Source organism: Nocardioides donggukensis (genome assembly GCF_014842875.1).
Lineage (GTDB): Bacteria > Actinomycetota > Actinomycetes > Propionibacteriales > Nocardioidaceae > Nocardioides > Nocardioides donggukensis.
In genome coordinates this window covers 282,729-339,548 of sequence record NZ_JACYXZ010000003.1, presented here as the reverse complement: position 1 = coordinate 339,548, position 56,820 = coordinate 282,729, and the positions used below count along the sequence as shown (strand labels likewise).

At 72.3% G+C, this 56,820-nt stretch carries 56 protein-coding genes (2 of these 56 running past the window's edge); 39 read left to right on the top strand and 17 right to left on the bottom strand.

What is annotated here, in order from left to right; genetic code table 11:
* Positions 1–168: the final stretch of a hypothetical protein gene (locus IE331_RS11830; RefSeq protein ID WP_192143630.1), read on the top strand. It extends 657 nt beyond the left edge of the window; the window shows 168 of its 825 coding nt (coding positions 658–825); the start codon falls outside the window, past its left edge; it ends in the stop codon at positions 166–168.
* Positions 169–176: 8 nt separating this feature from the next.
* Here IE331_RS11830 and IE331_RS11825 read toward each other — a convergent pair whose 3' ends face one another.
* The 3 genes from IE331_RS11825 to IE331_RS11815 form a co-directional block, all read right to left on the bottom strand.
* Complete coding sequence (locus IE331_RS11825) at positions 177–1,025, bottom strand: ABC transporter permease (RefSeq protein ID WP_192143629.1); 849 nt, start codon at positions 1,023–1,025, stop codon at positions 177–179.
* Positions 1,022–1,999 (bottom strand): ATP-binding cassette domain-containing protein, encoded by a 978-nt coding sequence (locus tag IE331_RS11820; RefSeq protein ID WP_192143628.1) that lies wholly within the window; start codon positions 1,997–1,999, stop codon positions 1,022–1,024. The genes IE331_RS11825 and IE331_RS11820 overlap by 4 nt, the downstream gene beginning before the upstream one ends.
* A 147-nt stretch (positions 2,000–2,146) precedes the next feature.
* Complete coding sequence (locus IE331_RS11815) at positions 2,147–3,160, bottom strand: GNAT family N-acetyltransferase (protein WP_192143627.1); 1,014 nt, start codon at positions 3,158–3,160, stop codon at positions 2,147–2,149.
* Between the two features lie 58 nt (positions 3,161–3,218).
* On the opposite strand from IE331_RS11815, the gene fdxA reads away from it, so the two are divergent.
* Positions 3,219–3,545 carry a ferredoxin gene (gene fdxA / locus IE331_RS11810; RefSeq protein ID WP_192143626.1) on the top strand — a complete coding sequence of 109 codons (327 nt, stop codon included), beginning with the start codon at positions 3,219–3,221 and terminating at the stop codon, positions 3,543–3,545.
* A gap of 8 nt (positions 3,546–3,553) precedes the next feature.
* The gene (gene dapC / locus IE331_RS11805; protein WP_192143625.1) at positions 3,554–4,678 is read left to right on the top strand and encodes a succinyldiaminopimelate transaminase; all 1,125 of its coding nucleotides are present in this window, start codon (positions 3,554–3,556) and stop codon (positions 4,676–4,678) included.
* A gap of 25 nt (positions 4,679–4,703) precedes the next feature.
* Here dapC and IE331_RS11800 read toward each other — a convergent pair whose 3' ends face one another.
* Together IE331_RS11800 and IE331_RS11795 are read right to left on the bottom strand one after the other, a co-directional pair.
* Positions 4,704–4,922, bottom strand: coding sequence for a hypothetical protein (locus tag IE331_RS11800; protein ID WP_192143624.1), 219 nt, complete (start codon positions 4,920–4,922; stop codon positions 4,704–4,706).
* A 65-nt stretch (positions 4,923–4,987) separates the two neighbouring features.
* Positions 4,988–6,778, bottom strand: coding sequence for a sigma-54-dependent Fis family transcriptional regulator (locus IE331_RS11795; RefSeq protein WP_201931698.1), 1,791 nt, complete (start codon positions 6,776–6,778; stop codon positions 4,988–4,990).
* 246 nt (positions 6,779–7,024) lie between these two features.
* Here IE331_RS11795 and IE331_RS11790 point away from each other — a divergent pair, with 246 nt between their 5' ends.
* The 11 genes from IE331_RS11790 (at position 7,025) to IE331_RS11740 (ending at position 18,234) form a co-directional block, all read left to right on the top strand.
* Positions 7,025–7,285: a hypothetical protein gene (locus IE331_RS11790; RefSeq protein WP_192143622.1), complete on the top strand. Its 261-nt coding sequence runs from the start codon at positions 7,025–7,027 to the stop codon at positions 7,283–7,285.
* A gap of 112 nt (positions 7,286–7,397) precedes the next feature.
* Entirely contained in the window at positions 7,398–9,050 is a 1,653-nt protein-coding gene (locus tag IE331_RS11785; RefSeq protein WP_192143621.1) for a ferritin family protein, read from the top strand.
* Between the two features lie 25 nt (positions 9,051–9,075).
* Positions 9,076–10,116 carry an FAD-binding oxidoreductase gene (locus tag IE331_RS11780; protein WP_192143620.1) on the top strand — a complete coding sequence of 347 codons (1,041 nt, stop codon included), beginning with the start codon at positions 9,076–9,078 and terminating at the stop codon, positions 10,114–10,116.
* A gap of 62 nt (positions 10,117–10,178) precedes the next feature.
* Positions 10,179–11,354, top strand: coding sequence for an aromatic/alkene monooxygenase hydroxylase subunit beta (locus IE331_RS11775; protein ID WP_192143619.1), 1,176 nt, complete (start codon positions 10,179–10,181; stop codon positions 11,352–11,354).
* Positions 11,351–11,746: a propane 2-monooxygenase effector subunit MimD gene (mimD, locus tag IE331_RS11770; RefSeq protein ID WP_201931690.1), complete on the top strand. Its 396-nt coding sequence runs from the start codon at positions 11,351–11,353 to the stop codon at positions 11,744–11,746. Before IE331_RS11775 ends, mimD begins: the two co-directional genes overlap by 4 nt.
* 39 nt (positions 11,747–11,785) lie before the next feature.
* A complete protein-coding gene (locus IE331_RS11765; RefSeq protein ID WP_192143618.1) occupies positions 11,786–12,841 on the top strand; it encodes an amidohydrolase family protein in 1,056 nt (351 codons plus the stop codon).
* Entirely contained in the window at positions 12,838–13,593 is a 756-nt protein-coding gene (locus IE331_RS11760) for an iron-sulfur cluster assembly protein (RefSeq protein WP_192143617.1), read from the top strand. Before IE331_RS11765 ends, IE331_RS11760 begins: the two co-directional genes overlap by 4 nt.
* Entirely contained in the window at positions 13,590–14,618 is a 1,029-nt protein-coding gene (locus tag IE331_RS11755) for an NAD(P)-dependent alcohol dehydrogenase (protein WP_192143616.1), read from the top strand. The genes IE331_RS11760 and IE331_RS11755 overlap by 4 nt, the downstream gene beginning before the upstream one ends.
* A 44-nt stretch (positions 14,619–14,662) precedes the next feature.
* Positions 14,663–16,354 carry a chaperonin GroEL gene (groL, locus tag IE331_RS11750; protein ID WP_192143615.1) on the top strand — a complete coding sequence of 564 codons (1,692 nt, stop codon included), beginning with the start codon at positions 14,663–14,665 and terminating at the stop codon, positions 16,352–16,354.
* On the top strand, positions 16,351–16,962 hold the full coding sequence (locus tag IE331_RS11745) for a hypothetical protein (RefSeq protein ID WP_192143614.1): 612 nt from the start codon (positions 16,351–16,353) through the stop codon (positions 16,960–16,962). The genes groL and IE331_RS11745 overlap by 4 nt, the downstream gene beginning before the upstream one ends.
* A gap of 30 nt (positions 16,963–16,992) precedes the next feature.
* Complete coding sequence (locus IE331_RS11740) at positions 16,993–18,234, top strand: Nramp family divalent metal transporter (RefSeq protein ID WP_192143613.1); 1,242 nt, start codon at positions 16,993–16,995, stop codon at positions 18,232–18,234.
* Positions 18,235–18,247: 13 nt separating this feature from the next.
* Here IE331_RS11740 and IE331_RS11735 read toward each other — a convergent pair whose 3' ends face one another.
* Together IE331_RS11735 and dapD are read right to left on the bottom strand one after the other, a co-directional pair.
* Positions 18,248–19,219, bottom strand: coding sequence for a hypothetical protein (locus IE331_RS11735; protein ID WP_201931688.1), 972 nt, complete (start codon positions 19,217–19,219; stop codon positions 18,248–18,250).
* Between the two features lies 1 nt (position 19,220).
* Positions 19,221–20,165: a 2,3,4,5-tetrahydropyridine-2,6-dicarboxylate N-succinyltransferase gene (gene dapD / locus IE331_RS11730; protein ID WP_192143612.1), complete on the bottom strand. Its 945-nt coding sequence runs from the start codon at positions 20,163–20,165 to the stop codon at positions 19,221–19,223.
* Positions 20,166–20,502: 337 nt separating this feature from the next.
* Between dapD and ileS the strand changes: the two genes are divergently transcribed.
* The 5 genes from ileS to IE331_RS11705 all read left to right on the top strand — a co-directional run bounded on the left by ileS (position 20,503) and on the right by IE331_RS11705 (position 26,699).
* Positions 20,503–23,895 (top strand): isoleucine--tRNA ligase, encoded by a 3,393-nt coding sequence (ileS, locus tag IE331_RS11725; protein WP_192143611.1) that lies wholly within the window; start codon positions 20,503–20,505, stop codon positions 23,893–23,895.
* Between the two features lie 72 nt (positions 23,896–23,967).
* Complete coding sequence (gene dapE / locus IE331_RS11720; protein WP_192143610.1) at positions 23,968–25,032, top strand: succinyl-diaminopimelate desuccinylase; 1,065 nt, start codon at positions 23,968–23,970, stop codon at positions 25,030–25,032.
* Positions 25,033–25,127: 95 nt separating this feature from the next.
* A complete protein-coding gene (locus IE331_RS11715; RefSeq protein WP_192143992.1) occupies positions 25,128–25,856 on the top strand; it encodes an LOG family protein in 729 nt (242 codons plus the stop codon).
* 7 nt (positions 25,857–25,863) lie between these two features.
* Positions 25,864–26,259 carry a DivIVA domain-containing protein gene (locus IE331_RS11710; RefSeq protein WP_201931686.1) on the top strand — a complete coding sequence of 132 codons (396 nt, stop codon included), beginning with the start codon at positions 25,864–25,866 and terminating at the stop codon, positions 26,257–26,259.
* Positions 26,260–26,273: 14 nt separating this feature from the next.
* On the top strand, positions 26,274–26,699 hold the full coding sequence (locus tag IE331_RS11705; protein ID WP_192143609.1) for a hypothetical protein: 426 nt from the start codon (positions 26,274–26,276) through the stop codon (positions 26,697–26,699).
* A gap of 67 nt (positions 26,700–26,766) precedes the next feature.
* On the opposite strand, the gene IE331_RS11700 is transcribed toward IE331_RS11705, so the two are convergent.
* A complete protein-coding gene (locus IE331_RS11700; RefSeq protein ID WP_192143608.1) occupies positions 26,767–27,570 on the bottom strand; it encodes an enoyl-CoA hydratase/isomerase family protein in 804 nt (267 codons plus the stop codon).
* A gap of 30 nt (positions 27,571–27,600) precedes the next feature.
* Positions 27,601–28,395, bottom strand: a complete 795-nt coding sequence (locus IE331_RS11695; RefSeq protein ID WP_192143607.1) for a PaaX family transcriptional regulator — start codon at positions 28,393–28,395, stop codon at positions 27,601–27,603.
* 120 nt (positions 28,396–28,515) lie between these two features.
* Between IE331_RS11695 and IE331_RS11690 the strand changes: the two genes are divergently transcribed.
* The gene (locus IE331_RS11690; RefSeq protein ID WP_090967556.1) at positions 28,516–28,683 is read left to right on the top strand and encodes a DUF3117 domain-containing protein; all 168 of its coding nucleotides are present in this window, start codon (positions 28,516–28,518) and stop codon (positions 28,681–28,683) included.
* Between the two features lie 4 nt (positions 28,684–28,687).
* Positions 28,688–30,214, top strand: a complete 1,527-nt coding sequence (locus tag IE331_RS11685) for a leucyl aminopeptidase (protein WP_201931684.1) — start codon at positions 28,688–28,690, stop codon at positions 30,212–30,214.
* Between the two features lie 50 nt (positions 30,215–30,264).
* On the opposite strand, the gene IE331_RS11680 is transcribed toward IE331_RS11685, so the two are convergent.
* Positions 30,265–30,942, bottom strand: a complete 678-nt coding sequence (locus tag IE331_RS11680; RefSeq protein WP_318646817.1) for an O-methyltransferase — start codon at positions 30,940–30,942, stop codon at positions 30,265–30,267.
* Between the two features lie 214 nt (positions 30,943–31,156).
* On the opposite strand from IE331_RS11680, the gene sigE reads away from it, so the two are divergent.
* The 3 genes from sigE to IE331_RS16995 are packed head-to-tail and all read left to right on the top strand — an operon-like array spanning position 31,157 to position 33,734.
* Positions 31,157–31,735, top strand: coding sequence for an RNA polymerase sigma factor SigE (gene sigE, locus IE331_RS11675; protein WP_201931682.1), 579 nt, complete (start codon positions 31,157–31,159; stop codon positions 31,733–31,735).
* The gene (locus tag IE331_RS11670; RefSeq protein ID WP_192143603.1) at positions 31,732–32,295 is read left to right on the top strand and encodes an anti-sigma factor family protein; all 564 of its coding nucleotides are present in this window, start codon (positions 31,732–31,734) and stop codon (positions 32,293–32,295) included. Before sigE ends, IE331_RS11670 begins: the two co-directional genes overlap by 4 nt.
* Positions 32,292–33,734 (top strand): S1C family serine protease, encoded by a 1,443-nt coding sequence (locus tag IE331_RS16995; RefSeq protein WP_192143602.1) that lies wholly within the window; start codon positions 32,292–32,294, stop codon positions 33,732–33,734. Before IE331_RS11670 ends, IE331_RS16995 begins: the two co-directional genes overlap by 4 nt.
* 14 nt (positions 33,735–33,748) lie before the next feature.
* On the opposite strand, the gene IE331_RS11660 is transcribed toward IE331_RS16995, so the two are convergent.
* Positions 33,749–34,219, bottom strand: coding sequence for a metallopeptidase family protein (locus IE331_RS11660; protein WP_201931675.1), 471 nt, complete (start codon positions 34,217–34,219; stop codon positions 33,749–33,751).
* Between the two features lie 100 nt (positions 34,220–34,319).
* On the opposite strand from IE331_RS11660, the gene IE331_RS11655 reads away from it, so the two are divergent.
* The 13 genes from IE331_RS11655 (at position 34,320) to IE331_RS11595 (ending at position 47,939) form a co-directional block, all read left to right on the top strand.
* Positions 34,320–34,652 carry a DUF3499 domain-containing protein gene (locus IE331_RS11655; protein WP_225580002.1) on the top strand — a complete coding sequence of 111 codons (333 nt, stop codon included), beginning with the start codon at positions 34,320–34,322 and terminating at the stop codon, positions 34,650–34,652.
* A gap of 16 nt (positions 34,653–34,668) precedes the next feature.
* A complete protein-coding gene (locus IE331_RS11650; RefSeq protein ID WP_192143600.1) occupies positions 34,669–36,051 on the top strand; it encodes a phosphomannomutase/phosphoglucomutase in 1,383 nt (460 codons plus the stop codon).
* Positions 36,048–36,212 (top strand): Trm112 family protein, encoded by a 165-nt coding sequence (locus IE331_RS11645; RefSeq protein WP_192143599.1) that lies wholly within the window; start codon positions 36,048–36,050, stop codon positions 36,210–36,212. The genes IE331_RS11650 and IE331_RS11645 overlap by 4 nt, the downstream gene beginning before the upstream one ends.
* 10 nt (positions 36,213–36,222) lie before the next feature.
* Positions 36,223–37,251: an SIS domain-containing protein gene (locus IE331_RS11640; protein WP_192143598.1), complete on the top strand. Its 1,029-nt coding sequence runs from the start codon at positions 36,223–36,225 to the stop codon at positions 37,249–37,251.
* 45 nt (positions 37,252–37,296) lie between these two features.
* Entirely contained in the window at positions 37,297–38,259 is a 963-nt protein-coding gene (locus tag IE331_RS11635; protein ID WP_192143597.1) for a cation diffusion facilitator family transporter, read from the top strand.
* A gap of 83 nt (positions 38,260–38,342) precedes the next feature.
* Positions 38,343–39,773 carry an adenosylhomocysteinase gene (ahcY, locus tag IE331_RS11630; protein ID WP_192143596.1) on the top strand — a complete coding sequence of 477 codons (1,431 nt, stop codon included), beginning with the start codon at positions 38,343–38,345 and terminating at the stop codon, positions 39,771–39,773.
* Between the two features lie 11 nt (positions 39,774–39,784).
* Entirely contained in the window at positions 39,785–40,501 is a 717-nt protein-coding gene (gene mtrA, locus IE331_RS11625) for an MtrAB system response regulator MtrA (protein WP_192143595.1), read from the top strand.
* 8 nt (positions 40,502–40,509) lie between these two features.
* Positions 40,510–42,177, top strand: coding sequence for an MtrAB system histidine kinase MtrB (gene mtrB / locus IE331_RS11620; protein ID WP_201931673.1), 1,668 nt, complete (start codon positions 40,510–40,512; stop codon positions 42,175–42,177).
* On the top strand, positions 42,174–43,985 hold the full coding sequence (locus tag IE331_RS11615) for an LpqB family beta-propeller domain-containing protein (RefSeq protein ID WP_192143594.1): 1,812 nt from the start codon (positions 42,174–42,176) through the stop codon (positions 43,983–43,985). Before mtrB ends, IE331_RS11615 begins: the two co-directional genes overlap by 4 nt.
* A gap of 100 nt (positions 43,986–44,085) precedes the next feature.
* Positions 44,086–44,892, top strand: coding sequence for a ComF family protein (locus IE331_RS11610; protein WP_192143593.1), 807 nt, complete (start codon positions 44,086–44,088; stop codon positions 44,890–44,892).
* A gap of 381 nt (positions 44,893–45,273) precedes the next feature.
* Positions 45,274–45,894, top strand: coding sequence for a ribosome hibernation-promoting factor, HPF/YfiA family (gene hpf / locus IE331_RS11605; protein WP_192143592.1), 621 nt, complete (start codon positions 45,274–45,276; stop codon positions 45,892–45,894).
* 159 nt (positions 45,895–46,053) lie between these two features.
* A complete protein-coding gene (locus IE331_RS11600; RefSeq protein ID WP_318646816.1) occupies positions 46,054–46,716 on the top strand; it encodes a response regulator transcription factor in 663 nt (220 codons plus the stop codon).
* Between the two features lie 29 nt (positions 46,717–46,745).
* On the top strand, positions 46,746–47,939 hold the full coding sequence (locus IE331_RS11595) for a winged helix-turn-helix domain-containing protein (RefSeq protein ID WP_201931669.1): 1,194 nt from the start codon (positions 46,746–46,748) through the stop codon (positions 47,937–47,939).
* A gap of 18 nt (positions 47,940–47,957) precedes the next feature.
* Here the strand turns inward: IE331_RS11595 and IE331_RS11590 are convergent, their stop codons facing one another.
* Positions 47,958–49,748 (bottom strand): hypothetical protein, encoded by a 1,791-nt coding sequence (locus IE331_RS11590; RefSeq protein ID WP_192143590.1) that lies wholly within the window; start codon positions 49,746–49,748, stop codon positions 47,958–47,960.
* A gap of 186 nt (positions 49,749–49,934) precedes the next feature.
* Here IE331_RS11590 and secA point away from each other — a divergent pair, with 186 nt between their 5' ends.
* Positions 49,935–52,754: a preprotein translocase subunit SecA gene (gene secA / locus IE331_RS11585; protein WP_192143589.1), complete on the top strand. Its 2,820-nt coding sequence runs from the start codon at positions 49,935–49,937 to the stop codon at positions 52,752–52,754.
* Between the two features lie 119 nt (positions 52,755–52,873).
* On the opposite strand, the gene IE331_RS11580 is transcribed toward secA, so the two are convergent.
* Both IE331_RS11580 and IE331_RS11575 read right to left on the bottom strand, forming a co-directional pair.
* Positions 52,874–53,428: an Rv3235 family protein gene (locus IE331_RS11580; RefSeq protein WP_192143588.1), complete on the bottom strand. Its 555-nt coding sequence runs from the start codon at positions 53,426–53,428 to the stop codon at positions 52,874–52,876.
* Entirely contained in the window at positions 53,425–54,105 is a 681-nt protein-coding gene (locus tag IE331_RS11575; protein ID WP_201931667.1) for a LysM peptidoglycan-binding domain-containing protein, read from the bottom strand. The genes IE331_RS11580 and IE331_RS11575 overlap by 4 nt, the downstream gene beginning before the upstream one ends.
* A gap of 147 nt (positions 54,106–54,252) precedes the next feature.
* Here IE331_RS11575 and IE331_RS11570 point away from each other — a divergent pair, with 147 nt between their 5' ends.
* Positions 54,253–54,816 (top strand): hypothetical protein, encoded by a 564-nt coding sequence (locus IE331_RS11570; RefSeq protein WP_192143587.1) that lies wholly within the window; start codon positions 54,253–54,255, stop codon positions 54,814–54,816.
* A 52-nt stretch (positions 54,817–54,868) separates the two neighbouring features.
* Here the strand turns inward: IE331_RS11570 and IE331_RS11565 are convergent, their stop codons facing one another.
* The 3 genes in view from IE331_RS11565 to IE331_RS11555 are tightly spaced (at most 11 nt apart) and all read right to left on the bottom strand, a layout consistent with a single transcriptional unit that may run on beyond the window.
* Entirely contained in the window at positions 54,869–55,219 is a 351-nt protein-coding gene (locus IE331_RS11565; protein WP_192143586.1) for a sec-independent translocase, read from the bottom strand.
* Between the two features lie 3 nt (positions 55,220–55,222).
* Positions 55,223–56,377 carry an Mrp/NBP35 family ATP-binding protein gene (locus tag IE331_RS11560; RefSeq protein ID WP_192143585.1) on the bottom strand — a complete coding sequence of 385 codons (1,155 nt, stop codon included), beginning with the start codon at positions 56,375–56,377 and terminating at the stop codon, positions 55,223–55,225.
* An 11-nt stretch (positions 56,378–56,388) separates the two neighbouring features.
* Positions 56,389–56,820, bottom strand: the 3' portion of a protein-coding gene (locus tag IE331_RS11555; protein ID WP_192143584.1) for a DUF1003 domain-containing protein. Its footprint extends 156 nt past the window's final position; 432 of the gene's 588 nt are visible here — the last part of the coding sequence; the start codon falls outside the window, past its right edge; it ends in the stop codon at positions 56,389–56,391.

Here is a 56,820-nt window from a genome sequence, read left to right as displayed (position 1 = left end):
GAGCCGGACGTGCTGGAGTACAAGCTCTACGCCCCCGACGTCGGCCCGGTCCTGGTGTTCGGGGTCTCCGGCGGCGCCGGCCGCGAGGAGCTGGTCAGCGTGACCAGGGTCCCGGACGAGGTGGCCCGGGCCGCCGGAACCGCTCCGCTCGGGTCGGACTACGGGTGAGTCGCGCCTCAGCCCTCGGTCCTGCGCACGAACGTGCGGATCGCCAGGGGTGCGATGGCCGCGGTCAGCACCACCGACCAGACGACCGTCATCAGCACCGGGTGCTGGAGGGGGAACGCCGCGTCGGGGCCGGCCGGCGGGACGTTGCCCCAGAGCTCGCGGGTCGCCTGCACCAGCGAGGAGATCGGGTTCCACTCGGCGACCACCTGGAGCCAGCGCGGCATCGCCTCGGTGGGCGCGAAGGTGTTGGCCACGAACGTGATCGGGAACATCGTCGTGAACATCAGCCCGTTGACCGCCTCGACCGAGCGCATGGCCGAGCCCACCAGGATGCCGAACCAGATCATCGTGAAGCCGAACAGCACGAGCAGCCCGTAGGCCAGCACCGCGTCGGCGACGCCGCCGCGGATCCGCCAGCCGACGGCGAGTCCGGTCACCGACATCACCACGATCCCGATGCTGGAGTGGATCAGGCTGGAGAGGCTGCGGCCGACCAGCACCGCCGCCCGTGAGATCGGCAGGGACCGGAGCCGGTCCACGATCCCCTTCTCGAGGTCGCTGGTCAGCCCGACGGCGACGATGAACGAGGAGAACGCGATCGTCTGGGCCATGATCCCGGGCAGCAGCCACTCCCGGTAGCCGCCGGGGGCGGCGGTGCCGATCGCACCACCGAAGACGAACGCGAACAGCAGCACGAACATCACCGGCTGGATGGTGACGTCGAGCAGCATCTCCGGCATCCGCTTGATGTGGATCAGGTTGCGGCGCACGATCACCAGGGACTGGCCCAGCAGGGAGCTGCGCCGCGGGCGCTCGGTGGCGTCGCTCCCGGTGCGCGCATGGTCGAGGGCGGTCATGACGCCTCCTCCTCGGTCTCGGGGTCCTCGACCTCGGCACGGTGCCCGGTGAGGTGCAGGAACACGTCGTCGAGGCTCGGCCGCTGCAGGCCGATGTCGTCGAGGACGATGCGACTCTCGTCGAACCGGGCCGCGACCCGGGTCATGTCGGCCAGCCCGTCGGCCTGGCCGGTCAGCTGCCGCGCGCCGACGTCGACGTGCACCTCCGGCGAGCACTCCCGCAGGAGCCGCTCCGCCTCCGGCAGGTCCTCGGCGTGGGAGACGGTCAGCACGACGCTGGCCGCGCCGGCCTGCTCCTTGAGCTGCAGGGGGGTGCCCTCGGCGATGATCCGGCCCTTGTCGATCACGACGATGTTGTCGGCGAGCTGGTCGGCCTCCTCGAGGTACTGCGTGGTGAGCAGCAGCGTCGTGCCCTCGCGGACCAGGTCCCGCAGCACCTCCCACAGCTCGACGCGACTGCGCGGGTCGAGCCCGGTGGTGGGCTCGTCGAGGAACAGCACCGGGGGAGCGGCGATCAGGCTCACGGCGAGGTCCAACCGGCGGCGCATGCCCCCGGAGTAGGTCTTCACCACCCGGTTGCCGGCGTCGGAGAGCGAGAACCGCTCCAGCAGCTCGTCGGACTTGCGGGCCACCGTCTGCCGGTCCAGGCCGTAGAGGCTGCCGATGAGCCAGATGTTCTCCCGGCCGGTCAGCAGCTCGTCGACGGTCGCCGCCTGGCCGGTCAGGCCCATGCTCCGGCGCACCCCCTCCCCGCCGGTCACGATGTCGTGCCCGGCGACGGTGCCGGTGCCGCTGGTGGGGGTGGTCAGCGTGGCCAGCATCCGCACCGTCGTGGTCTTGCCGGCGCCGTTGGGCCCCAGCAGGCCGAGCACCGACCCGCGCGGCTGGCTGAAGCTCACCCCATCGACGGCCACGGTGTCGCCGAACCGCTTCACCAGGTCGTACGCCGCCACGGCAGGCTGGTCGTCCCTCATCTGCTCCCCTTCTCGTCGGCGGGTCGGGCCCGCCGGATGTCTGGTGCGAACGCTACTCGCCGGCACCGACAGGGCGCCCGTCCATTTCCGGTCGGGCCCCCGGTCGAGCGGTGCGGCACGAGGTCAGACCCGCCGCGGCCGCCGGATTCATCGCGCTGCGAGGTAGCGGCACGTGTGGTGCGTGCTCAGGCCGAGCGAGTCGTAGAGCGCGATCGCCGGTGCGTTGTCGGTCTCCACGTGCAGCCACACGGTCGTGGCCCCCTGCTCGGCGCCCCACTCCAGCAGCTCGTCGATCACGGCCAGCCCCAGCCCCCGGCGGCGCACCGCCGGGTCGACGTGCAGGCCGTGCAGCCCCAGCCAGTCGCCGCCGCAGGAGGCGCGACCCGACGCCTCGCCGGTGTCCCGCCCCGCGTCCGGCCCCGCGTCCGGCCCGCCGGGGACCACGACCCGGACCCCACCCGGCTCGGCGAACCGCTCGGGCTGCGCCTGCCCGGGTTGCGCCCGACCGGGTTGCGCCTGTCCGGCGACGGCGTCCGGGCGCGCGCGGCGGGCGGAAAGCGTCCGGCGGGTCCGGGCCAGCGAGCCGAGCAGGAAGTGGGCGTCGCCGTCACCGAGCGGTGCCCACCCGGCCTCGACGAAGGCCCGCTCCACCTCCGAGCCGAGCTCCACCTGGGCCAGCGCCGGCCGGGACCGGTCGGCGTACCACTCGCGGATCCGGGTCTGCGCCTCATCGAGGTCGAGGCCCGGCTCGCCCATCGCTAGGCACGAGTTCGCGCGCCGCCGCAGGCGGCCCACCGGGGCCGGGTCGGAGCGCAGGGTCCATCCCCCGAGGGGCTGCTGCTCGAGGTGCGGCCAGAGGTCGGCGACGTGCGCCTCCGCCTCCGCTGCCGAGACCCGGACGCGCACCGACGGGCGCGGCGGCACCGGCTTGCCCGAGACGATGTCGCCGACCGCGATCCGCACCGGGGCGCCCTCCTCCGGAGCCACCACGCACTCCCCGTCCGACCACGACACACAGGTGCCGAGGACGTCGGTGAGGGCCGGTCCGCCGCTCGGCCCGGTCTCGCCGCGCAGCACCCGGCGGACCACGATCCGCAGGCCCACGACGTGGGGCCCGAGCAGGTGCCTGCCCACTCCGCGGGAGTCGCCGCCGGAATCCATGCGGGGGATACTAGGCTGGTGGGGTACCCCCGTTCCGCCCGCCCTTCAGGAGGACCTGGTGACCTACGTCATCGCCCAGCCGTGCGTCGACCTCAAGGACCGTGCCTGCGTCGACGAGTGTCCGGTCGACTGCATCTACGAGGGCAAGCGGATGCTCTACATCCACCCCGACGAGTGCGTCGACTGCGGTGCCTGCGAGCCGGTCTGCCCGGTCGAGGCGATCTTCTACGAGGACGACACCCCGGAGGAGTGGAAGGAGTACTACACCGCCAACGTGGACTTCTTCAACGACCTGGGCTCGCCCGGTGGCGCCGCGAAGATGGGTGAGATCGACAAGGACCACCCGTTCATCGCCGCGCTCGAGCCGCAGAACCAGGACTCCTGAGCCCCCAGGTGGACCCCCGAGGTCGCGGGGCCACGGGCACCCGGGTCTCGGCCCGGCTCCCGGACTTCCCGTGGGACCGCCTGACCGAGTACGCCGAGCGGGCCCGCGCGCACAGCGGCGGCATCGTCGACCTCTCGGTCGGCACGCCGGTCGACCCGACCCCGCAGGTCGTGCAGGAGGCGCTGGCCGCCGCCGCGGACAGCCCCGGCTACCCGATGACGGTCGGTCGGGTCGAGACCCGGCAGGCGGCGCTCGACTGGCTGGCGCGGCGGTTCGGCGTGACCGGGCTGGAGCTCGACCAGGTGCTGCCGGTGATCGGCTCCAAGGAGCTGATCGGCTCGCTGGCGGTGCACCTCGGGGTCGGCCCCGGTGACCTGGTCGTCCACCCGGAGCTGGCCTACCCGACCTACGAGGTCGGGGCGGCGCTGGCCGGCGCCCGGTCGGTGGCGACGGACTCGCTGACGGCCCTGGGCCCCGAGGTGCCCCGGCTGCTCTGGCTGAACTCGCCCGCGAACCCCACCGGTCGGGTGCTTCCCGTGGAGCACCTGCGCAAGGTCGTGGAGTGGTGCCGCGACCGCGGCACGGTCCTGGTCTCCGACGAGTGCTACCTCGAGTGCGCGTGGGAGGGGCGACCGACGAGCGTGCTGCACCCCGACGTCTGCGGAGGCAGCCACGAGGGGCTGCTGGCCGTCCACTCGCTGTCGAAGCGCTCCAACCTGGCCGGCTACCGCTGCGGGTTCGTGGCCGGCGACCGGGAGCTGGTCGGAGAGCTGCTCGCGGTGCGCAAGAACCTCGGCCTTCAGATGCCCGGCCCGCAGCAACGGGCGATGGTCGCCGCGCTGGACGACGACGCGCACGTGGCCGAGCAGCACGGCCGGTACGCCGAGCGCCGGGCCATGCTGCGCACCGCGCTCGAGGGGGCCGGTCTCCGGATCGACCACTCGGAGGCGTCGCTCTACCTGTGGGCGACCGGCGGGGAGGACTGCTGGGAGACGGTCGCCCGGCTGGCGGACCGGGGCATCCTGGTCGCCCCCGGCGCCTTCTACGGTGCGGCCGGCCACGAGCACGTGCGGGTCGCGTTCACCGCCACCGACGAGCGGATCGCCACGGCGGTCGCCCGGCTCGCCGACTGACCCCACTCGGCGGCGCCGGCGCCCTTCAGCCCAGGTGCAGCAGCACGCCGGCGGCGGCCATCAGGACCACCGCGAGCAGCAGCCACGGGCGGAGCCGGTTGGACAGCTCCACGCGGGAGCGGAGCGCCTGGGGGATGCTCTCGGCCGGCAGGTGCCGCACCGCGTAGACCTGCACGAGCACCAGCATCCCCACCAGGGCGCCCGCCTGGAGCAGGGACACGGCGATGCCGGGAGTGGTCTCCACACGACGAGGCTACGGACGTCCCCGGCGGTCTCACGTCTCATTCTGAGACGAGTGGACGTCGGCCCTCACCGGGCCGGGGCGACGATCCCGTAGTCGTGGATCTTGCGGTAGATCGTGGCCCGGGACATGCCCAGGGCCTGCGCCGCCCTGGCCTTGTTGCCGTGGGCGTCGGCGAGCGAGCGGACGATCGCGTCGCGCTCCATCGACTCCAGTGAGGTGAGCACCCGGCGGCTGACCGTGTGTGCCTCGGGCGGGAGGTCCTCGGGCGCGATCGAGCCGGTCCGCCGGTGCCGCACGATGTCGCGCAGCAGCTCGTGCACCTGTCCCACGTTGCCCGGCCAGGCCATCCGCATCAGCAGTCGCATCGCCTCGTGCGAGCAGACGAGGTTCCCGCCCCGCCCGAGCCGGGCGAGGAAGAACGGCACCAGCAGCTGCAGGTCCTCCAGGTGCAGCCGCAGGGGCGGCACCTCGACCGTGGTCGGGAACAGGCGCAGCAGGTCCTGCAGGTCGCCCACGTCGGGGGCCGCCCGCATCGTCATGGCCACCCACAGCGGGCCGCGTCCCGCCCGAGGACCGGAGGCCGCGTGCAGGGCCGAGAGCACGCCGCGCAGCAGCGCCGGGCGGAGGTCGTCGACGTGCCGCAGGACCAGCACGTCCGCATCGTTCGCCGCATCCCGGACACCCGCCAGCCAGCCGGGGACCGTGGCGGCCGACGCGGCATCCAGCTCGGTGAGCCGACCGACCGGCTGCCGGCGCAGCTGCACCGCCCGGAGCAGGGCCGTCTTGCCGACCCCCGGCTCGCCCTCGAGGGCGACCCAGTCGCCGGACCGGAGTGCCCGCTCGACCTCCTCGCAGGCGTGCCGCCAGACCGGTGCCGTGCCGACCAGACCCGGCAGCGACATCCGGGGGGCGGGGACCCGCGTCCGGGACCGGGGCGACTCGGGGTCCAGGCTCAGGTGGGCGACGACGCCGTCCGGTCGGTCGCCGGCCCCGACGGGTCGGCAGTGCAGGCGCACGGAGCGGCCTGAGGACAGCTCCACGTCGAACACGCTGTCCCGGCCCGCGACCGGGGACGAGCTCGCCTCCGTGGCCTGGGCGAGCAGGGTGGCCTGGTCGGCCGGGTCGAGCAGCGTGCGCGCGTGGTCGTTGAGCATGACCACGTCGTTGCTGAGCGCGAACACGACGTCGCTGCGTCGGTGGCAGGTGCGCAGGTACTCCTGGAAGAGCGCGATCTGGCTGGCGCCGGCGTTGGCCAGCATCGCCTGCCGGATCTGCTCGGCCGTGGTCTTCGCCAGGGTCAGCAGCAGGGCGCCGGCGTCCTTGCGCCAGCAGGTGAGGTCCACCGCCCCGACCAGCCGACCGGAGATCGGGTGGTGGATCGGCACTCCGGCGCAGGCGAGGTCCTCCAGGTGCTCGGCATAGTGCTCGTGCCCGAACACGTGGGCCGGGCCGCCCATCTCGAGCGCGGTGCCGATGCCGTTGGTCCCGACGAACTCCTCGCTGTAGCTGAAGCCCGGCGCCAGGAGCACCTGGTCGAGGTGTCGCTCGAGGTCGCCGTCACCGGTCAGCCGCTCGAGCACCAGCCCGCTCTGGTCGGTGAGGATCACGCTGACCGACTGGCCCTTCAGCTGCTCGCTCAGGGTGCGGAGCACCGGCGCCGCACTGCGGCTGAACCAGGTGTCCTGCTCGGGGTCGCCGAGGTAGGGCAGGCGGATGTTGTCGGCCGCGACGTGGAACTCGTGGGACCGCTGCCAGGAGGCCAGGATCGGGTCCCTGACCGCCCGGGGGGCGTCGGTGTCCGCGGTGAGGAAGCGGACCCGGCTCTCGGCCACCTCCTCCTGGTCCGGCAGCCGCACCGGTTCCTGTGCCGATCTCTCCACATCAGCCCCCAGACGTCCTCCTCGACCATGTGTCCATGCCCGCCACGACCTCACCTCACGGTAAGCGCTCCCGTGCTCCCGGTCGAGACTCCGATTCTCCCGTTCGCCCGGGCCGCGGACTGTCTCAGAATGAGACGACCGCGGCCGACGCCGCGCGTAGCGTCGGAGATCGGCGCTGCCGACCGGCCGACGGGGTCGGTCCGGCGCCCGGAGGTGATCTCGATGGACCCGGGCCCGGACTCCGAGCAGGACGGCTCCGCGGAGAGCTACAACCCGTGGAGCGTGGTCAACCTCGTCTTCACCCATCTCGCGGACCAGGGCCTGCATCCGACGCTCGGAGAGACCGGAGACCCCGGTCCGCCCGCCCGCGACCTGCTGATCGCGCTGGGCATCGAGCCGGCGCCGGAGGGCAACCGGGAGGTCATGCGCGATGTCCGCGCCAACCTCGCGGAGATCCGGGCCGTGGTCTTCGGGGAGGAGTGAGGGCCGCGCCGGATCGTCTCATTGTGAGACCTGCCGACGCCTCGGACGGGGCTTTGATGGAGGCGACGGACCTCGGGTCCGGACTCACTTATGACCCCAGGAAGGACTGGACATGACTCGCCAAAGCGTGGCCATGGCGCACGAGAAGATCCAGGAACTGGCGTGGGAGCCGCTCTACCACACGCCCGTGTCCCAGTACGGAACCGACTACACGTTCCAGAAGGCCAAGAAGAAGGACCCCCTCAAGCAGGTGCTCCGGTCCTACTTCCCCATGCAGGAGGAGAAGGACCACCGCGTCTACGGCGCCGCCGACGGCGCGATCCGCGGCAACATGTTCCGCCAGGTGCAGGAGCGCTGGCTGGAGTGGCAGAAGCTCTTCCTCTCCATCATCCCGCTGCCCGAGATCTCGGCGGCCCGGGCGATGCCCCTGCTGTTCAACAACGTGCCGAACCCCGAGCTGCACAACGGGCAGGCCATCCAGATGATCGACGAGGTCAGGCACTCGACGATCCAGCAGAACCTCAAGCGCCTGTACATGAACAACTACATCGACCCGGCCGGCTTCAACTCCAGCCTGCGCAACTTCCAGAACGACTACTGCGGCACGATCGGGCGGCAGTTCGCCGAGGGCTTCATCACCGGTGACGCGATCACCGCGGCGAGCATCTACCTGACGATCGTGGCGGAGACGGCCTTCACGAACACCCTGTTCGTGGCGATGCCGGCGGAGGCGGCCGCCAACGGCGACTACCTGCTGCCGACGGTCTTCCACTCGGTGCAGTCCGACGAGTCGCGGCACATCAGCAACGGCTACGCGACGCTGCTGATGGCGCTGGCCGACGAGGGCAACCACCAGCTGCTCGAGCGCGACCTCCGGTACGCCTGGTGGAACAACCACCGCGTGGTCGACGCCGCGATCGGCACGTTCATCGAGTACGGCACGAAGGATCGCCGCAAGGACCGGGAGAGCTACGCCGAGATGTGGCGCCGGTGGATCTACGACGACTACTACCGCAGCTACCTGGTCCCGCTCGAGAAGTACGGGCTGGTGATCCCGCACGACCTCATCGAGGAGTCCTGGAACCAGATCTGGAACAAGGGCTACGTGCACGAGGTGGCGCAGTTCTTCGCCACCGGGTGGCTCGCCAACTACTGGCGGATCGACCCGATGACCGACAAGGACTTCGAGTGGTTCGAGTACAAGTACCCGGGCTGGTACGACAAGTACGGCGCCTGGTGGGAGAACTACTCCCGGCTCTCCACCCCGAACGGGCACCACCCGATCGTGGCCGAGGACGTCGACTACCAGTACCCGCACCGGTGCTGGACGTGCATGGTGCCGTGCCTGGTCCGCGAGGACATGGTCATGGCCGAGGTCGACGGGCAGATGCGCACCTACTGCCACGAGGCCTGCCGCTGGACCGACGTCGAGGCCTTCCGGCCGACCTACCAGGGCCGCGAGACCCCCAACATGGGCCAGCTGATCGGCAAGCGCGAGTGGGAGACGCTCTACCACGGCTGGAACTGGGCCGACGTCGTCTCCGACATGGGCTACGTCCGCGACGACGGGTTCACCCTGGTGGCACAGCCGCACCTGAACCTCGACCCCAAGAAGATGTGGAACCTGGACCACATGCGCCGCATGGGACCGCTCCTGAGCCCGAACGTGGTGCTCAACGAGATGACCCCGGAGGAGCAGCAGGCCTTCCACGCCGACTACATCCGCGGAGGTCCGGCCGGCCGGCCCGCCCCGGCGGAGGCCTGAGGCCGAGGGCCACGGGTCAGGGGTCATGGGTGACAAGCACGTCGTCCGGTTCGAGCCGGTGGGCGTCGAGATCGAGGTCGAGGAGGAGAAGACGGTGCTGCGCGCCGCCGCCGAGCAGGGCATCACGCTCATGCACGGCTGCAAGGAGGGTCAGTGCGCAGCATGCAAGTCGTTCGTCCTGGACGGCGATGACATCGAGCTGGACAAGTACTCGACGTTCGCGCTGCCCGACTTCGAGCTGGACGAGGGGTTCACGCTCCTGTGCCGGGCGCACGTCTACGAGGACGTGACGATCGAGCTCCTCAACTACGACGAGGAGATGCTCCGGTCCGGCCATCCGATCCAGGAGGCCGTGGCCGAGGTCGTCTCCAACGAGCCTGTCACCCATGACCTGCGGCACCTGGTGCTCCGGCTGGTCGAACCGACCGAGATCCCCTTCTGGCCCGGTCAGTACGTCGACATCGCTATCCCCGACTCCGAGGAGACCCGGTCGTTCTCGATGGCCAACACCTCGAGCAAGGAGGGCGGCCGGCTGGAGTTCGTGATCCGGGTCTACCCGGACGGGAGATTCTCCCAGTTCCTGGACAGCACGCTCGCCGTGGGGGACCGGCTGGACCTGGTCGGCCCCTTCGGGGTCTTCACGCTGCGCGACGGCAGGGACTCCGACCTGGTCTTCGTCGGCGGCGGGGCCGGGATGGCACCGATCCTCTCGGTGCTGCGGTCCCTGGCCGAGCGCGGCAGCACCCGCAAGGCGACCTACTACTACGGGGCCCGCACCCAGCGGGACCTCTGCTTCGAGGAGGAGCTCCACGCGCTCTCGGAGGTGCTGCCGAACTTCACGTTCGTCCCGGCGCTCTCCGAGGCCGACGGCGACGACACCTGGCAGGGCGAGGTCGGGATGGTGACCGACATCGTCGCGAAGTACGAGACCGACCTCGCCGAGGCCGACTCCTACGTCTGCGGGCCGCCACCGATGGTCGAGGCGGCCATGGACGTCCTCACCGGGCTCGGCGCACCCGAGAAGCACATCTACTACGACAAGTTCACGACCACGGGTCCGACCTGATCCGAGGGACAGCCCGACAGCACGTCATTCCACGACAGTCCACGAGAGCGAGGCCGATCGACATGACCACCGAGGTCACCGCGGAGCGCAGTTCGCCGAAGCCGGAGTTCACCGACGCCGAAGCCGGCGCCAAGGTGTTCCCGGACTCGACAGCACGACGCTACAACTACTACACGCCGGCGAAGCGCAAGCAGTCGCACTACGAGGACGTCACGGTCGAGGTGCAACCCGACCCGCGTCACTACCTGGCCCAGGGATGGCTCTACGGGTTCGCCGACGGACGTGGCGGCTACCCGCTCACCTGGACCGCCCTCAAGGCGTGGGGCGTCGACCGCGCGGAGCCGGAGCGCTACCCCGGCTCGGGTGGCAAGGGCTACGAGTGGCCGGCCCACGGGTGGCACGAGTTCCGCGATCCCAACGAGGAGTGGGAGCTCACTTTCTACCGCAACAACTCCAACGTGGTGCGGCAGATCAACCAGAACGTCGAGACCGCGCGGCAGACCAAGGCCTTCGAGCAGTGGAACCCCAACTGGGTGACCTTCGTCGAGCGCAACGTCGGGGCGTGGATGCACGTCGAGCACGGCCTGGGCCTCTACGTCTTCGCCAACGCCCAGCGCCGGGCGCCGACGAACATGCACAACAACGCGATCTCCGTGAACAGCATGCACCGGATCCGGTTCGCCCAGGACCTGGCGCTCTACAACCTCACGCTGAGCGAGGAGATCCCCGACTTCGACGGCAAGGCGCACGTGGAGACGTGGGCCGAGGACCCGGCCTGGCAGGGAGTACGCCGGGTGGCCGAGCAGCTGACCGCGGTCGACGACTGGGCCGAGGCGGTGTTCGCGGCCAACGTGGTCTTCGAGCCGCTCGTCGGCGAGCTGTTCCGCAGCCAGCTGGTCCAGCAGGCGGCGCCCGGCAACGGGGACTTCGTCACCCCGACCGTCGTCGGCGCCGGGGAGTTCGACTACGCCTCGCGCGACCTGCGCTACACCAAGGCGATGTTCGAGCTGCTCACCAACGACAAGGAGTTCGCGGACCACAACAAGGCCGTCATCGGCGGGTGGCTCGAGGAGTGGGTCCCGCGCTGCCTGGTGGCCGCGCGTGAGCTGCAGCCGATCTGGTCCCAGCCGGACGCGAAGCCGCCGCGCTTCGAGGACGGCCTGGACCGCGCCAAGAGCCGCTTCAGCGGCATCCTCTCCGACCTCGACCTCACCGACCCGAAGGAGCTGACCCAGTGAACGCCTACCAGTCCACCAAGACGTCGTACCCGACGGCAGAGAGTGCGTTCAAGTCCGACAACACCCCCTCGAACAAGTGCGGCGTGACGCTGATGAACAACCAGGTCGGCGCGGTCGTGGCCGAGGTGATGCGCGGCAAGGAGGGGGTCACGATCACCCCGCTCCCGTCGATGATCCGGGTGGACGGGACCAACCGCATGGACTTCGACTACGACGAGATCTCCGAGGCGCTGGGGGAGGAGTCCGGCTACTTCGACGCCGCGGAGTTCGAGGAGAACATGTCCACCCACTACGGACGGATGGTTCACGAGGACGACCGCACGATCATGTTCGCCAATCCCGAGGACGCCGCCGACCTGCTCGGCTTCGACCTCAAGACCTACACGAAGTAGCGGTCCACGGACCCGCCACCCCCAGCCTGAGGAGGACACATGTACGAGAAGGACGGGAACAAGTACTTCGTCGTCGACAGCCACATGCACTACTGGGACGCGAGCCCGCAGAACTGGGTGGCGGGTCAGGAGCAGTACGCCAAGGGCTGGATCGAGTGCTTCCACGCCTACCAGGGGCTCGGTCCGCCCGAGACCCACTGGAGCATCGAGCACTTCCAGAAGTACTCCGAGGACGACCTGATGAAGGACGTCTTCGAGGACGGGTACGTCGACGTCGCGGTCTTCCAGCCGACGTACCTCAAGGAGTGGTACGCCGACGGGTTCAACACCACCGAGCGCAACGGCGCCCTCTCGGAGAAGCATCCGGGCAAGTTCATCGTCAACACCCGGTGGGACCCGCGCGAGGGCAGCAAGGGCCTCGAGGAGCTCGCGGCCAACGTCGAGCGCTGGGGCTCGATCGGCGTCAAGCTCTACACCGCCGAGTGGCGCGACGGCTCCCGCGGCTGGACGCTCAAGGACCCCGAGGCCTACGAGTACCTCCAGAAGTGCCAGGAGCTGGGGATCAAGAACATCCACGTCCACAAGGGGCCGACGATCTGGCCGCTGGACAAGGACGCGTTCGACGTCTCCGACGTGGACCACGCCGCGACGGACTTCCCCGAGCTGAACTTCATCGTCGAGCACGTGGGCCTGCCCCGGATCGAGGACTTCTGCTTCATGGCCACGCAGGAGCCGAACGTCTACGCCGGGCTCTCGGTGGTGATCGGCGGCTTCATGCACGCCCGGCCGAAGTTCTTCGCCAAGGTCATGGGGGAGCTGCTCTTCTGGGTCGGCGAGGACAAGATGACCTTCGGCAGCGACTACGGCATCTGGGAGCCGAAGTGGCAGGTCGAGGGCTTCGTCGACTGGGACTACCCCAGCGAGGAGTTCTCCGACTACCCGCGGGTGAACACCGACACCAAGCGCAAGATCCTGGGCCTGAACGCGGCCAAGCTCTACGGGATCGAGGTGCCCGAGGAGTGCCGGCTGTCCGGGGAGGGGACCCCGGCCGCGCAGGACGACGCCGCCCTCGTGACCGAAGGAGCCACGGTGTGACAGCGGGGGCGACCCAGGAGGCGACCCCGGGGACGACGCTCTCCGAGGTGCTCGCGGCCCTGGACACGGTGCGGGACCCGGAGATCGACGAGCCGGTGACCAGCCTCGGGTTCGTCTCGGCCTGCACCCTGGCCGACGACGGCACGGCCCGGGTCCGGTTGCGCCTGCCGACCTACTTCTGCGCCCCGAACTTCGCCTTCCTGATGGTGGCCGACGCCTACGACGCCGTCGTCGCGGTGCCGGGCGTCCGGGCCGCCGAGGTGGTCCTCGAGGACCACTTCGCGGCCGAGGCCATCAACGGCGGGGTCGCGGCCCGGGCCGGCTTCGCCGACTCGTTCGTCGGACTCGCCGAGGGCGAGCTCGACGAGCTGCGCACCGGCTTCGTCCGCAAGGCGGTGCTGGCCGGCACCGACCGGGTCTGCCGGCCGCTGATCGCGGAGGGGCGCACCCCCGAGGAGCTGGCCTCGCTCCGGCTCGGCGACGTGCCGCCGACGGCGGACCGGGAGCGGCTCCGGGCCCGGCGGGCCGAGCTCGGGCTGCCGGCCTCGGACGACGCGCCCCTGCTCGTCGACCCCACCACCGGGGAGCCGGTCGGGACCGAGGCGCTCCCGAAGCACCTCGCGCGATCGAGGTTGACCCGGGTCAACCTCGAGGCGAACGGCGGCATCTGCCGCGGCATGCTCCAGCACCGCTACGGGACCCGCGGCGAGGGGCAGAGGGACGACATGGATGAGATGGAGGAGGTCCGATGAAGGCCGTCCGGTTGCACGAGTACCACCAGCAGCCCGTCGTCGACGAGGTCGCCGAGCCGGAGATCGCCGGCCCGCACGACGTGATCGTCAAGGTGGGCGGTGCCGGCGTCTGCCGCACCGACCTGCACATCATCCTGGGCCAGTGGGACGAGGCGATGAGCCCCACGCTGCCGTACACGATCGGCCACGAGAACGCCGGCTGGGTCCACGAGATCGGCTCGGCGGTGAGCAACGTCGCGGTCGGGGACACCGTGATCCTGCACCCGACCCCGACGTGCGGCCTCTGTCGCGCCTGCCGGGCCGGGCAGGACATGCACTGCGAGCAGAGCACCTTCCCCGGGTTGGACGGCACCGCCGGCGGGATGGCGGAGTACCTGCTCACCTCGGCCAGGGCCTGCGTCAAGCTCGATCCGTCGACCGAGCCGAAGGACGTCGCGGCGCTGGCCGACGCCGGCATCACCGCCTACCACGCGGTGCGCAAGGCGCTGCCGCTGCTGTACCCGGGCACCACCGCCGTCGTCATCGGCGCCGGAGGGCTCGGCCACATCGGCATCCAGTGCCTCGCGGCGCTCACCGCCGCCACCGTCGTCGTGGTCGACCGGAACCCGGACGCGCTGGCCCTCGCCGGGAAGCTGGGCGCCGACCACGCCGTGCAGGCCGACGGCGGACAGGTCGACGCGGTCAAGGACCTGACCGGCGGCGCCGGGGCCGAGGTGGTGCTGGACTTCGTCGCCGAGGAGGGAGCCGAGAACGAGGGGTTCGCGATGACCCGGCCGGGCGGCTCGTACTTCGTCATCGGGTACGGCGGCACGCTGGTCGTCCCGACGCTGGACGTGATCTCCACCGAGCGCAACATCGTCGGCAACATCGTCGGGACCTACAACGAGCTGGCCGAGCTCATGGTGCTCGCCCAGGCCGGCAAGGTCACGCTGCACACGAAGACCTACCCGCTCGACGCCGCGCAGGACGCGCTGCACGACCTCGACACCGGGCAGGTCCGGGGGCGGGCGATCCTCGTCCCCTGAGTCAACCCCTCACCGCACAGCCACCCGCAACCCAGGAGGACCCCATGGCCAAGGACCTGCGATTCGGCGAGGACGCCCGGAGCCTGCTGCTCTCCGGGGTCGACCAGCTCGCCGAGGCCGTGAAGTCGACGCTCGGGCCCAAGGGGCGCAACGTCATCCTGGAGAAGATCACCGGCTCCCCGGTGGTCACCAACGACGGGGTGACGATCGCCCGCGAGATCCACCTCAGCGACCAGTTCGAGAACATGGGCGCCCAGCTGGTCAAGGAAGCCGCGATCAAGACCAACGACATCGTCGGCGACGGCACCACCACGGCGACCGTGATCGCGCAGGCGATCATCCGGGAGGGGATCCGGGCCATCGGGCAGGGCGGGAACCCGGTCCTGGTCAAGCGCGGGGTCGACCTCGCCGTGAACCGGCTGGTCGAGCAGCTGCGGACCGTCGCCCACCCGGTGGAGAGCATGGCCGACTACGCCCGGGTCGCCTCGATCTCGGCGAACAACGACGAGACCGTCGGCGCCGTGCTCGCCGAGGCGCTGCACACGGTGGGGGACCAGGGCATCGTCACCGTCGAGGAGTCCTCCGAGCATGGGATGAGCGTCGACTTCGTGGAGGGGTTCGAGTACGACAACGGCTACCTCTCGCCGTACCTCGTCACCCACCCGGCCAGCCTCGAGGCGATCCTCGACGACCCCTACATCCTGCTGTGCAGCGAGAAGATCACCAAGGTCCAGCAGCTGATGCCGATCCTCGACAAGGTGATGCGGGCGCCCCGGCCGCTGGTCATCATCGCCGAGACCGTGGAGGGGTCGGCGCTGAGCATGCTGGTGCACAACCACGTCAACGGCATCTTCCGCTGCGTGGCGACCAAGGCACCGGGCTTCGGCGACCGACGGCTGCGCAAGCTGGAGGACATCGCCACGATCACCGGCGCGGAGGTCTACAGCAAGCACTCCGGCTTCACCCTCGAGACCATGACCCTCGAGCAGCTCGGGCGGGCCCGTCAGGTGCGGGTCACCGCGGAGCGGACCACGATCATCGACGGCGCCGGCTCCACCGACCAGGTCGAGTTCCGCGTCAGCCAGCTGCGCGCCGAGCTCGAGCGGGCGACGTACGGCATCGACGAGGAGGTGCTCAGCGAGCGGATCGGGTCGCTGTCGGGCAAGGTGGCGGTGATCAGGGTGGGGGCGCCCACCAACGCCGAGCTGGCCGAGCTGCAGCACCGCGTCGAGGACGCCCTGTCCGCGACCCGGGCCGCCATGGACGAGGGGATCGTCGCCGGCGGCGGTGTGGCGCTGATGCACGCGGCGTTCGTGCTCGACGAGCTCGACGTCCGCGACGACTACGCCATCGGCGTCGACATCGTCCGCAGGGCGCTCAGCGAGCCGACCTACCTGATCGCGGCCAACGCCGGCTACCCCGGGCACGAGGTGGTCGCGAAGGTCGCCGAGCTCGGCGTCGACGAGGGCTTCGACGCGCTCGAGGGTCGCTACGGCGACCTGATCGAGCTCGGGATCATCGACCCGCTGCGGGTGTGCCGCTCCGCGCTGCAGAACGGCGCCTCGGTCGCCGGGCTGCTGCTCACGACCAACACGCTGATCGCGGAGGAGCAGACCGCCTGGGGCGGCAGTCGCGCCCTGATGACCGAGTTCGGCCAGCTCGACGAGGGCCTGCACCAGCCCTCGCCCGACTCCAGCACCCCGCAGTCCCTGGGACTCGGCCCCTCCGTCGGATGACGGAGGTGCCCGCGCCCGAGGTGGTGCGTCGGCTCGACGCCCCCGACGCCGACGCCCTGGTCGACCTGGTGGAGACGTTCGAGGAGCTGCAGACCGTGCTGCGCTGCTGCGAGCGGCTGGTCGCCGCGGTGGCAGAGCCGGAGCCGGACGGCGTGCTGGTCGAGGCCGTGTGGACGATGGCCCTGGCCTCCTACGCCCGGTGCTTCACCGCCCGCGAGGGCAGCGTCGCGCTCGGCGAGGGCGACCTGACCGCCTCCCAGCCGGGTCGGCCCGCCGACGACGTCCTCGAGTGGCACCGGGTCCTGCTCCGGCTGCGCGACCACCACGTCGACCCGGCCCGCAACCCCCGGGAGCGGTTCACCGCGGGGGTCGCCCAGGGGCCCGACGGCCGGGCCGACGGGATCGCGGTCACCTCGGCCCGGCAGCCGCTCGTCGACGACCTGACCGTGCGCCAGACCGGTGCGATCGCCTACGGACTCAGCGCCCTGGTCGACGCCCGCATCGGCGAGCGGCAGGAGGAGCTGCTCGCGCGGGTCCGGGACCTGTCGCCCGAGGAGCTGGCCGGGCTCGATCCGCTCGACCTCGCCGACCCCGCCACCGCCTCGTAGCCCTCCGAGCCGCACCGGGAGGACGGCCACATGTTCCAGCGCAGGTCCCGCTTCGCCGGCGTCGCGCTGGTGCGCGGCCCGCTGCCGCTGTTCGGGCCGGCCTTCGTCGCCGCGGTCGCCTACATCGACCCCGGCAACTTCGCCACCAACATCACCGCCGGCTCCCGCTACGGCTACCTGCTGGTGTGGGTGCTGGTCGCCAGCAACCTCATGGCGATGCTGATCCAGTACCTCTCCGCCAAGGCCGGCATCGCGACCGGCCGCAGCCTTCCCGAGCTGTGCCGGGACCACTTCCCCCGCCGGACCACCAAGGGGCTGTGGGCCCAGGCCGAGCTGGTCGCGATCGCGACCGACCTCGCCGAGGTCCTCGGCGGTGCGATCGCGCTCCAGCTGCTGTTCGACATCCCGCTCCTGACCGGCGGCCTGATCACGGCGGTGGTCGCGTTCGCCCTGCTCGGCCTGCAGAGCCGCGGTGCGCGGCCGTTCGAGGTCGTGATCACCGGGATGCTGCTGGTGGTGCTCGGCGGCTTCCTCTACAGCCTCGTGCTCGGCGGGGTCGACACCGGTGCGGCGGCCGCGGGCCTGACCCCGCGCTTCGAGGGCACCGACACGGTGCTGCTGGCGACCGGGATGCTGGGCGCCACCGTGATGCCGCACGTGATCTACCTGCACGGGGCGCTGACCCAGAACCGCTACGAGCGCAGCACCGAGAAGGAGCGGCTGGGGCTTCTGCGCAGCCAGCGGGTCGACGTGGTGGCCGCGATGGCCTTGGCCGGGCTGGTGAACCTGGCCATGCTGGTGGTCGCCGCCCAGGTGCTCTCCAACCTCGCGGAGCCGGTCGAGACCATCGAGGCGGCGCACGCCGGGCTGGCCGAGACCCTCGGGCCGACGGCGGCGCTCCTCTTCGCCCTGGCGCTGCTCGCCTCCGGCTTCGCCGCCTCGGGCGTGGGCACGCTCTCCGGCCAGGTCGTGATGCAGGGGTTCCTGCGCCGGCGGATCCCCCTCGTCGTACGCCGGGTGGTGACGCTGGCCCCGGCGCTGGTCGTGATCGGGGCCGGCGTCGACCCCACCCAGGCCCTGGTGATCTCGCAGGTGATCCTGTCCTTCGGCATCCCGTTCGCGCTGATCCCGCTGGTGATGCTGACCCGCCGCCGGGACATCATGGGGGCGCTGGTCAACAGTCGGCTGACCACGGCGGTGGCGGCGACCGTGGCCGCGGTGATCTGCCTCCTCAACGTCGCCCTCATCGTCCTCACCTTCGGAGGCGTGTGAGGGGCGAGGGAGCTCAGTCGTGCACGTCGACGTGGACGTGGTCGCGGTGCTCCAGGACGGCCGCGGTGGCGGCGTCGCTGCCGTCGGTGTCCGGCTCGTAGGCGCGCCAGCCCTGCTCCGAGCGCCGTCCCGAGCCCCAGATCCGGCCGTCGAAGATCACGTGGTCGACCTCGAGCCGCTCCGCGTGCGCCACCAGGTAGTAGGCCAGGGCCCAGCCGCGGCGCCGGTTCTCGGGGCCGACGGGGCGGAAGAACACGTCGATGGCCCGGCCGTCGTAGTGGGCGGACCCGGGCATGTGCCCCGATGAGACCCCCTCCGGCTCGAAGCCGCCCAGCGTGAGGTCGCCGAAGGCCTGCTCCAGGTCGCGGCGCACCCGCCCGGCCCGCGTGGTCAGCCCGGCCTCGTCGAGGTCGTCGGCCTCCTCCTCGCCGTCGTGCCGCACCACGCACGTGAACCGCCCGTCCGGGGAGTTCCCGGTGAGGGCGGAGGCCAGCGTCCGGGCGTCCTGGGCGTGGTCCTCGTAGGCCTCCGGGAAGCCGGAGCGCTGCACCCGCTGGGCGGCCTCGGTGATCCGCATGTCCCGGTAGCCGTCGATCTTCTCCAGCTCGTCGTAGAACGCGTTCGTGGCGTAGTAGGGGTCGAGGATCTGCTTCTGCGTGCCCCAGCCCTGGGACGGCCGCTGCTGGAACAGGCCCACGGAGTCCCGGTCGCCGTAGTCGATGTTGGCGATCTTCGACTCCTGGTACGCCGTGGCGAGGGCGATGCTCACCGCCCGGGCGGGGAGCCCCCTCCGCTCGGCGACGGCGGCGATGAGCGCGGCGTTCTCGCCCTGCTCGTGGGTGACCCGCACCGAGTGCCCGTCCACGGAGGCCGTGCAGGACTGGGGGTCGGGCAACGGGCCGAGGCCGCGGAAGACGGCCACCCCGGTGCCCGCGAGCACGCCCACGACGAGCAGGCCGACGCCGACGCGACTGCGCCGGGCCACGTCAGTCGTTCGCGTGCAGGGCCGCGTTGAGCGCGATGCCCGCACGCTGCCACGGCACGGCCTCGACGGCGCCGCTGACCGAGTTGCGACGGAAGAGCACGTTGGCCGCACCGGAGAGCTCCCGTGCCTTCACGATCCTCGGCTCGCTGTCCGGCTCGAGCACGGTCACCTTGGTGCCGGCGGTCACGTAGCAGCCGGCCTCGACGACGCAGTCGTCGCCGAGGGAGATCCCGATGCCGGAGTTGGCGCCCAGCAGGCAGCGCTCCCCGATGGAGATGGTCTCGGTGCCGCCACCGGACAGGGTGCCCATGATCGAGGCGCCGCCGCCGACGTCGGAGCCGTCGCCGACCACGACGCCGGCCGAGATCCGGCCCTCGACCATCGAGGCGCCGAGGGTGCCGGCGTGGAAGTTCACGAAGCCCTCGTGCATGACGGTGGTCCCGGGGGCCAGGTGCGCCCCCAGCCGGACCCGGTCGGCGTCGGCGATCCGGACGCCGCCGGGCACCACGTAGTCGACCATCCGCGGGAACTTGTCCACGCCCAGCACGGTCACGTGCTGGCCGGCGGCGCGCAGCCGCGCCCGGACCAGCTCGAAGCCCTCGACGGCGCACGGCCCGGCGCTGGTCCACACGACGTTCGCCAGCAGTCCGAAGACCCCCTCCATCGACAGCCCGTGCGGTGCGACGAGGCGGGAGGAGAGCAGGTGCAGGCGCAGCCAGGCGTCCTCGGCGCTCGCCGGAGCGGCGGCCAGGTCGGCGATCGCGACCAGCCGCACCTCGCGGCGTACCGAGCGCAGGTCGTCGTCGACGGCGAGCGCGGCGAGCTCCTCGGGCGCCGCGGCCGGGTCGGGCGCCGGACCCAGGGCCGGCTCGGGGAACCAGACGTCGAGGACGGTGCCGGCGCGGTCGAGGGTCACGAGGCCGAAGCCGTGGGCGGGGGAGGTCATGATCGTCGATTCTACGGAAGCCGCCCCACCCCTACGGGGGGAGGTGGCCGGACCGGCCCGCGGCGGCCGGCATCGGGCGGCACCGGTCGGGCACGGGTTTCCGCTCCCGGGGCCGGCGGCCGTAGGATGCCGGCACAGGCGTTCGAGCCGTCATCAGCGGCGAGCCTCCGGAAGAACGGGACCCGAGTCCGGGGTCCTCAGTAGAACCGGACGGGTGGCCCGTCACAGCCGTGAACGAAGCGGTCGGCGCGAGTCGGCAAGCAGGGTGGTACCGCGGTCCCCGGATCGTCCCTGTGTCCGGACAGGGCACAGCCGACGAACCGCAGGAGAGTCACCCATGGCCTACCCGAAGGTCTCCCACACCGACGCCACCGGCGTGCCCGCCACGCCCGCGTTCCCCGTGATCGAGGAGGCCGTGCTCGCCTACTGGGCGGCGGACGGCACCTTCGAGGCCAGCGTCGAGCAGCGCGACCCGGGCCGGGACGGCGACAACGAGTTCGTCTTCTACGACGGGCCGCCGTTCGCGAACGGGCTGCCGCACTACGGGCACCTGCTGACCGGGTACGTCAAGGACCTGATCCCGCGCTACCAGACGATGCGCGGCCGGAGGGTCGAGCGTCGCTTCGGGTGGGACACCCACGGCCTGCCCGCCGAGCTCGAGGCGATGCGCCTGAACGGCATCAAGACGACCGACGAGATCCTCGAGATGGGCATCGAGGCGTTCAACGAGGCCTGCCGGGCATCGGTGATGAAGTACACCGGCGAGTGGCGCGACTACGTCACCCGCCAGGCCCGCTGGGTGGACTTCGACAACGACTACCGGACGATGAACCCCGACTACATGGAGTCGGTCATCTGGGCCTTCAAGCGGCTGCACGACAAGGGCCTGGTCTACGAGGGCTTCCGGGTGCTGCCGTACTGCTGGAACGACGAGACGCCGCTGTCGAACCACGAGCTGCGGATGGACGACGAGGTCTACCAGAACCGCCAGGACCCCGCGGTCACGGTCGGCTGCCGGATCGAGGGCGACGACGAGCTGGCCGGCTCGCTGGCGCTGGTCTGGACCACCACCCCGTGGACGCTGCCCTCGAACCTCGCGGTCATGGTCGGCGAGGACATCGACTACGTCGTCGTGGAGGCCGCGGCGCCCGGCGTCGGGCCGGACGAGGGCGGGCGCACCGAGCGGTACGTCGTCGCGGAGGCCAGGCTGGCGGCGTACGCCCGCGAGCTGGGCGAGCAGCCCACGGTCGTGCGGCGGCTGACCGGCGCCGAGCTGGCGGGGCGCTCCTACACCCCGCCGTTCGCCTACTACCTCGGTCACGACCGGGCCTTCCGGATCGTCACCGCCGAGTTCGTCACCACCACCGACGGCACCGGGCTGGTGCACACGGCGGGCGCGTTCGGTGAGGACGACAAGGTCGTCACCGACCGGGAGGGGATCGAGCCGGTGATGCCGGTCGGCAAGGACGGCCGGTTCACCCACCCGGTCGACGACTACGCCGGGATGCTGGTCTTCGACGCCAACCTGGCGATCATCGACCACCTCAAGGCCGCCACCCGGGCCGATCCGGTGGTCGAGGAGGGCGCGCAGCCCGATCCGGTGGTCGAGGAGGGCGCGCAGCCCGATCCGGTGGTCGAGGAGGGCGCGCAGCCCGATCCGGTGGTCGAGGAGGGCGCGCAGCGCCCGTCTCGAGACCACGGCTCGGTCACCCCGGGCACCGTGCTGCTGCGCCGGGAGTCCTACGACCACTCCTACCCGCACTGCTGGCGGTGCCGGGAGCCCCTGATCTACAAGGGGGTCTCGTCCTGGTTCGTCGAGGTGACCGCGTTCAAGGAGCGGATGCTCGAGCTGAACGAGCAGATCCGGTGGGTGCCCGAGCACATCAAGCACGGCCAGTTCGGCCGGTGGCTGGAGAACGCCCGCGACTGGTCGATCACCCGCAACCGGTTCTGGGGCTCCCCGGTGCCGGTGTGGAAGAGCGACGACCCGGCGTACCCGCGACTGGACGTGTACGGCTCGTTCGCCGACCTGGAGCGCGACTTCGGGGTCGCGGTCACCGACCTGCACCGCCCCTACGTCGACGACCTGGTCCGACCGAACCCGGACGACCCCCGCTCGCCGGAGGAGGGGCAGTCGATGATGCGTCGGGTGCCGGACGTGCTCGACGTCTGGTTCGACTCCGGATCGATGTCGTTCGCCCAGGTGCACCACCCGTTCGAGAACGCCGACTGGTTCGACCACCACTTCCCGGGCGACTTCATCGTGGAGTACATCGGGCAGACCCGCGGCTGGTTCTACACGCTGCACGTGCTCGCCACGGCGCTGTTCGACCGGCCGGCGTTCAGCTCCTGCATCAGCCACGGCATCGTGCTCGGCTCGGACGGCAACAAGATGAGCAAGTCGCTGCGCAACTACCCCGACGTGCGCGAGGTCTTCGACCGGGACGGCGCGGACGCGATGCGCTGGTTCCTCATGTCCTCGCCGATCCTGCGCGGGGGCAACCTGGTCGTCACCGAGCAGGGCGTGCGGGACTCGGTGCGCCAGGTGCTGATCCCGCTCTGGAACAGCTGGTACTTCCTCTCGCTCTACGCCAACGCGGCCGGCGCAGGGGACGGGCAGGGGGACGGGGCTGGGTACGACGCCCGGTGGCGCACCGACGCGACCGACCCGCTGGACCGCTACCTGCTGGCGAAGCTGCGCGACTTCACCGCGCAGATGACCGAGCAGCTCGACGCCTACGACGTCGCCGGCGCCTGCGACTCCACCAGGGCGTTCCTCGACGTGCTGACGAACTGGTACATCCGGCGCTCCCGCGAGCGGTTCTGGTCCACCGGCGGCACCGTCGACACCGGTGCCTTCGACACGCTGCACACCACGCTCGAGGTGGTCTGCCGGCTCACCGCGCCGCTGCTGCCGCTGACCACCGAGGAGGTCTGGCGGGGGCTGACCGGCGAGCGGTCGGTGCACCTGACCGACTGGCCGGCGGCCGAGGACCTGCCCGAGGACGCGGCACTGGTGGCCGCCATGGACGTCGTCCGCGAGGTCTGCTCGGCCACGTCCGGGCTGCGCAAGGCCGCCGGGCTGCGCAACCGGCTGCCGCTGTCGTCGCTCACCGTGGTCGTGGCCGACCCGAGCCGGCTGGTCGGCTTCGAGGGGATCGTCGCCGACGAGGTCAACGTCAAGGGCGTCCGGCTCCTCGACGCCGCCGACCCCGAGGCGGCGGCGTACGGCGTGGAGCAGCGGCTGACCGTCAACGCCCGCGCCGCCGGTCCGCGCCTGGGCCGCGAGGTGCAGCAGGCGATCAAGGGCTCGAAGTCCGGTGACTGGTCGGTCGCCGAGGACGGCACGGTCACCGCCGGCGGGCTGACCCTGGTCGAGGGCGAGTTCAGCCTCGAGACGGTGGCCGGAGGAGGCGAGGGGTCGGCGACCGGCATGCTGCCGGGCGGCGGCTTCGTCGTGCTGGACACCGTGGTGACGCCGGAGCTGGCCGCCGAGGGGCTGGCCCGCGACCTGGTCCGCACCGTGCAGCAGGCCCGGCGCGACGCCGGCCTGGAGGTCTCGGACCGGATCGCGCTGACCGTCGCCGGCGGCGAGGACGTGCTGGCCGCCGCGCGGACCCACGAGTCGCTGATCGCGACGGAGACCCTGGCGACGTCGTTCACCCTCGAGCCCGCCGCCGAGCTCGAGGTCACCGTCACCCCCGACCCGTCGCTCGTGTCGACCGACTGACCCTCGACCCGTCGCTTGTGTCGTGCCTGAGGTCGACACAAGCGACGGGTCGGCGGATGGAAGGATGACGGCATGCGCCTGGACCTCACCGTGGACACCGTCGACCTCACCCAGCACCTGGTCGACATCGAGTCGGTCAGCCTGAACGAGCGGGAGATCGCCGACGCGGTGGAGGAGGCCCTGCGCGAGCTGCCGCACCTGGCCGTCACCCGGCACCTGAACACCGTCGTGGCCCGTACCGAGCTCGGCCGTGACCAGCGGGTGGTCATCGCCGGCCACCTCGACACCGTCCCGGTCAACGACAACCTCCCGGCCCGCCGCGAGGGGGGCCTGCTGCACGGCCTCGGCACCTGCGACATGAAGGGCGGGGTGGCGGTCGCCCTCAAGCTGGCGGCCTCGCTGCCCGAGCCGGGGGTGGACGTGACCTACGTGTTCTACGAGGCCGAGGAGATCGAGGCCGAGCACAACGGGCTGTTCAAGCTCGGCCAGAGCCGGCCCGAGCTGCTGCAGGCGGACTTCGCGATCCTCATGGAGCCCTCCAACGCCGGCGTCGAGGCCGGCTGCCAGGGGACGATGCGGGTCGATGTGCGGACGACCGGGGAGCGGGCCCACAGCGCCCGGAGCTGGAAGGGCGAGAACGCGATCCACGGAGCCGCGCCGATCCTGGCCAGGCTGGCCGACTACCAGCCGCGGCGCCCGGTCATCGACGGGCTGGAGTACCACGAGGGTCTGAACGCGGTCTTCATCCGCGGCGGTGTCGCCGGCAACGTGATCCCGGACGAGTGCGTGGTCGAGGTCAACTACCGGTTCGCCCCGGACCGCAGCGAGCAGGACGCCGAGGCGTTTCTCCGCGAGTTCTTCGCCGGGTGGGACATCGAGATCACCGACACCGCCCCGGGCGCGCTGCCCGGGCTGGCGGTGCCCGCGGCCGCCGCCTTCCTGGCGGCGGTCGGCGGAGCGGCCAACCCGAAGTTCGGCTGGACCGACGTCGCCCGCTTCAGCGCACTCGGGGTGCCCGCGGTCAACTACGGCCCGGGCGACCCGTTGCTGGCGCACAAGCAGGAGGAGCACGTGCCGATCGCCGACATCGAGCGCTGCGAGCAGCAGCTGCGGGAGTGGCTGGGGGAGGGCCGGTGACCCGGCTGCGCGGGGGGCGCCCCGACCGGCCCGGTGACAAGCCCGGGGACAAGCCCGGCGACAAGCCCGGCGACAAGCATCGGGGCCCCGAGGTGATGCGCCGCTCCCAGGTCGACAGCGGCACCACCGACCAGCGGCTGCTCGACTCCCGTGGGCCCAGCGACTGGGTGCACACCGACCCGTGGCGGGTGCTCCGGATCCAGTCCGAGTTCGTGGAGGGGTTCGGGGCGCTGGCCGAGCTCGGGCCGGCGGTCGGCGTGTTCGGGTCGGCGCGCACCCGCGCCGACGACCCGGCGTACGACGTCGCCGAGCGGGTGGGCGCGGGGCTGGCCGAGGCCGGCTTCGCGGTGATCACCGGAGGCGGGCCGGGGGCCATGGAGGCCGCGAACAAGGGCGCCTCCGAGGCCGGCGGGATCAGTGTCGGCCTGGGCATCGAGCTGCCCTTCGAGACCGGGCTGAACCCGTGGGTCGACCGGGGGATCAACTTCCGCTACTTCTTCGCCCGCAAGACCATGTTCGTCAAGTACGCCCAGGGCTTCGTCGTGCTGCCCGGTGGTCTGGGGACGTTCGACGAGCTCTTCGAGGCGCTCACGCTGGTGCAGACCCAGAAGGTCACCTCGTTCCCGGTGGTCCTCCTCGGGGTGGACTACTGGAGCGGGCTGCTGGCCTGGCTGCGCGACGTGGTGCTCGAGCAGGGCAAGATCTCGGCCGGCGACCTGGACCTGCTCACGCTCACCGACGACGTGGACCTGGCCGTGTCCCTCATGGTCGAGGCCCGCCGGGGACGCGGCCCCACGGCGGACGTCGCGGAGCAGCCGGAGTGAGCCCCCGATGATGTGGGTGTTCGCGATGCTCATCGTGCTGGCGATGGGCGGCATCGCGCTGGTGGCCTCCGGCTACGGCTCCCCGATGGCCCGGGTGTACGACGACCGGCCCGACGCCGGCGTGCCCGTGGACGGGGCCGTGCGCGGCGAGGACCTGCGGCGGGTCCGGTTCCCGCTGGCGGTGCGCGGCTACCGGATGGCGGAGGTCGACGCGCTGCTCGCCCGGCTGGCCACCCAGCTGGAGCAGGCGGAGCAGACGGAGGAGACGGAGCGGGCGGGGCAGGCGGGCCACTCGGGGCCGGCCGATCCCGGGCCTGATTCCGCGCCGGACACGCCGGACCGGGCCCCGGAAGGCACCGCACCGCCGGACGGCGCGGCCGATGGCGACCGGCGCGAGATTTAGGGCAGACTCGACGCGTGACCCTTCAGTGGATCGTCTACGTCCTGACCGCCCTGGCCGGCGTCGTCGTGGTCCTCACCCGGATCCGCCTCGGGGGTGACCGGGCCGGAGCCGGCCGGCTGCAGATCTCCCCGGTGCTGCTGAACACGCACACGGTCATGGGGCTCTCCGCACTGATGACGTGGACGGCGTTCCTGGTCACCGGCATCGGGGAGGGCGAGGGCAACTCGCTCATCGGGGTCGCCGGGCTGGCGTTCTTCTGGATCACCGCGATCGCCGGGCTGATGATCCTGGTCCGGTGGCTGCCCTCGCGGGGCCGGCACTCGGCCGACGCCGTGCTCGACGAGTGGAGCGAGGGGCCGGGGCTCTCGGTTCTGGCCCACGTCGGCATGCTGGTCGGGGTGGCCGTGTTCACCTGGGCCTACCTCACCTCGGCCGTCTGAGCCGACCCTCCCGCCGACCCACTGGGGCCGGGCCTGTCGGGCCGGCCGTCGGGCCCTCCCCGGCCCGTCAGCGGCCGGTGAACCGCGGCTTCTCCTTGGCGACGAAGGCCTGCACCGCGGCCCGGTGGTCCTCGGTGCCGCCGGTGAGCGTCATCATCTCCTTCTCGAAGGCGACCCCGTCCTCGAAGGACGAGCCGGCCGAGTTCGCCACCGAGCGCCGGATCGCGCCGTACGCGACGGTCGGCCCGTCGGCCAGCCGGCGGGCCAGCGCCGAGACCTCGTCGGCCAAGGCCTCGGCCGGGACCACCCGCGTGGCCAGTCCGAGCTCCTGGGACTCCTGCGCCGAGAGGGTGCTGGGGAAGTAGAGCAGCTCCATGGCCCGGGCGCCGCCGACCAGCCGGGGCAGGGTCCACGACGCCCCGGTGTCGCAGGAGAGCGCGACCCCGGTGAAGGCCAGGTTGAACCCGGCCCCCTCGGCCAGGATCCGGAAGTCGCAGGCGAAGGCCAGGCTCGCCCCGGCCCCGGCGGCGACGCCGTTGACGGCGGCGATCACCGGCTTGTGCATGGTGGCGAGCAGCGTGGCGATCGGGTTGTAGTGCCGCTCGACGGTGGTGAAGAGCTGCTCGCTGCTGCCCGAGTCGAGGAGCTCGATGTGCTCCTTGAGGTCCTGACCGACGCAGAACGAGCGGCCGGTGCCGGTGAGCACCACGCACCGCACGGCCGGGTCCTCGGCCGCGGAGCGCACCGCGTCGAGCAGCGCCTCCTTGGTGGCGATGTCGAGGCTGTTCATGGCCTCGGCCCGGTCCAGCGTGATCGTGCCGACACCGTCGGTCACGTCGAGTCGCACGGGTCGGTCGGTCGTCTCGCTCATGGTGATCCCTTCCGGCGTGCCCAGCACGGGTCAGTACAGGCAGCGGTCGACGAAGCGGTCGGCCCCCGGCTTGAGCCGGTCGGCCTCTTCGGTGAAGTGTGCCGCAGCCGCGCGACCGGGCCAGTCGGCGGGCAGCAGTACGTCGGGCAGGCCGGGGTCGCGGAACAGGAACATCCGCCAGTCGTGCACCAGGTGGAAGCGTTGGGCGAAGTCCCGGCGGTCCGGGTCGTCGTGGCCGTCCGGGGCCTGCCCCCATGCGGCCGGCCGGGGCGCCGAGGTCACCTCCTCCAGCCACACGGCGTACTCCTGGCCGAGCTGGGCCAGGTCCCAGCACGCGGCCGGCGTGGCGGGCGGGTCGAAGTCGTGCGCGAGCGCCCGGGCGGCGGTCACCTGCTCCCGGGCGAGCAGGGCGTCCAGCTCCGGCTGCGGCCACGGGCTCACCCAGACCCCGTCGCCCAGCTCGGCGTAGCCCATCCAGCCCAGCGCCGCCCGGACCCGGGTCCGGGCGGACCGGTCCCGGATCGGGTCGAGCAGCAGCAGCTGCCACCGGCCGTCCCAGTCCCGCTCCCCGGTGCGGTAGATCCGCTCGCCGGCCCGGTCGAGCCGGCGGATGGCCTGCTCCGTGGCGGCGTACCCGCGACCGCTGGGCAGCGACACCGACTCCAGCCACCCCTGGATGACCATCCGGGAGATGGCCGTGCGCACCGCGGGGGCGGCGATCCCCACCGGCTCGAGCAGGCGCACGAGGGCCGCCACCGGAGCCCGGTTGCCGCGGGTGCGCAGGTGGTCGCCGTAGACGTCGAACAGGGCCGACCGGGCATGCATGGGAGGGAGTCTGCCAGCCCCGGGACCCGGCCCGGTTCAGGACGGCGCGGGCATGGGGGATAATGGTCCGGCGTGCGACGCGCCGGACGGCGCGCGACAACACAGGGAAGAGGTGCGCGGATGGCGGCGATGAAGCCGCGGACGGGAGACGGTCCGCTGGAGGTCACCAAGGAGGGACGCGGCATCGTGATGCGGGTCCCGCTCGAGGGCGGTGGCCGCCTCGTGGTGGAGCTGAACGCCGATGAGGCAACCGCTCTCGGCGACGCCCTCAAGGACGTCGTCGGCTGACCCGGTGACCCCAGACCCCGCCCAGACCACCCTTCCACCCCAGGTCTCGCCTCCGACCTTCAGCCTCACCACGGAGCCGCTCACGGCAGCGGCCGGCCCGGTGCTGGTCGCGCTGCCGGTGCTCCCTGCCGACGGGGCGGAGGCCCCTGCCGTCGGACCGGGCGCCGCGGACGTCGCGGACCAGCTCGGTCTCGACCTCCTGGCGGTGCTCGAGGCGCACCGGGCCACCGGCCGGGCCGGTGAGGTCACCACCCATCCGGTGCCGGACCACGACCGGGTCACCGCGGTGCTGCTGGTCGGGGTGGGGGACACGGGGGACGACGCACTGCGACGGGCCGGGGCCGCGCTCGGGCGCGCCACCAAGGACCGGGACCTGGTGGCGAGCAGCGTCGCCTCGGTCGCGGGCGACTCGGGGCTGCACGCGTTCGTCATCGGCCTCACGCTGGGCTCGTTCGAGTTCCACTGGCGCTCGTCCGGGCCGGTGGCACAGCCGGTACGCCGGGTGCTGCTGGCCGGCGCGCCGGACCGGCAGCCGACGGTCGACGCGGCCGTGGCGGTCGCCGCGGCCGGGTGGCGGGCCCGGGCCCTGGCGGCCACGCCGTCCAACCTCAAGAGCCCCGCCTGGCTGGCCGACCGGGCCGTCGAGGTCGCGCAGGCCTCGGGACTGGCCTGCACGGTCTGGGACGAGAAGCGCCTGACCAAGGAGGGCTTCGGGGGGATCCTGGCCGTGGGGCGGGCCTCGGCGACGCCGCCGCGGCTGATCCGGCTCGACTACCGGCCCCGCAGGGCCCGCGGGCACGTCGTCCTGGTCGGCAAGGGCATCACCTTCGACACCGGGGGGCTCTCGATCAAGCCCGGTGAGGCGATGGTGAACATGAAGCGGGACATGACCGGGGGTGCGGTGGTGATCGCGACCATGGGCGCCCTCGCCGAGCTCGGCTGCCCGGTCCGGGTCACCGGCCTGGTCGCGGCCGCCGAGAACGCCATCGGCGGCGACGCCTACCGGCCCGGCGACGTGGTGCGGCACTTCGGTGGGCGGACCACGGAGGTCACCAACACCGACGCGGAGGGCCGGGTGGTGCTGGCCGACGCGCTGGCCTACGCGGTCCAGGAGCTGTCGCCGGACGCCCTGGTCGACGTCGCGACGCTGACCGGGGCGATGAAGGTCGCCCTCGGGCTGCGCACGGGCGGCCTCTTCGCCGACCACGACGTGCTGGCCACCGCCCTCGAGGAGGCCGGCCGGGCGAGCGGGGAGCGACTCTGGCGGATGCCGCTCAACGCCGACTACGAGGAGAAGCTCGCCTCGAAGGTGGCCGACGCCGACAACGCCCCCGGGGGACCCGGCGCGATCACCGCGGCGCTGTTCCTGCAGCACTTCACCGGCGACGTGCCGTGGGCGCACCTCGACATCGCCTCCGTCGGCGACGCCCCCGAGGACCGCGACGAGTGGACCGCCGGGCCGACCGGCTTCGGCGTCCGCGCCCTGCTGCACTGGCTCAGCGGAGCCGACCCCCTGGCGGGGCTGCGCTAGGGGGGGATCACCCGGCCGGGACCATCCGTCCGGGCCGGCCGGGACCGGGCTCAGGCCTCGGGGACCCAGACCTTCTTCGCCGCCAGCAGCCCGTCGCCGACCGGCAGCAGCACCGAGATCAGGCCCTCGGACTCGGCCACCACCCGACCCAGCTCTCGGATCGCCACCGTCTCCTCGTCCCGCTGGGCGGGGTCGGCGACCCGGTCGTGCCACAGGGCGTTGTCGAAGACCACCACACCGCCGGGTCGCAGGAGCCGGAGCGCCTCGGCGAGGTAGGCGTCGTACTCCCGCTTGTCGCCGTCGCAGAAGACCAGGTCGTAGTGCCCGTCGGTGAGCCGCGGCAGCACCTCGAGGGCGGCGCCCGAGATCGTCCGGGCCCGCTGGGCGGGGATCCCGGCGTCGGTGAACGTCTGCCGCGCCAGTCGCTGGTGCTCGGTCTCGATGTCCACGGTGGTCAGGACCCCGTCGGCGCGCATGCCGCGCAGCAGCCAGAGCCCGGAGACCCCGGTGCCGGTCCCGATCTCCACCACGGCGCGAGCGTCGAGGACGGAGGCGAGGAAGCGCAGGGCGGCGCCGGCGCCGGAGCCGACCGGGACCACACCCACCTCCCGGGCCCGGGCCCGGGCGCTCTCGACGATCTCGTCCTCGGCCACGAACTCCTCGGCGTAGGACCAGCTGGCGGGCTTGATCGCGGTGGTGATGACGGCCTCCTGAGCCTCGTGCGTCACACAGTCTCCCGGGAGACTACCGCTCCCGGGGCGCCCGGCGCGGGGACGCGGCCGGAACGCCGGGGAACACCGCACCGTCGGGGATCGTTGCACGGGACAGGCGCACTTCATGGCTTCCGTGGGGTGAGGGCTCAGGTTCCTCTCAGCCGCGGTGCCTAGCGTGGGCGAGACGAGACAGGGACGGATCCGGACGAGGCGAGGCGAAGGAGCAGCGGTGGAGACGACGTCGGTCCCCGAGTGGGACGAGATCGTGGCGCAGCACTCCGAGCGCGTCTACCGGCTCGCCTACCGGCTGACCGGCAATCCCGCGGACGCCGAGGACCTGACCCAGGACGTGTTCGTCCGGGTCTTCCGCTCGCTCGACACCTACGCCCCGGGCACGTTCGAGGGCTGGCTGCACCGGATCACCACGAACCTGTTCCTCGACGGCGCCCGGCGCCGTCAGCGGATCCGCTTCGACGCGCTGTCCGACGAGCGGGCCGCCCGGCTCGGCAGCCTGGCCGGCGCACCGCACCAGGAGTACGCCGACCGCACCTTCGACGACGACATCGAGCGTGCGCTCTCCGAGCTGCCCCCCGACTTCCGGGCCGCGGTCGTCCTCTGCGACATCGAGGGGCTCAGCTACGAGGAGATCGCCGGGATCCTCGACGCGAAGCTCGGCACGGTGCGATCACGCATCCACCGTGGCCGGGCGATGCTCCGCGAGGCTCTGGCGCACCGCGCGCCGTCCGCGGGCCGGACCCGCTACTCCGGTCCGGCCCCGCACGAGCACCAGCCGGAGGCCGCCCGATGATCGGCCCGGTCATCGGTCACGTCGGCACCCGGGTCAGTGCCCTGGTCGACGGACAGCTCCCCGCAGCGGAGGCCGAGCGGCTGTGGGCGCACGTGCACCTGTGCGCCCTCTGCCGGGGCCAGGTGGAGCGCGAGGGCTGGGTCAAGACCCGGCTCGCGGGGCTGGCCATGGCGCCCCCGCCCTCCGCCCCCGACCACCTGCGCGGCTCCCTGTCCTCGGTGACCGCCTGGCCGGCCGGGCCGGACCTGCGGTCCGGGTCCGCGACCGTGACCGACCGGCGGCGCACGGTGCTGGTCGCCGCCATCGGCGCCGGGTCGCTCGGCGCCGCCATGGTCGGCGTCCTGGCCGTCTCCGTGCCCGCCAACGCCCCCGGCCTCGACCGCCGGGCGCCGGTGACCTCCCTGACCGGCGGCACCCAGGCCCCGCAGGGCACCGCCCCGACCACGTCCAGCGTGCGTGAGTCGCAGCCCCCGGGCGCGACCTCGCGCGAATCCTCCCCGATCGCCCGGCTGACCCAGGTCGGCGCGACCCTCCAGAAGTGGGTGACGATCACACCGTGAACGACCAGAACACGCCCGGCACGAACTCGCCGTACGAGCCCCATCGGGACGGCGACGCGCCGTCCGACGTCGAGCACACCCGGCAGCTCCCGGACGAGCCCTACGGCGCCCCTGCGAGCACTCCGACCGGAGGCTCGTCGTACGCCGGCTACGGTCGGCCGGCCGCGCAGGGCCAAGGTTCCCAGGGTTCCCAGGGTCCCCAGGGCCCGCAGAGCCCCTGGGACGACGGACCGGGGTCCGGGTACCCGGGTCAGGGCGGTGGCTACCCAACACAGCACGGCGGCTACCCCGTCACGGGCGGTGGCGGCGACCGGGGCGAGGACACCTCCCGCCGGCCGCGGCTGTCCGGCTGGGTGTGGCCGGCCGTCGCCGCGCTGGCCCTGGTGGTCGGCCTGGTCGGGGGAGCGATCGGTGGCGTCGCGGTGGACGAGTGGCGGGACGCGAACTCCTCGCCCGGACGCAGCGCCGACGGCTTCGCCGGGGTGGACACGGTCTCGGAGGCCCCGTTGCCGGCCGACAACGGCAGCATCGCCGCCGTGGCCGACCAGCTGCTCCCCAGCACGGTGCAGATCCTCGCCGACGTCGAGAACCGCAGCCTCGGCGCCACCGGCTCCGGCTTCTTCATGGACCGCCAAGGACACGTGATCACCAACAACCACGTCGTCGAGGACGCCGCCAAGAACAACGGCGCGATCAAGGTCGTCGCCCGCGACGGCAAGCGCTACGACGCCGAGGTCGTGGGCCGCAGCGCGGTGTACGACCTCGCGGTGCTGTTCGTGAAGGACGCCCCGGAGATCGAGCCGGCCGCACTCGGGGCGTCGCAGTCGCTGCGGATCGGCGAGGCGGTCGTGGCGATCGGCTCGCCGCTCGGGCTGAGCAGCACCGTGACCTCGGGCATCGTCAGCGCCGTGGACCGGCCGGTCACCACCGGCAACGGCGACGACCTGGCCTCCTACATCGACGCCGTGCAGACCGACGCCGCGATCAACCCCGGCAACTCCGGCGGCCCCCTGGTGAACCTCAAGGGTCAGGTCGTGGGCGTCAACTCCGCGATCGCCACCACCGGCAGCTCGCTGGGCGGCGAGTCCGGCAACATCGGCGTCGGCTTCGCCATCCCGATCGAGCAGGTCAGGGTCACCGCCGACCAGATCCTCAAGGACGGCGAGGCGCGGTACCCGGTCATCGGGGCGACGGTCACCACCGACGAGTCCGGCCAGGGCGCGCTCATCGACGGCATCGAGCCGGGCAGCCCCGCGGCGAAGGGCGGACTGAAGGCGGGCGACGTCGTCACCGCGGTCGACGAGCGGCAGGTCACCGACAGCCCGACGCTGATCGTGGCGATCCGGACCCACCTGCCCGGCGAGGAGATCACGCTGACCGTCGACCGGGACGGCGACCAGCGCGAGATCGCGGTCACCCTCGACTCGAAGGTGGGCTGAGCCGCCCGCTCGGCTCAGTCCCGGCGGTAGCGCGGATCGACCTCCTCGGCATCGATGCCGAGGAGGTCGGCCAACTGCTCCACCACGACCGTCAGCACCAGGGCCTCGAGCTCCTCGCGGTCCTGGCACCGCTGCTGCAGGGGCCGCCGGAAGACCACCAGCCGGGTGGGTGTGCTCCCGCTCCCGCGGACCAGCGAGGACAGCGGCACCTGGTCCGGTGACCAGTCCTCGGGGACCAGCGGCACCTCCTCGACGGCGTACTCGACCAGGCCGAGCCGGTGCTGCCACCGGGCGTCGACCTCGGTGACCACGTCGAGCACCGTCCGGTCGAAGCGCTCGCGGGGTCCCGGTCGCGCCGGCGGGCTGGGCTGCCCGGGCCCGTCGGCGGGACGGATCGCAGGTCCGCGCAGGCCGCGGCCGCGCCGGTCCCGCAGTCGTCGGCGGTGGGGTGCGGGGTCGGGGTCGGGGTCGGGGGAGTCGGCCACGCCGCGAGCCTAATGGGGCCGGTGCTCCGGCCGGGGTAGCGTCGGGGGCGTGAATCCTGCACGTCGTTGTTCGCGCACCGCGTGCGGTCGCCCGGCCGTCATGACGCTGACCTACGTGTACGCCGACCAGACCGCCGTGCTCGGCCCCCTGGCCACCTACGCCGAGCCGCACGCCTACGACCTCTGCGAGTCCCACAGCGAGCGGCTCAGCGCCCCGCGCGGCTGGGAGGTGCTGCGGCTGGCACCCGACCCGTCCGCGGCCGGGCCCACCAGCGACGACCTCCTGGCGCTCGCCGACGCCGTGCGGGAGGCGGCGCGCCCGCTCCCACCCCCGCCCGCACCGGTCCCGGTCCACGCGGTCTCGGCGCCCGAGGCGGAGACCGGTCGCGAGACCAGGCGGCGCGGCCACCTGCGCGTCCTCAGCAGCGACTGACCGATAGGCTCCCTGCATGTCCGCCGTCAGCACCGTCGATCCGGCCAACCTGCGCGCGGTCTTCAAGGCGTACGACGTGCGCGGCCTGGTCGGCGAGCAGCTGGACGAGGACCTGTCCCGGCGGATCGGCGGGGCGTTCGTGTCGGTCACCGGCGCCGACACGGTCGTCGTGGGGCACGACATGCGCCCCTCGTCGCCGGGCATGGCCGGTGCCTTCGCGGACGGCGCGGCCTCGGCCGGCGCCGACGTCGTGCTGATCGGACTGGCCTCCACTGACCAGCTGTACTTCGCCTCCGGCCACCTCGGCCACGCCGGCGCGATGTTCACCGCCAGCCACAACCCCGCGGAGTACAACGGGATCAAGATGTGCCACGCGGGCGCTGCCCCCGTCGGCACGGACACCGGGCTGGCCGCGATCCGGGACCTCGTGGCGCAGGGCGGTGAGATCACCAGTCCCCGCGGTGGTGCCATCACCAGCCACGACGTGCTGGCCGCCTACGCCGCCCACCTGATCGCTCTGGCGCCCGTGGCCGGACGACGGCTCAAGGTGGTCGTCGACGCCGGCAACGGCATGGCCGGGCTGACCGCGCCGGCGGTGTTCGAGCGGCTCGGCGAGGACCGCGTCGAGCTGGTGCCGATGTACTTCGAGCTGGACGGGACCTTCCCGAACCACGAGGCCAACCCGATCGACCCGGAGAACCTGGTCGACCTGCAGCGGCGGGTGCTGGCCGAGGGCGCCGACATCGGGCTGGCCTTCGACGGGGACGCCGATCGCTGCTTCCTGGTCGACGAGCGGGGCCGGCCGGTGCCGCCCTCGACGCTGACCGCCCTGATCGCCGCCCGGGAGCTGGACCGGGTCCCCGGCTCGACGGTGATCCACAACCTGATCACCTCGCGGGCGGTGCCGCAGATCGTGACCGAGCGCGGCGGCACGCCCGTCCGGACCCGGGTCGGGCACTCCTACATCAAGGCCACGATGGCCGAGACCGACGCCATCTTCGGCGGCGAGCACAGCGGGCACTTCTACTTCCGAGACTTCTGGCGGGCCGACTCCGGGATGCTGGCCGCCCTGCACGCGCTGGCCGCGCTCGCGGCGACCGACCGGCCGCTGTCGGCCCTGCTGGCGGAGTTCGAGCGCTTCGCCCCGTCCGGGGAGATCAACTCCACGGTGTCCGACCAGCAGCGGGTGCTCGACACCCTCGAGGGGGTGTGGACCGACCGGCCCGGCGTGGAGATCGACCACCTCGACGGCCTCACCGTGACCCACGACGACTGGTGGTTCAACGTGCGGGCCTCCAACACCGAGCCCCTGCTCCGGCTCAACGCCGAGGGCAGGGACACCGAGACCATGAGCGCCGTCCGCGACGGTGTCCTCAGCGTGATCAGGAGCGACGCGTGAACCTCGACCAGGACCTGCTCGACATCATCGTCTGCCCGTCGTGCCACGGCACGCTCCGGCCCGCGGGCGAGGAGCTGGTGTGCGCGGGCTGCGGGCTGGCCTACCCGGTCCGGGACGACATCCCCGTGCTGCTCGTCGACGAGGCCCGGCGACCCGGCTGAGGTCCGAGCCGTGCCCGGGTACTTCGACGAGTCCCGCCTCGACGACGAGGCGGCCCTGGCCGCGTCCGACGCCGTGCTGCGACGGCTGGCGGGTGCCGGCGCGCGGGTCCGGGCGGCCGTCGACCAGGCCGCCGAGGCGATCGCCGACGCCGTCTCCCGGCACGAGGACTTCCGCCCGCGGGCGGTGATCGCGGCCGGTCCGGACTCCCGGCTCCTGCGGGCGGTGCTGGAGCCGTGGTGCCCGGTCCCGTTCGTGGCCTGGCCGGGGCCGGCGCTGCCCGGATGGGCCGGCGGACTGGACCTGGTCGTGATGCTCGCGCCGGAGCGCTCCGACCCCGCCGCCGCGTCCGCGGTCGCCGAGGCCGTACGTCGTGGGTGTCAGGTGGTCGTGGCCTGCGAGGCGGACTCGATGGTCGCCGAGCACGCCCAGGGGCGGTGGACCACGATCCTGCCGACCGACACGGGTGACCAGCTGGCGACCGCGGTGGTGATGCTCGACTACCTGCACCGCGTCGAGCTCGGCCCGGCGACCGACCCCGAGCAGGTGGCCACGGCCCTGGACGAGGTGGCGATCGCCTGCTCCCCGTTCCGCGACCTGGCCGTCAACCCGGCGAAGATGCTGGCCATCTCCCTGGCCGACGCCCAGCCCCTGGTGTGGGGCGGGTCGGTGCTCGCGGCCCGCGCCGCGCGGCGGGTGGCCGAGTTCATCCGGCGCGACTCCGGGCGGCCGGCCCTGGCCGGTGACGCCGAGCACCTGCTCCCGGTCATCGGGGCGGCGCGTCCCCGGGACGTCTTCGTCGACCCGTTCGCGGACGAGGCCGGAGACCTCAGACCGGCCCTGCTGGTGCTCGACGACGGCGCCGAGGACGCGGTCGTGCGCGAGCAGCGCGGCCACCTGCAGGCCGCCGCATCCGCCCGCGGCGTGCGGGTGGAGACGCTGCGGCACGACACCGGCAGCGAGGTCGCCCGCTACGCCTGGCTGCACCTGGCCGGCGGGTACGCCTCGACCTACCTGGCCCTGGGGCTCGCGGACTCCTGAGCCGCGGTCCCGGGACCGGCCGGCCGGTTCGGTAGCCTTCCCGCCATGGCAGCAGACGGTGGCACCAAGGCAGTGGTCGCGGCACTCCTGGCGAACAGCGGGATCGCGGTGACGAAGTTCGCCGCGTTCTTCCTCACCGGGATCAGCTCGATGCTCGCGGAGGCGATCCACTCCGTCGCGGACGCCGGCAACCAGGGGCTGCTGCTGCTCGGCGGCAAGCGGGCGAAGCGGTCCGCCAGCGAGGAGCACCCGTTCGGCTACGGCCGGGAGCGGTACGTCTACGCCTTCATCGTGGCGATCGTGCTGTTCTCCGTCGGTGGCCTGTTCGCGCTCTACGAGGCCTGGCACAAGTACCACGAGATCGCGGAGGGGCACTCCGAGCTCGGCTCCGGTTGGAAGCAGTGGGTGCCGCTGGTGGTCCTGGCCATCGCCATCGTGCTGGAGTCGTTCTCGTTCCGCACCGCCATCCAGGAGACCGACAAGGTCAAGGGGAACGCCTCCTACGCCGAGTTCGTCCGCCGGGCCAAGAAGCCCGAGCTGCCGGTGATCCTGCTCGAGGACCTGGCGGCGCTGCTCGGCCTGGTCTTCGCGTTCGTCGCGGTCTCGCTCATGCTGATCACCGGCAACCAGTACTTCGACGTGGCCGGCACGGCGCTGATCGGCGTGCTGCTCGTCGTCGTGGCGGTGGTGCTGGCGATCGAGACGAAGAGCCTGCTGCTCGGCGAGGCCGCCTCGCCCCAGGCGCAGCGCGCGATCGTCGCCGCCCTGTCCGAGGCCCCGGGCATCGACCGCCTCATCCACATGAAGACGCTGCACCTGGGCCCCGAGGAGCTGCTGGTCGGCGCCAAGGTGGCGGTCCCCGAGGCCAGCACCGCCACCCAGGTGGCTGAGGCCATCGACGCCGCCGAGGCGGCGATCCGGGCCGCCGAGCCGACCGCCACGGTGATCTACCTCGAGCCGGACATCCTCCGCGTCGCGGAGGCGCCGGCGGAGCCCCTGGCGCCCTGATCCTCGAGGATTCCCGCTGGTGAGGGGGCCGCGGCTAGGCTGGTTCTCCGCCCGCCTCCCCATCACCCGAGGACACCACTGAGATGGACTACAAGGTCGCAGACCTGGCCCTGGCCGACTTCGGACGCACCGAGATCAGCCTGGCCGAGCACGAGATGCCCGGCCTCATGGCGATGCGTGAGCGGTACGGCGCCTCCCGCCCCCTCGCCGGCGCCCGGATCGCCGGCTCGCTGCACATGACCGTCCAGACGGCGGTGCTCATCGAGACCCTCGTGGCCCTCGGCGCCGAGGTCCGCTGGGCCTCCTGCAACATCTTCTCCACCCAGGACCACGCGGCCGCTGCGGTCGTCGTCGGCCCCGAGGGCACCCCGGAGGACCCCCAGGGCGTGCCGGTCTTCGCCTGGAAGGGCGAGACGCTGGAGGAGTACTGGTGGTGCACCCAGCAGATCCTCGACTGGCCGGCCGACGAGTTCGCCAACATGATCCTCGACGACGGCGGCGACGCCACGCTGCTGGTGCACCTCGGTGTCGAGGCCGAGAAGTCCGGCCAGGCACCCGACCCCGCCTCCGCGAAGAGCCAGGAGCAGCGGATCGTCTTCGGGGTGCTGCAGTCCTCGCTGGCCCGCAGCCAGGACCGGTTCACCCGGATCGCCGGCGAGATCAAGGGCGTCACCGAGGAGACCACCACCGGTGTGCTGCGTCTCTACGACATGATGAAGGAGGGCTCGCTGCTCTTCCCCGCCATCAACGTCAACGACTCGGTCACCAAGTCCAAGTTCGACAACAAGTACGGCTGCCGGCACTCGCTCATCGACGGCATCAACCGCGCCACCGACGTCCTCATCGGCGGCAAGGTCGCGGTCGTCGCCGGGTACGGCGACGTCGGCAAGGGCTGCGCGGAGTCGCTGCGCGGCCAGGGCGCCCGGGTGATCGTCACCGAGATCGACCCGATCTGCGCGCTGCAGGCGGCGATGGACGGGTACCAGGTCGACACCCTCGAGAACGTCCTCCCCGTCGCCGACATCGTGATCACCTCGACCGGCAACAAGGACGTCGTCTCGGCCGAGCAGATGAGCCGGATGAAGCACCAGGTGATCGTCGGGAACATCGGCCACTTCGACAACGAGATCGACATGGCCGGTCTCGAGAGCTGGCCCGGGATCGAGCGCAAGAACGTCAAGCCGCAGGTGGACGTCTTCACGTTCCCCGACGGCCCCAGCGTGATCATCCTGTCCGAGGGCCGGCTGATGAACCTCGGCAACGCCACCGGCCACCCGTCGTTCGTGATGTCGAACTCTTTCACCAACCAGGTGCTGGCCCAGATCGAGCTGTTCACCAAGCTCGAGGAGTACCCCACCGGCGTCTACGTGCTGCCCAAGCACCTCGACGAGGAGGTGGCACGACTGCACCTCTCGGCTCTCGGCGTCCGGCTCACCGAGCTCACCGACGACCAGGCGTCCTACCTGGGCGTGCCGGTGGAGGGTCCGTACAAGTCGGACCAGTACCGCTACTGAGCGGGGGGAGCATGACGGTCGGGAGCCCGCAGGACCAGCAGGACCTCGCCCCCCGGGGGCGGGTCCTGGTCGTCGACGACGACGCCTCCCTGGCGGAGATGCTCACGATCGTGCTCCGCCAGGAGGGCTTCGACAGCCGGGTGTGCGGTCGCGGCGACCGTGCCCTGGCCGAGTTCCGGGACTACCGCCCGGACGTCCTCCTGCTCGACCTGATGCTGCCCGGCAAGGGCGGCATCGACGTCTGCAAGGAGATCCGGGCGGAGTCCGGCGTGCCGATCGTGATGCTGACCGCCAAGGGCGACACCGTCGACGTCGTGGTGGGCCTGGAGTCCGGTGCCGACGACTACGTCGTGAAGCCCTTCAAGCCCAAGGAGCTGGTGGCCAGGATCCGGGCCCGGGTGCGTCGGCTCGACCCGGACGCCCAGGAGTCGCTGACGATCGGCGACCTCGACATCGACGTCGCCGGCCACGCCGTGAGCCGCGGCGGACAGTCCATCAGCCTGACGCCGCTGGAGTTCGACCTGCTGGTCTGCCTGGCCCGCAAGCCCTGGCAGGTCTTCACCCGCGAGGTGCTGCTCGAGCAGGTCTGGGGCTACCGGCACGCCGCCGACACCCGGCTCGTCAACGTGCACGTGCAGCGACTGCGCTCCAAGGTGGAGCACGACCCCGAGAACCCGGAGATCGTGGTCACCGTCCGGGGAGTCGGCTACAAGGCCGGATCCGCGTAGGCGGTCGGGTGGCCGACGTAGTCGAACGGACGGTCGGGGCGGCCGGCCGCAGCGGGTCGCCGGCCCCGAGCGCGATGCTGCGCCGGCTGGTCCGCGCGACCACCGACACCGCCGGCCGGGGCTTCACCTTCTGGCGCCGCTCGATCCAGGCCCGGGTCGTCGTCAGCACCGTGCTGCTCTCCGCGATCGTGGTCGGCGTGGTCGGCTGGTTCCTGCTGCAGCAGACCCGGGACGGGCTCGTCGACGCCCGGGTCCGCACGGTCGTGGCCGAGGCCGGCAACGAGACCAACGACGCGGAGACCCGGCTCGCCGCCGTACCGGGCACCGACGACGACGTCTCCCGCCAGCTCGCCCAGCTGGTCGAGCCGATCATCCTGCGTGGCCAGTCGCGGGGGTTCGACGTGGTCCTCAGCGGCCCGGTCGACGACGAGCCGACCAACCTCGCCGCGGGCGGCACCCGCTACTCGCCGGGCCTCGAGCTGACCAGCGTCCCGGACCGGCTCGTCGGCCACTTCGACAGCTCCTCGTCGACGGCCTGGACCTTCACCACGATCGACCACGCCGACGGCGCCTCCGAGCCCGGTGTCGTGGTCGGCTCCCGCGTCCAGCTGCCGGCGGACCGGAGCTTCTACACCCTCTACTACGTCTTCCCCATGCAGCAGGAGCGGGAGACGATGGCGCTGGTGGCCCGCGCGATGCTGACCGCCGGGATCCTGCTGCTGGTGCTGGTGGCCGGTCTCACCTGGCTGGTCACGCGACAGGTGGTCAGCCCGGTCCGGCTGGCCCGCCGGGTGGCCGAGCGACTCGCGGCCGGTCAGCTCGAGGAGCGCATGCGGGTGCGCGGCGACGACGACATCGCGCGTCTGGCGACCTCGTTCAACCAGATGGCGTCCTCGCTGCAGCGCCAGATCCGGCAGCTCGAGGAGCTGTCCCGGGTCCAGCGCCGGTTCACCTCCGACGTCTCCCACGAGCTGCGCACGCCGCTCACGACGGTCCGGATGGCCGGGGACGTGCTGCACGACGCCCGTGACTCCTTCGACCCGGTGACGGCCCGGGCCAGCGAGCTGCTGCAGTCGGAGCTGGACCGCTTCGAGGGGCTGCTCACCGACCTGCTCGAGATCAGCAGGTTCGACGCCGGAGCCGCGGTGCTCGACCTCGACGACGTCAACCTCACCGACATCGCGCACCGGGTCGTCGACATGACCCGCGGGCTCGCCGAGCAGCGCAGCACCTCGGTCGAGGTCCGGGCGACCTCCGAGCCGTGCCTGGCCGAGGCGGACGGCCGCCGGGTCGAGCGGATCGTGCGCAACCTGGTGAGCAACGCGATCGACCACGCCGAGTCCGGGGGCATCGTGGTCCACGTGGCCGGCGACGAGCACGCGGCCGCGATCGCCGTCCGGGACCACGGGGTCGGGCTGGCCCCCGGGGAGGCGGCGCTGGTGTTCAACCGGTTCTGGCGGGCCGACCCGGCGCGCGCCCGCACCAGCGGCGGCACCGGCCTCGGCCTGTCGATCGCGCTGGAGGACACGCACCTGCACGGTGGCTGGCTGCAGGCCTGGGGACTGCCCGGCCAGGGCGCCCAGTTCCGGTTGACGCTGCCGCGCCGGGCCGGCGGCGTCCTGCGGCAGAGCCCGCTGCCGCTCGTTCCCGAGGACTCCGAGGGGAGCACCCCATGACCATCCCCACAGGGCCCACCGGACCCACCGGGCGGACCGGTCGGGCCGGTCGGGCCGGGCGGACCGGTCGGGCCGGCCTCACCCGGCTGCTCACCGCCCTGCTGCTGGTCGGACTCTCCGGCGCCTGCGTGCGACTGCCCGACGCCGGACCGGTCGAGGTAGGCCCGGAGCGCCGCACGGCCACGCTCGACGAGGGCTTCCCCTACGAGCCCCGGCCGCCGCAGCCCGGGGAGACGCCCGCGGAGATCGTGCGGCACTTCCTCGACGCGATGACCGCCAACCCGATCACCACCTCGGTGGCCCGCGAGTTCCTCGCCTCCTCGAGCCGCGAGTCGTGGAACCCCGAGGAGCGGATGATCACCTACGCCGACACCTCCACCCCCAGCGGCACCAGCGACGTCGAGGTCACGCTGATCGACGGCAACCGGCTCGACTCCCGGGGGGCCTGGCAGGGTCCGCTCCCGGACTCCTCGGCCACGGTGTCCTTCCCGATGACCGTCGAGGACGGCGAGTGGCGGATCAAGGAGGCTCCGAACGCCCTGATCGTCTCCGACTCGTGGTTCGACGAGCGCTACCGGCAGGTCTCGCTCTACTTCTTCGACCCGAGCGGCGAGATCCTGGTCCCGGAGCCGGTGTTCGTGCCGCGCGGCGGCCAGCTCTCCACCGCCCTGGTCCGGGGCCTCCTGCGGGGACCGGCGGAGGGCATGCGTGGTGTCTCCCGGTCCTTCTTCCCGAAGGGACTGCGTCTGGACCTGTCCGTGCCGGTCTCGCCGAACGGGCTGGCCGACGTGGCGCTGCAGGGCGACATCTCGGGCGTCGACCCGGAGACCCTGGAGCTGATGACGGTCCAGATCGCGTGGACCCTGCGCCAGGACCCCAGCGTTGAGCGTCTGCGGGTCACCGTGGGCGACACCCCGGTCAGCCAGTCCGGCAGCAGCTCGGACGTGCCGATCGTCGTCGGCCAGATCTACGACCCGACCGGGGTCTACGCGTGGCAGGACCTGTTCGGCCTGCGGAACGGCCGGCTGGTCGCCTCCGACAGCGGTCGGGAGAGCCGGGTCCGCGGGCCCTTCGGCCGCCGCAACTACCGGCTCGCCGACGTCGCGATCGACCTGCCCGCCGAGCGGGCGGCGGTGGTGTCGGGGAACCGCAGCCAGCTCTCCCTCGGCCCGGTGAGCTCGGGCGGTGCCGGGGACATCCGCACCCTGCTGACCGGCGCCTCGGACCTGGCCAAGCCGGCCTGGGACCACAGCGGTCGGCTCTGGGTGCTGGACCGGCGCCCGGACGGCGCGCAGGTCTCGGTCTACGCCGACGGGCGTCGGCGCGTGGTGTCGGTGCCGGGCATCAGCGGCGAGAACGTCATCGACTTCCTGGTCTCCCGCGACGGCACGCGGATCGCCGCGGCGCTGGACCGGCGGGGCAGCGACGTGGTGGTGCTGAGCCGACTCGAGACCGGCGGGCAGACGGTGCGCGCGAGCCGGGCCCGCACCATCCTCGAGGGCGTCGGCGAGCAGCTCCAGCTGCGGGACCTGGGCTGGCGCTCACCCACGGACATCGTGGTGCTGAGCAAGCTCTCCGACGCCCTGTCGGAGGTGCGGACGTTCTCGGTCGACGGGTCTCCCGCGACGCAGTACGGCGAGACCGCGACCGAGCTGATCCGGGACGACATCGCGCGGCTGGCCGCCTCCCCCGTGCCCAACACACCGCTGTGGGTGGTGCCGAGCGACGGCACCGCCCTCCAGCTGCCCCCCGAGATCGACGCCGGAGTGCCGCTCCTGGGGATCCAGGCCCTCACCTACGTCGGCTGACCCCGCACTCGTGTGCCCAGCAGGCTGCCGGGGCAGCCACCTGAGCACACGACCGGGGATGTGGTGGCCGGGTGTCGGTGGCGGGAGGTCTACTGGACCGGTGCGGGCTGCCCTCGTCGACCTGGTCACCGGCGCCGCGTGCGCCGGCTGCGGTGACCCCGGCCGGCTGCTGTGCGCGGACTGCCGGGCCGGCCTCGACGCCGGGCCGTGGCCGACCCGGCCCACCCCCTGCCCGCCCGGCCTGGCGCCGGCCTGGGCCGCGGGGGAGTACGCCGGCCTCCTGCGGACCCTGCTGCTCGGTCACAAGGAGCACCAGCAGCTGGGTCTGGCGGGTCCGCTGGGCGAGCTGCTCGCCGACGCGGTCCACGCGCTGGCGGCCGACGGGTGCGGTCCCGACGGTCCCGACGGTCCCGACGGTCCCGACGGTCCCGACGGTCCCGACGGGTGCGATCCCGACGGCCCGGACGTTCCCCTGGTCCTCGTGCCGGTCCCGTCGCGTCCGGCCAGCACCCGCAGCCGCGGCCACGACCCGACGTACGCGCTCGTGCGGCACGCCGCCCGGCGGTTGCGGCGGCTCGGGTACGACGCCCTGCCGCACCGGCTGCTCCGGGTGGGGCCGGTGCTCGACCAGGCCGGACTCGACGCGACGGAGCGGGCGGCGAACCTGGCCGGCTCGATGCACTGCCCCGGCGGTGGTCTGGTCCGGCTGGGCAGGCGACGGCGGGCCGTGCGGCTGGTCGTCTGCGACGACGTCCTCACCACCGGTGCCACCGCGCGGGAGGCGCAGCGGGCGCTCACGGCGGTCGGTCTGCCGCCGCTCGGCATCGCCGTCGTGGCCGCCACCAGACGCCGTTTCACAGCCAATCTTCAACCGGGTTCTCTGGCTATGTCGCGCCCCACCGACTAGCGTCACGTCATGGAGTCCGTCCGGGTCCGTGGTTGCGTCGTCAGGTTGGCCCTGGGCCCCTGTCGGCTAGCCGAAGCCAGTCGCAGGCGAAGCGGTCCACGTAAGTCATCTGCCTCGTGCAGGGGACGATCACGGTGCGGCTTAGAGGTAAGTCCTGCCCCGTCTCCGTCGTCAGACACGACGGAGGTGCGGGAGAAGGTGGGTAGTGGCAACAAGCCGCGAGAGCCTCAGCAGGCGGTTGTGGGGTCGAAGACCAGGTCGGCCGGACGGACTCCATCCCGGCTGCCCGCCTCCCACCACGTGCACCGTCACGTGAACCGCCCCGCGCGGGGGATCGGCATGCCCTGAGGTAACCAACCAACCGATGCACGGGAGGTCTACATGGATGTTGTGGTCAACGCGCGGCACTGCGAGGTGTCCGACCGTTTCCGCAGTCATGTCGAGGAGAAGCTGACCCGACTCGAGAAGCACGACCACCGGATCATCCGGGTCGAGGTGGAGGTCGAGAAGGAGCGCAACCCACGCCTGCACGACCGGGCGGTCCGGGTCGAGCTCACCGCCTTCTCCAAGGGCCCCGTGATCCGGGCCGAGGCGGCCGCCGACGACAAGATGGGCGCGCTCGACCTCGCCGTGGACAAGATGGCCTCCCAGATGCGCCGGGCCGCCGATCGACGGAAGGTCCACCACGGACGGCACACGCCGGTCTCCGTCGCCGAGGCCCTGGCGGCCGCCGACCCGGCACCGGCCGAGACCGAGGACGACGGGGTGCGCACCCTGGAGCGCCAGGTCGGGCCGATCACCGTCACCGGTGACGGGCCACTGGTGGTGCGGGAGAAGTCGCACGCCGCCGCGCCGATGACCCTGGACCAGGCCCTCTACGAGATGGAGCTCGTGGGCCACGACTTCTACCTGTTCGTCGACAAGGACAGCGAACGACCGGCGGTGGTCTACCGCCGCAAGGGCTACGACTACGGCGTGATCTCGCTCGACCTCGGGCACTGAGGCCGCCACCGCCGCCGCGCCGCGTGTTGCGGTGCGCCCGATCGGGCCATGGCCCGAGAGCGACACACGGCCCGACCGGGCCCCTGTGGATCCCCACGGGTGGCCCGGTCGTGCCATGATTGCCGCGTGAGTGAGAACACGACGGAGAAAACGGGCCCTGTGGACGCCGAACCGATCCGCGTCCTCGTCGTCGACGACCAGGAGCTCTTCCGCCGAGGTCTCGTGATGCTGCTCGGCGTCGAGCCCGCGATCGAGGTCGTGGGCGAGGCCGGCGACGGCATCGAGGGCACCAACCTCGCGGCCAGCGCCGCCCCCGACGTGGTCCTGCTCGACGTGCGGATGCCCAAGCGCTCGGGGATCGAGGCCTGCGTCGCCATCAAGGAGGTCGTGCCCTCGGCGAAGATCATCATGCTGACGGTCTCCGACGAGGAGGCCGACCTCTACGAGGCGGTCAAGAGCGGAGCCGCGGGCTACCTGCTCAAGGACTCCTCCATCGAGGAGGTCGCGCAGGCGATCCGGGTGGTGGCCGACGGCCAGTCCCTGATCAGCCCGTCGATGGCGGTCAAGCTGATCGACGAGTTCAAGCAGATGTCGAAGCCGGAGCGGGACCAGGTCCCCGGTCTGCGGCTCACCGAGCGCGAGCTCGAGGTGCTGCGGCTGGTGGCCAAGGGCCTGAACAACCGGGAGATCGCCCGCCAGCTGTTCATCAGCGAGAACACCGTCAAGAACCACGTGCGCAACATCCTGGAGAAGCTGCAGCTGCACTCCCGCATGGAGGCCGTCATGTACGCCGTGCGCGAGAAGCTGCTCGACATCCCCTGACCCGCCCGACCGGCCGGTCCCACCTTCCCGTGACGTCCCTCTCGCAGGCACAGGCGCGCCGGATCGCCTTGGCCGCGCAGGGCTTCCGCGACCCCCGGCACGTGCGGCCGACGATGCGCACGCTCGAGCGGACGCTGGCGCGCACCGGCGTACTCCAGGTGGACTCGGTCAACGTGCTGCAGCGGGCGCACTACATGCCGCTGTTCTCACGCATGGGCGCCTACGACCCCGCGCTGCTGCGGCGGGCCTCGGAGACCAGGCCGCGGCGGATGGTGGAGTACTGGGCCCACGTCCAGGCCTTCATGCCCGTCGACCTGTGGCCGGTGATGCGGCACCGGATGGACCACTACCGCGGGCGTCGCGGCAAGTGGGACTTCGTCGCCGCCGGCACCGGACTCGAGGAGTCCCTGCTGGCCGAGGTCCGGGAGCGCGGCGCGTCGACCGCCCGGGACCTCGACAGCGGCCTGCCGCGCACGAAGGAGCACTGGGGCTGGAACTGGTCGGAGACCCGCAAGGTGCTCGACTACCTCTACCTCGTGGGCGACCTCGCGGTGGCCGGTCGCAACCAGGCGTTCGAGGTGCTCTACGACCTGCCGGAGCGGGTGCTGCCCGCCGCCGTGCTCGCCGCCCCGACCCCGACCGTCGAGGACGCCGCACGCGAGCTGGTGCGGCGGGCCGCGGTCTCGCACGGCGTCGGCGCGGCCACCTGCCTGCGCGACTACTACCGGATGCCCGCGGAGCAGGTGGGCCCGGCGATCGCCTCGCTGGTCGAGGAGGGCGAGCTGCTCCCGGTGACGGTCGAGGGCTGGCGCCGTCCGGCGTACCTGCACCGGGACGCCCGGCTGCCGAGGCGGGTGGAGGCCCGGGCGCTGCTGAGCCCGTTCGACCCGGTGGTGTGGGAGCGGGAGCGGACCGAGCGGCTCTTCGACTTCCGCTACCGGATCGAGATCTACGTGCCGGCCCACCTGCGGGTGCACGGCTACTACGTGCTGCCGTTCCTGCTGGGGGACCGGCTCGTGGCGCGGGTCGACCTCAAGGCCGACCGTCGGGGCCGGGTGCTCCAGGTGCGGTCGGCGTACGCCGAGCCGTCGGCACCCGACGGCACCGCCGACGAGCTGGCGGCCGAGCTGTGGGCCCTGGCCGGCTGGCTCGGGCTCGAGGAGGTCACGGTCGAGTCCCGTGGAGACCTCGCCGGGCCGGTGGCCCGGGCGCTGCGGCGGTGAGCGCCCGGGCCACCGGTGCTAGCGGACGAAGACCGGCAGCCGGAGCCGCCCGGACACCACCCGGTCGAGCCGGAGGCTCGCGGTGCGGGTGACGCCGGTGCCACGGAACCGCACCTTCGACAGCAGGTCGTCGTTGCGGGGTGCCGAGGACAGCTTCTCGACCAGCTGCGGCACCGTGGCCGGCCCGCCGCCGTACGGGCCGGAGTCGAAGAACTCGTCGTCGCTGCCGTAGAAGAAGAAGTCGCCGCCGCCGGAGGAGCCGCCGCCGGTGAGCTTGAGGACCGAGAACTGCCCGCGGGCCTTCCGTGGCGCCTTGATCGGCACCTTGACGAACCGGCTGTCGTGGTCGCGGGAGGTCAGCTCGATCTTGACGGTGCGGGTCCTCCCGGCCGTGAGCAGGACCGGGTCCCGGTCGGTGACCTGCACCCACCGGCCGCCGGCCCACGTGAACACCCGGCCCAGGCGCCAGCGGGTCGCGTCGTCGGCGAAGTCGGACTCCATCGAGACCGAGGTGATCGTGACCCGGTCGGTCTGGTTGCCCAGCAGCGCGTACATCTGACCTGCGAGGTCCAGGGCGGGGGCCACCGAGATGTCGTAGGTGTCGGCGTACGCGTCGCTGCGCCGGAGCTCGAACGGGGTCCCGTCCCGCTGCTCACCCCGCACCGTCCACGTCGCCGTCGCCGAGCCCTTGCCGATCCGGTCCAGCGCCCGGTCGTGCACCGCGATCGCGGTGCCGAGCGACAGGTCGGCCACCATGTCCTCGACCGAGACGTGGGTGGTGCCGTCGGCGACCCTGCCGGCGTACCGCGCCGTCGTCGAGACGTCGTAGGTCGTGGGGGTCTCTCCGAGCACGCCCCGGATCCCCGCCAGCCGGTCGCCGACGACGGTGCCGTTGGGGGCGCCCAGGTTGGCGACCTTGAACCCGGGGCCGACCGGGTCGGCCTGCACCGTGACGGCGTCCGCCCCGTGCATCGAGTACGTCGTCTCGCCGGCGAAGGCGAACGGGTGGCCGAAGCCGAGGACCTGGTCGCCGCACACGACGGAGACCGTGCCGACCGCGGCGCTGCTGAGCGTGCCGTACGACATCGACGCGGCGACGTTGCCTCCGGGGACGATCGGGATGTCGACCGCCGAGGTGCCCGCCGAGCCGGTGGCCCTGGTCACGGTGCCGTGGTCGTCCAACCAGCCCTGCAGCTGCTCGAAGCGCCGCGGCGAGAGCCCGGAGACGCTGACCGGCGTGGGCAGCCGGCGCATGCCGGAGGACGCCTGCGCCGAGGTGGCCGCACCGGAGCCCACCACCTCCCGCGAGAGCCGCCGCGGCAGCGCCACCCGCGGGGCGGTGCCGCCCTCGGTGTCCGGCAGCAGGTCCAGCATGTCCGCGGCGGGGGTCAGGCCGGCGACCGGGCTCGGTCCCCAGCTCAGCCCGTAGGAGACGGCCCCGATCAGGTCCCCGGTGGTGGGGTCGTAGACCGGCGAGCCGGACATGCCCTGCCAGATCCCCGCCTCGTCGATGGTCGGCGAGGACAGCCGGGCCAGGATCATGTCGACGCCGGGGGCGATCCCGTCCTCGATGATCCCCAGGTGGGTGCCGGTGAACTCCTCCGGCGTGCTGCCGCGGGTCACGGTCAGGCCGGTGACGGCCTGGTCCTCGACCAGGTCTCCCGGCGGGAACGCCGGCTGGCACTCCGTGGGCAGCGCCTCCGCGGGTGCGGAGGAGATCGGGGCGAGGGCAGCGGCACAGACGCCGGCTGCTGCGAGGCCCGAGATGACGATCCTGCTGGGCCGCGTTGCGACCCCCCGACTGGTCACAAGCGTGCTCTTCTCTGTGTGGTGCGCGTCCCCCGTTGGAAGCGCTGGGGACATCGTGGACCACGGGCCGCCCGGGTGCACGCGAATCGCCGGGAGTGGGCGTGGAAGCGGCCTGTGGCGCGCCCGTTACGATGGACTGCGGCCCGTTCTGGGGCCTGACGCGATCGACCACAGGGAGCCCGGCTCGTGCCTGCCATTCTCGACAAGATCCTCCGCATCGGCGAGGGCAAGATCCTTCGCCAGCTCGAGGTGATTGCCCAGGCGGTCAACGCCATCGAGGACGACTTCGTCGCCATGAGCGACGAGGAGCTGCAGGGAATGACCCAGGAGTTCCGCAAGCGGCTCGCCGACGGCGAGGACGTCGACGACCTGATGCCCGAGGCCTTCGCCACGGTGCGCGAGGCGGCCCGCCGGGTCATCGGCCAGCGGCACTTCGACGTGCAGGTGATGGGCGGCGCCGCCCTGCACCTGGGGAACATCGCCGAGATGAAGACCGGTGAGGGCAAGACGCTGGTCTCGACCCTGCCGGCGTACCTCAACGCGCTGGTCGGCGAGGGCGTGCACATCGTCACCGTCAACGACTACCTGGCCCGCTACCACGCCGAGTGGATGGGTCGCGTGCACAACTTCCTCGGCCTGACCACGGGCGTGATCCTGCCGTCGATGCGGCCGGCCGAGCGCCGCGAGGCCTACGCCTGCGACATCACCTACGGCACGAACAACGAGCTCGGCTTCGACTACCTGCGCGACAACATGGCCTCCGCGCTGGAGGACTGCGTCCAGCGCGGGCACGCCTACGCCATCGTCGACGAGGTCGACTCGATCCTCATCGACGAGGCCCGCACCCCGCTGATCATCTCCGGCCCGACCCAGGACGAGGTCCGCTGGTACGCCGAGTTCTCCAAGATCGCGCGCACGATGACCGCCGACGTCGACTACGAGGTGGACGAGAAGAAGCGGACGATCTCGGTGCTCGAGCCCGGGATCACCAAGGTCGAGGACCACCTCGGCATCGAGAACCTCTACGACTCGGTCAACACGCCGCTGATCTCGTTCATGAACAACTCGATCAAGGCCAAGGAGTTGTTCCGGCGCGACAAGGAGTACGTCGTGCAGGCCGGCGAGGTGAAGATCGTCGACGAGCACACCGGGCGGATGCTGGACGGCCGCCGCTACAACGACGGCCTGCACCAGGCGATCGAGGCCAAGGAGGGCGTCCAGGTCCGTGAGGAGTACCAGACGCTCGCGACGGTCACCCTGCAGAACTACTTCCGCCTCTACAAGAAGCTCTCCGGCATGACCGGCACCGCGCTCACCGAGGCCAGCGAGTTCGACAAGATCTACGGCCTCGGCGTGGTGCCGATCCCCACGAACAAGCCGATGGCCCGGATCGACCAGCCCGACCTCGTCTACCGGACGGAGGAGGCGAAGTACGCCGCCGTCGTCGAGGACATCGAGGAGCGCAGCAAGATCGGACAGCCGGTGCTGGTCGGCACGGTGTCGGTGCAGAAGTCCGAGCTGCTCTCCGACCTGCTCAAGAAGCGCGGCGTCGCGCACACGGTGCTGAACGCGAAGTACCACGAGAACGAGGCCATGATCGTGGCGCAGGCCGGCCACAAGGGCGCGGTCACGGTGGCCACCAACATGGCCGGTCGAGGCACCGACATCATGCTCGGCGGGTCGGTGGAGTTCCTCGCCGACGCCGAGCTGCGCAAGCAGGGGCTCGACCCGGTGGAGCACTCCGAGGAGTACGAGGCCGCCTGGCCGGACATGCTCGAGAAGATCAAGGGGCAGGTGGCGACCGAGCACGACGAGGTCCGTGATGTCGGCGGCCTCTACGTGATCGGCACCGAGCGGCACGAGTCCCGCCGCATCGACAACCAGCTGCGCGGCCGGTCCGGTCGTCAGGGCGACCCGGGCGAGTCCCGGTTCTACCTCTCCCTCGAGGACGAGCTCATGCGGCTGTTCAAGTCCGACTGGGTCGACCGGGTGCTGACCGTGCTGAAGGTGCCCGACGACGTGCCGATCGAGAACAAGCGCGTGACCGGGGCGATCGCCAACGCGCAGGGCCAGATCGAGTCGCAGAACTTCGAGTCCCGCAAGAACGTCCTCAAGTACGACGACGTGATGGACCGCCAGCGGCACGTGATCTACGCCGAGCGCCGCGAGGTCCTCGAGGGCGCCGACCTGCAGGAGCAGGTGGCGGGCTTCCTCGACGACGTCATCGTCGGCTACGTCACCGGCGCCACCCAGGGCTTCGCCGAGGAGTGGGACCTGGAGGCCCTGTGGGCCGGGCTCAAGCAGCTCTACCCGGTCTCGCTGACGCTCGAGGGCCTCGAGGAGGAGGCCGGCGGCCGGGCCAGCCTGACCCGGGAGCAGCTGATCACCGACCTGCAGGCCGACGCTCGCAAGGCGTACGCCGAGCGCGAGGCCGGCGTCGGGGCCGAGAACATGCGCGAGCTCGAGCGCCGGGTCGTGCTCTCGGTGCTGGACCGCAAGTGGCGCGACCACCTCTACGAGATGGACTACCTGCGCGAGGGCATCTACCTGCGGGCCTACTCCCAGCGCGACCCGCTGGTGGAGTACCAGCGCGAGGGCTTCGACATGTTCGCCGCGACGATGGACGGCATCAAGGAGGAGGCGGTCGGCTTCCTGTTCAACCTCGAGATCCAGGTCGAGGAGGACGAGGGCGGCGCCGAGGAGGCCGTCGAGGCCCCCGCCGAGGAGGAGCCGGACGCGGTGCGGCAGCCGGCCCGGGCCGCCGGCACCCCGCACATCAGCGCCAAGGGTCTCGAGGCCCCCAAGCGTCCCCAGGGACTGACCTACACCGGGCCGACCGAGGACGGCGAGGTCGAGAGCACGCCGGAGGCCGCCGCCGTGGCCGAGGACCCGTTCGCCGGGACCGGCCGCAACGCGGACTGCCCGTGCGGCTCGGGCAAGAAGTACAAGAAGTGCCACGGCGCCCCGAACGGACCGACCGGACTGACCACCCGCGTCAACGGCTGACCTCGACCCGTCGCTTGTGTCGTCCCGCGGGCCGACACAAGCGACGGGTCAGCGGGCTCAGCGCCGACACAAGCGACGGGTCGACGGGGTCAGCGCCGACACTGGCGACGGGTCGACGGTCAGCCGAACTCGAGGGCGGTGCACTGCCAGCGTCCGCCGACGATCTCCAGACGGCCGGCGACGGCGCGGTTCCGCTCGCCGTACCGGACCCGGACGCAGATCTCCGCGACTCCCTCGGCCACGAAGCAGGTGCGCACGTTCTGCACCTGTGGCCGGACCACGGGCCTCCGCCCGCGCCCGCGCCCGGCCTCGTGCACCCCGGCCCGGGCCACCACCGTGGCGCGGTAGGTCAGCTCCTGGTGGATCTCCGGGCTGGTCCACCGCACCAGCTGGGAGACCGGCCGGTCCCCGCCGACCACCTCCACGCACGCCTGGGCGAACTGCAATGCCCAGCGGTGCAGGTCGCGCCGGACCGGTAGCGGGACCGGGACCACGTCGGCACCGGGCAGCGGGACCGGCTCGGGCACGTACGGCGGTCCCAGGTCGGGCGCCACGTCGAGGGCCAGCGTGCCCTGGACCGACGGCGGCACCCCCGGGCCCCGGGGCCCGCCCGGTGGCCAGTCGGCCACGGTGTCCCGGACCAGCGGGGTGACGTTGTCGTGGAACGGTGTCATCGGGACTCCTTCGGGTCGTCGACGGGAGGCGGGAGCCGGAGCGGGGTGCCCGGCCGGATCAGGTCGGGGTCGGGGCCGATGACGGCCCGGTTGGCGGCGTGGATCCGACGCCACGCCGCGTCGACCTCGGCGGCCGTGGCGCCGGGCGGCCCGTGGTCGGCGGCGAGGTCCCACAGGGTGTCGCCCGGGCCCACGACGACCTTGCGGCCGGGACCGGCACCGGGCGCCGTGACGGGGTCGCGCAGGGGGATGGTCGCCTCCCCGATGACCGGGCGCTCCGGGAGCGGGAGGCCTCGGAGCACGCTGCGGTCCGAGGTCGGCGTCGGCCCGGAGGGGCCGTCGGCGCTCGCCGGTCCACCGGCCGCCACGGCGGCCACCCCGCAGGCCACGAGCAGGCCGCGGCGCAGGGGAGCGGGCAGGAGCGGGAGCCGCACGGCCCGGTCGCTCAGCACGTCGAGGGCCAGGGCCGTGCTGCCGACCCAGATCCAGCACAGACACCCGGCCAGGGCCGCGGCGCAGACCGCCGCCAGCGCGTCCTCGAAGCGGACGGCGTCGCCGCGCAGCAGGGCGGCGAGCGTGGCCAGCTCCGCGCGCAGCAGCCCGAGCGCGGTCAGGGCGAGGATGCCGACGACGCCCCAGACGAGGACGACCCGGGCGGCGGCGGTGATCCTGGACATCGTCGGCAACGCTTTCGTTTGCAACAGTTTGCCTCTGTATGAGGCCGATAACCCTGCTATGCCTCAGTCAAAGACGATCCACGGTCGTTGTCAATCGTTCGTGCACAGGCGTTGACAGTCGCCGAGGTCCGCGGTCAGGGTCGGGAGATGACCTGGGAGAGCCGCCTGCTCGCCTTCCTCGACGACCTCGAGCTGCAGGCGCAGGGGGCGTTCGCGGCCGAGCGCGGTCTCGAGGTGGCCGAGCGGGCCCGGGCCGAGTACGCCGAGGTGACGCTGGCGGCGCGGCTGATGGCGGCGCTGGACGGCGAGGTCTCGCTCCGGGTCGCCGGTGTCGGCGAGCTGACCGGGCGGCTGGCGCGGGTGGCCGACGGCTGGTGCCTGCTCGCCACCCCGGAGCGCGAGTGGGTGGTGGCACTGGCCGCGGTCGGGGCCGCTCGCGGGCTGCCCACCGGGGCGGTGCCGGCGGCCGCCTGGCCGGTCACCGCCCGGCTGGGGCTGGGCTCGGCGCTGCGTCGCCTGGCCGAGGACGGCGAGGAGTGCGCGGTGCGCCTGCGCGACCAGACGGCGTACGTCGGTCGGCTGGGGCGGGTGGGCCGGGACTTCGTGGAGGTCCGCAGCGGTGAGTACCCGCGGCTGGAGGCGCCGGTGCTGGTCCCGTTCGCCGGGCTGGCGGCGGTGCACAGCCGGACGCCGGACGGGGGAGTGGGCTGAGTCGGCGCCGGGTCGGTGCCTCAGCCGGAGTCGGCCCGGGGTCAGCCCGGTATCAGGTCGCCTCGGCGTCGTAGGGCGGTCGCTCGCCCTCGTCCAGCGGCCGCCGGCCGTGCCGGCCCCCGGCCCCGTCCCGGTCAGCCCGATCGTCGTCCTCGTCGTCGTCCATGGCCTCGAGGACGTGCTTGCGGACGATCGTGCGCGGGTCGAGGTCGCGCAGCTCGAGGTCGGCGTAGTCCGGGCCGAGCTCCTTGCGCAGGTCGTCGCGCGCCGAGTTCGCCATCGCCCGCACCTGGCGCAGGAACCGTCCGGCCTGGCGGGCGAGGTCAGGAAGCCGGTCGGGCCCGAAGACGAACACGGCGATGAACGCGATCACCGCCAACTCCGAGAGCCCGACGTCGAACACGGCTCAGAACCTGGTCGAGGGGGTCAGCCCCAGCTGCATGCCGGCCAGCCCGCGGCCACGACCGGAGAGCTCGCCGGCGACCCGGATCAGCTCCTGGGCGGCCACGGCGTCCGGGTCGGCCGCCACGATCGGGGTCCCGGCGTCGCCCCCGGCGCGCAGCGTCGGGTCGAGCGGGATCCGGCCGAGCACCCGGACGTCGTACCCGAACCGCTGCGAGAGGGTGCTCGCCACCCGCTCTCCGCCGCCGGAGCCGAAGACGTCGATCTCGTGCTCGGGACCGCAGTGCGGGCACGGCAGGTAGGACATGTTCTCCACGACCCCGACCACCCGCTGGTGCATCATCGAGGCCATCGTGCCGGCCCGCTCGGCCACCTCGGCCGCCGCCTCCTGGGGCGTGGTGACCACGACCACCTCGGCGCTAGGCAGGTGCTGGCCGAGGGAGATCGCCACGTCGCCGGTGCCGGGCGGCAGGTCGAGCAGGAGCACGTCGAGGTCGCCCCAGTAGACGTCGGAGAGCATCTGCACGAGCGCCCGGTCCAGCATCGGGCCGCGCCAGGCGACCACCTGGTCGCGACGAGGCTTCAGCATGCCGATCGAGATCACCGAGACGCCGGAGGGGGTCGGGACCGGCATGATCAGGTCCTCGACCTGGGTCGGGCGGGTGTCGCCGACGCCGAGCATCGCCGGCACCGAGTGACCGTAGATGTCGGCGTCCACGATGCCGACCTTGAGGCCCTGGTCGGCCATCGCGAGGGCGAGGTTCACCGTCACCGAGGACTTGCCGACGCCGCCCTTGCCGCTGGCGATCGCGAACACCTTGGTCAGCGAGCCGGGCTGGGCGAACGGGATCTCGCGCTGGGCCTGGCCGCCGCGCAGCACCTCCTGGAGGCCGGCCCGCTGCTCGGCGGTCATCACGCCGAGCTCCAGGTCGACCGAGGTCACGCCGGCCACCTCGGAGACCGCGGCGGTCACGTCGCGCCGGATCGTGTCCTTGAGCGGGCAGCCGGCCACGGTCAGCAGCACCGTCACCCGGACCGCGCCGTCGGCGCCGATCTCGACGGAGTCCACCATGTTCAGCTCGGTGATCGGCCGCTTGATCTCGGGGTCGTTGACGCGTGCGAGAGCAGCGTTGACCTGCTCGACGGTGGGGGTGCTCATGATGCCCAAGCCTACGTGCTGGGGGGCGTCCGGACTCCGTGGCCCTCCTCACCCTCGGCCGTCCCCGGAGCGTCCGGGGCCTCGGGGGGCTCGGGGGGCCCGGGGGGCTCCGGCGCCGCGGCCCGCTCGTCGAGGTCGTTGAGCAGCACCCGCAGCTCCGAGCGCAGGAAGTCGCGGGTGGCGACCTCGCCCACGGCCATCCGCAGGGAGGCGACCTCCCGGGCCAGGAACTCCATGTCGGCGTGCGCCCGGGCGTTGGCCTGCCGGTCCTGCTCGGCGATCACCTTGTCACGCATCTCCTGCCGGTTCTGGGCCAGCAGGATCAGCGGCGCGGCGTACGACGCCTGCAGGCTGAGCATCAGGGTCAGGAAGATGAACGGGTAGACGTCCCAGCGGGCGTCCTCGGGAGCCAGCACGTTCCAGGCGAACCAGATCAGCACGAA

Excerpts from the sequence above, each read along its gene's own strand:
- ahcY (WP_192143596.1), top strand. The coding sequence starts at position 38,343 with ATGGACTACAAGGTCGCAGACCTGGCCCTGGCCGACTTCGGACGCACC.
- IE331_RS11825 (WP_192143629.1), bottom strand. The coding sequence starts at position 1,025 with ATGACCGCCCTCGACCATGCGCGCACCGGGAGCGACGCCACCGAGCGC.
- IE331_RS11765 (WP_192143618.1), top strand. The coding sequence starts at position 11,786 with ATGTACGAGAAGGACGGGAACAAGTACTTCGTCGTCGACAGCCACATG.
- IE331_RS11785 (WP_192143621.1), top strand. The coding sequence starts at position 7,398 with ATGACTCGCCAAAGCGTGGCCATGGCGCACGAGAAGATCCAGGAACTG.
- dapE (WP_192143610.1), top strand. The coding sequence starts at position 23,968 with ATGCGCCTGGACCTCACCGTGGACACCGTCGACCTCACCCAGCACCTG.
- IE331_RS11790 (WP_192143622.1), top strand. The coding sequence starts at position 7,025 with ATGGACCCGGGCCCGGACTCCGAGCAGGACGGCTCCGCGGAGAGCTAC.
- IE331_RS11580 (WP_192143588.1), bottom strand. The coding sequence starts at position 53,428 with ATGACACCGTTCCACGACAACGTCACCCCGCTGGTCCGGGACACCGTG.
- IE331_RS11695 (WP_192143607.1), bottom strand. The coding sequence starts at position 28,395 with ATGCATGCCCGGTCGGCCCTGTTCGACGTCTACGGCGACCACCTGCGC.
- hpf (WP_192143592.1), top strand. The coding sequence starts at position 45,274 with ATGGATGTTGTGGTCAACGCGCGGCACTGCGAGGTGTCCGACCGTTTC.
- IE331_RS11745 (WP_192143614.1), top strand. The coding sequence starts at position 16,351 with ATGACGGAGGTGCCCGCGCCCGAGGTGGTGCGTCGGCTCGACGCCCCC.
- IE331_RS11560 (WP_192143585.1), bottom strand. The coding sequence starts at position 56,377 with ATGAGCACCCCCACCGTCGAGCAGGTCAACGCTGCTCTCGCACGCGTC.
- IE331_RS11700 (WP_192143608.1), bottom strand. The coding sequence starts at position 27,570 with ATGAGCGAGACGACCGACCGACCCGTGCGACTCGACGTGACCGACGGT.
- dapD (WP_192143612.1), bottom strand. The coding sequence starts at position 20,165 with ATGACCTCCCCCGCCCACGGCTTCGGCCTCGTGACCCTCGACCGCGCC.
- IE331_RS11755 (WP_192143616.1), top strand. The coding sequence starts at position 13,590 with ATGAAGGCCGTCCGGTTGCACGAGTACCACCAGCAGCCCGTCGTCGAC.
- IE331_RS11710 (WP_201931686.1), top strand. The coding sequence starts at position 25,864 with ATGATGTGGGTGTTCGCGATGCTCATCGTGCTGGCGATGGGCGGCATC.
- IE331_RS11670 (WP_192143603.1), top strand. The coding sequence starts at position 31,732 with ATGATCGGCCCGGTCATCGGTCACGTCGGCACCCGGGTCAGTGCCCTG.
- IE331_RS11815 (WP_192143627.1), bottom strand. The coding sequence starts at position 3,160 with ATGGATTCCGGCGGCGACTCCCGCGGAGTGGGCAGGCACCTGCTCGGG.
- IE331_RS11570 (WP_192143587.1), top strand. The coding sequence starts at position 54,253 with ATGACCTGGGAGAGCCGCCTGCTCGCCTTCCTCGACGACCTCGAGCTG.
- mtrA (WP_192143595.1), top strand. The coding sequence starts at position 39,785 with ATGACGGTCGGGAGCCCGCAGGACCAGCAGGACCTCGCCCCCCGGGGG.
- IE331_RS11635 (WP_192143597.1), top strand. The coding sequence starts at position 37,297 with ATGGCAGCAGACGGTGGCACCAAGGCAGTGGTCGCGGCACTCCTGGCG.
- IE331_RS11820 (WP_192143628.1), bottom strand. The coding sequence starts at position 1,999 with ATGAGGGACGACCAGCCTGCCGTGGCGGCGTACGACCTGGTGAAGCGG.
- IE331_RS11575 (WP_201931667.1), bottom strand. The coding sequence starts at position 54,105 with ATGTCCAGGATCACCGCCGCCGCCCGGGTCGTCCTCGTCTGGGGCGTC.
- groL (WP_192143615.1), top strand. The coding sequence starts at position 14,663 with ATGGCCAAGGACCTGCGATTCGGCGAGGACGCCCGGAGCCTGCTGCTC.
- IE331_RS11775 (WP_192143619.1), top strand. The coding sequence starts at position 10,179 with ATGACCACCGAGGTCACCGCGGAGCGCAGTTCGCCGAAGCCGGAGTTC.
- IE331_RS11650 (WP_192143600.1), top strand. The coding sequence starts at position 34,669 with ATGTCCGCCGTCAGCACCGTCGATCCGGCCAACCTGCGCGCGGTCTTC.
- IE331_RS11655 (WP_225580002.1), top strand. The coding sequence starts at position 34,320 with ATGACGCTGACCTACGTGTACGCCGACCAGACCGCCGTGCTCGGCCCC.
- IE331_RS11780 (WP_192143620.1), top strand. The coding sequence starts at position 9,076 with ATGGGTGACAAGCACGTCGTCCGGTTCGAGCCGGTGGGCGTCGAGATC.
- IE331_RS11740 (WP_192143613.1), top strand. The coding sequence starts at position 16,993 with ATGTTCCAGCGCAGGTCCCGCTTCGCCGGCGTCGCGCTGGTGCGCGGC.
- IE331_RS11715 (WP_192143992.1), top strand. The coding sequence starts at position 25,128 with ATGCGCCGCTCCCAGGTCGACAGCGGCACCACCGACCAGCGGCTGCTC.
- ileS (WP_192143611.1), top strand. The coding sequence starts at position 20,503 with ATGGCCTACCCGAAGGTCTCCCACACCGACGCCACCGGCGTGCCCGCC.
- IE331_RS11690 (WP_090967556.1), top strand. The coding sequence starts at position 28,516 with ATGGCGGCGATGAAGCCGCGGACGGGAGACGGTCCGCTGGAGGTCACC.
- IE331_RS11615 (WP_192143594.1), top strand. The coding sequence starts at position 42,174 with ATGACCATCCCCACAGGGCCCACCGGACCCACCGGGCGGACCGGTCGG.